Annotated in this window: 55 protein-coding genes and 2 tRNA genes (2 of these 57 running past the window's edge); 34 read left to right on the top strand and 23 right to left on the bottom strand. The window is 67.0% G+C overall.

Annotation, left to right across the window (positions count from 1 at the left end):
• A protein-coding gene (locus OXG79_05560) for a ferritin (GenBank protein MCY3783235.1) crosses the window boundary here: on the bottom strand, positions 1–497 show its 5' portion. 40 nt of this gene lie to the left of the window's left edge; only the first 497 of its 537 coding nucleotides appear in the window; its start codon is at positions 495–497; the stop codon falls past the left edge of the window.
• A gap of 233 nt (positions 498–730) precedes the next feature.
• Here OXG79_05560 and OXG79_05555 point away from each other — a divergent pair, with 233 nt between their 5' ends.
• From OXG79_05555 to OXG79_05535, 5 genes are all read left to right on the top strand, one after another.
• Positions 731–1,546 carry an ABC-2 family transporter protein gene (locus OXG79_05555; protein ID MCY3783234.1) on the top strand — a complete coding sequence of 272 codons (816 nt, stop codon included), beginning with the start codon at positions 731–733 and terminating at the stop codon, positions 1,544–1,546.
• A gap of 2 nt (positions 1,547–1,548) precedes the next feature.
• The gene (locus OXG79_05550) at positions 1,549–2,352 is read left to right on the top strand and encodes an ABC-2 family transporter protein (protein MCY3783233.1); all 804 of its coding nucleotides are present in this window, start codon (positions 1,549–1,551) and stop codon (positions 2,350–2,352) included.
• A gap of 320 nt (positions 2,353–2,672) precedes the next feature.
• A complete protein-coding gene (locus OXG79_05545) occupies positions 2,673–3,548 on the top strand; it encodes an ATP-binding cassette domain-containing protein (GenBank protein MCY3783232.1) in 876 nt (291 codons plus the stop codon).
• Positions 3,549–3,557: 9 nt separating this feature from the next.
• Positions 3,558–4,373 (top strand): ABC-2 family transporter protein, encoded by an 816-nt coding sequence (locus OXG79_05540; protein ID MCY3783231.1) that lies wholly within the window; start codon positions 3,558–3,560, stop codon positions 4,371–4,373.
• 2 nt (positions 4,374–4,375) lie between these two features.
• A complete protein-coding gene (locus OXG79_05535) occupies positions 4,376–5,179 on the top strand; it encodes an ABC-2 family transporter protein (GenBank protein MCY3783230.1) in 804 nt (267 codons plus the stop codon).
• A 7-nt stretch (positions 5,180–5,186) separates the two neighbouring features.
• Here the strand turns inward: OXG79_05535 and OXG79_05530 are convergent, their stop codons facing one another.
• The 3 genes from OXG79_05530 to OXG79_05520 form a co-directional block, all read right to left on the bottom strand.
• A complete protein-coding gene (locus tag OXG79_05530) occupies positions 5,187–6,206 on the bottom strand; it encodes a M14 family metallopeptidase (GenBank protein ID MCY3783229.1) in 1,020 nt (339 codons plus the stop codon).
• Positions 6,207–6,380: 174 nt separating this feature from the next.
• Positions 6,381–6,457: transfer RNA gene (locus OXG79_05525), tRNA-Pro, on the bottom strand.
• Between the two features lie 212 nt (positions 6,458–6,669).
• Positions 6,670–8,568 carry a VanW family protein gene (locus OXG79_05520; GenBank protein MCY3783228.1) on the bottom strand — a complete coding sequence of 633 codons (1,899 nt, stop codon included), beginning with the start codon at positions 8,566–8,568 and terminating at the stop codon, positions 6,670–6,672.
• Between the two features lie 191 nt (positions 8,569–8,759).
• On the opposite strand from OXG79_05520, the gene nth reads away from it, so the two are divergent.
• From nth to OXG79_05495, 5 genes are all read left to right on the top strand, one after another.
• Positions 8,760–9,476 carry an endonuclease III gene (gene nth, locus OXG79_05515; protein MCY3783227.1) on the top strand — a complete coding sequence of 239 codons (717 nt, stop codon included), beginning with the start codon at positions 8,760–8,762 and terminating at the stop codon, positions 9,474–9,476.
• 38 nt (positions 9,477–9,514) lie between these two features.
• Complete coding sequence (locus OXG79_05510) at positions 9,515–9,934, top strand: VOC family protein (GenBank protein ID MCY3783226.1); 420 nt, start codon at positions 9,515–9,517, stop codon at positions 9,932–9,934.
• On the top strand, positions 9,927–10,703 hold the full coding sequence (locus OXG79_05505; protein ID MCY3783225.1) for a hypothetical protein: 777 nt from the start codon (positions 9,927–9,929) through the stop codon (positions 10,701–10,703). The genes OXG79_05510 and OXG79_05505 overlap by 8 nt, the downstream gene beginning before the upstream one ends.
• A gap of 10 nt (positions 10,704–10,713) precedes the next feature.
• Positions 10,714–11,127, top strand: coding sequence for a cupin domain-containing protein (locus OXG79_05500; protein ID MCY3783224.1), 414 nt, complete (start codon positions 10,714–10,716; stop codon positions 11,125–11,127).
• A gap of 438 nt (positions 11,128–11,565) precedes the next feature.
• Positions 11,566–11,931, top strand: coding sequence for a DUF192 domain-containing protein (locus OXG79_05495; protein MCY3783223.1), 366 nt, complete (start codon positions 11,566–11,568; stop codon positions 11,929–11,931).
• A 71-nt stretch (positions 11,932–12,002) separates the two neighbouring features.
• Here OXG79_05495 and OXG79_05490 read toward each other — a convergent pair whose 3' ends face one another.
• Positions 12,003–13,001, bottom strand: a complete 999-nt coding sequence (locus OXG79_05490) for a Gfo/Idh/MocA family oxidoreductase (protein MCY3783222.1) — start codon at positions 12,999–13,001, stop codon at positions 12,003–12,005.
• A gap of 114 nt (positions 13,002–13,115) precedes the next feature.
• Between OXG79_05490 and dprA the strand changes: the two genes are divergently transcribed.
• On the top strand, positions 13,116–14,300 hold the full coding sequence (gene dprA / locus OXG79_05485) for a DNA-processing protein DprA (protein MCY3783221.1): 1,185 nt from the start codon (positions 13,116–13,118) through the stop codon (positions 14,298–14,300).
• Between the two features lie 34 nt (positions 14,301–14,334).
• Here dprA and OXG79_05480 read toward each other — a convergent pair whose 3' ends face one another.
• Positions 14,335–14,910 carry a histidine phosphatase family protein gene (locus OXG79_05480; protein MCY3783220.1) on the bottom strand — a complete coding sequence of 192 codons (576 nt, stop codon included), beginning with the start codon at positions 14,908–14,910 and terminating at the stop codon, positions 14,335–14,337.
• A 241-nt stretch (positions 14,911–15,151) separates the two neighbouring features.
• Here OXG79_05480 and OXG79_05475 point away from each other — a divergent pair, with 241 nt between their 5' ends.
• The 4 genes from OXG79_05475 to secF are packed head-to-tail and all read left to right on the top strand — an operon-like array spanning position 15,152 to position 18,629.
• Positions 15,152–15,814 (top strand): class I SAM-dependent methyltransferase, encoded by a 663-nt coding sequence (locus OXG79_05475; protein MCY3783219.1) that lies wholly within the window; start codon positions 15,152–15,154, stop codon positions 15,812–15,814.
• The gene (locus OXG79_05470) at positions 15,811–16,281 is read left to right on the top strand and encodes a VOC family protein (GenBank protein MCY3783218.1); all 471 of its coding nucleotides are present in this window, start codon (positions 15,811–15,813) and stop codon (positions 16,279–16,281) included. Before OXG79_05475 ends, OXG79_05470 begins: the two co-directional genes overlap by 4 nt.
• A 51-nt stretch (positions 16,282–16,332) precedes the next feature.
• Positions 16,333–17,688, top strand: coding sequence for a protein translocase subunit SecD (gene secD / locus OXG79_05465; protein ID MCY3783217.1), 1,356 nt, complete (start codon positions 16,333–16,335; stop codon positions 17,686–17,688).
• Positions 17,688–18,629 (top strand): protein translocase subunit SecF, encoded by a 942-nt coding sequence (gene secF / locus OXG79_05460; GenBank protein ID MCY3783216.1) that lies wholly within the window; start codon positions 17,688–17,690, stop codon positions 18,627–18,629. Before secD ends, secF begins: the two co-directional genes overlap by 1 nt.
• Here the strand turns inward: secF and OXG79_05455 are convergent.
• From OXG79_05455 to OXG79_05445, 3 genes are all read right to left on the bottom strand, one after another.
• Positions 18,626–19,510, bottom strand: coding sequence for a DUF72 domain-containing protein (locus OXG79_05455; protein MCY3783215.1), 885 nt, complete (start codon positions 19,508–19,510; stop codon positions 18,626–18,628). The two genes, secF and OXG79_05455, sit on opposite strands and share 4 nt — an antisense overlap.
• Positions 19,507–19,812 carry a 2TM domain-containing protein gene (locus tag OXG79_05450; protein MCY3783214.1) on the bottom strand — a complete coding sequence of 102 codons (306 nt, stop codon included), beginning with the start codon at positions 19,810–19,812 and terminating at the stop codon, positions 19,507–19,509. The genes OXG79_05455 and OXG79_05450 overlap by 4 nt, the downstream gene beginning before the upstream one ends.
• 130 nt (positions 19,813–19,942) lie before the next feature.
• Positions 19,943–20,851, bottom strand: coding sequence for a UbiA prenyltransferase family protein (locus tag OXG79_05445; GenBank protein MCY3783213.1), 909 nt, complete (start codon positions 20,849–20,851; stop codon positions 19,943–19,945).
• Between the two features lie 113 nt (positions 20,852–20,964).
• Here OXG79_05445 and OXG79_05440 point away from each other — a divergent pair, with 113 nt between their 5' ends.
• A complete protein-coding gene (locus tag OXG79_05440) occupies positions 20,965–23,256 on the top strand; it encodes an aconitate hydratase (protein MCY3783212.1) in 2,292 nt (763 codons plus the stop codon).
• 24 nt (positions 23,257–23,280) lie between these two features.
• On the opposite strand, the gene OXG79_05435 is transcribed toward OXG79_05440, so the two are convergent.
• On the bottom strand, positions 23,281–23,805 hold the full coding sequence (locus tag OXG79_05435; GenBank protein ID MCY3783211.1) for an HNH endonuclease: 525 nt from the start codon (positions 23,803–23,805) through the stop codon (positions 23,281–23,283).
• An 86-nt stretch (positions 23,806–23,891) separates the two neighbouring features.
• Here OXG79_05435 and OXG79_05430 point away from each other — a divergent pair, with 86 nt between their 5' ends.
• The 4 genes from OXG79_05430 to OXG79_05415 are packed head-to-tail and all read left to right on the top strand — an operon-like array spanning position 23,892 to position 26,492.
• The gene (locus OXG79_05430; GenBank protein MCY3783210.1) at positions 23,892–24,533 is read left to right on the top strand and encodes a TIGR03936 family radical SAM-associated protein; all 642 of its coding nucleotides are present in this window, start codon (positions 23,892–23,894) and stop codon (positions 24,531–24,533) included.
• Positions 24,530–25,435 carry a phosphotransferase gene (locus OXG79_05425; GenBank protein MCY3783209.1) on the top strand — a complete coding sequence of 302 codons (906 nt, stop codon included), beginning with the start codon at positions 24,530–24,532 and terminating at the stop codon, positions 25,433–25,435. The genes OXG79_05430 and OXG79_05425 overlap by 4 nt, the downstream gene beginning before the upstream one ends.
• A 30-nt stretch (positions 25,436–25,465) precedes the next feature.
• Positions 25,466–25,720, top strand: a complete 255-nt coding sequence (locus OXG79_05420) for a DUF5069 domain-containing protein (protein MCY3783208.1) — start codon at positions 25,466–25,468, stop codon at positions 25,718–25,720.
• 7 nt (positions 25,721–25,727) lie between these two features.
• The gene (locus OXG79_05415) at positions 25,728–26,492 is read left to right on the top strand and encodes a Nif3-like dinuclear metal center hexameric protein (GenBank protein ID MCY3783207.1); all 765 of its coding nucleotides are present in this window, start codon (positions 25,728–25,730) and stop codon (positions 26,490–26,492) included.
• Positions 26,493–26,533: 41 nt separating this feature from the next.
• On the opposite strand, the gene OXG79_05410 is transcribed toward OXG79_05415, so the two are convergent.
• On the bottom strand, positions 26,534–27,166 hold the full coding sequence (locus tag OXG79_05410) for a hypothetical protein (protein MCY3783206.1): 633 nt from the start codon (positions 27,164–27,166) through the stop codon (positions 26,534–26,536).
• Positions 27,167–27,175: 9 nt separating this feature from the next.
• The gene (locus OXG79_05405) at positions 27,176–27,793 is read right to left on the bottom strand and encodes a hypothetical protein (protein ID MCY3783205.1); all 618 of its coding nucleotides are present in this window, start codon (positions 27,791–27,793) and stop codon (positions 27,176–27,178) included.
• A 78-nt stretch (positions 27,794–27,871) separates the two neighbouring features.
• Here OXG79_05405 and OXG79_05400 point away from each other — a divergent pair.
• Positions 27,872–27,947, top strand: a tRNA-Lys gene (locus OXG79_05400).
• Between the two features lie 710 nt (positions 27,948–28,657).
• Complete coding sequence (locus tag OXG79_05395; protein MCY3783204.1) at positions 28,658–30,898, top strand: hypothetical protein; 2,241 nt, start codon at positions 28,658–28,660, stop codon at positions 30,896–30,898.
• Positions 30,899–31,193: 295 nt separating this feature from the next.
• Here the strand turns inward: OXG79_05395 and OXG79_05390 are convergent, their stop codons facing one another.
• Complete coding sequence (locus OXG79_05390; GenBank protein ID MCY3783203.1) at positions 31,194–33,587, bottom strand: ATP-binding protein; 2,394 nt, start codon at positions 33,585–33,587, stop codon at positions 31,194–31,196.
• Between the two features lie 668 nt (positions 33,588–34,255).
• On the opposite strand from OXG79_05390, the gene OXG79_05385 reads away from it, so the two are divergent.
• The 7 genes from OXG79_05385 (at position 34,256) to OXG79_05355 (ending at position 40,444) form a co-directional block, all read left to right on the top strand.
• On the top strand, positions 34,256–35,038 hold the full coding sequence (locus OXG79_05385) for an NmrA family NAD(P)-binding protein (protein ID MCY3783202.1): 783 nt from the start codon (positions 34,256–34,258) through the stop codon (positions 35,036–35,038).
• Positions 35,039–35,475: 437 nt separating this feature from the next.
• Positions 35,476–36,399, top strand: coding sequence for a phytanoyl-CoA dioxygenase family protein (locus tag OXG79_05380; GenBank protein ID MCY3783201.1), 924 nt, complete (start codon positions 35,476–35,478; stop codon positions 36,397–36,399).
• Between the two features lie 140 nt (positions 36,400–36,539).
• Entirely contained in the window at positions 36,540–36,788 is a 249-nt protein-coding gene (locus tag OXG79_05375) for an AbrB/MazE/SpoVT family DNA-binding domain-containing protein (protein ID MCY3783200.1), read from the top strand.
• The gene (locus OXG79_05370) at positions 36,785–37,180 is read left to right on the top strand and encodes a type II toxin-antitoxin system VapC family toxin (GenBank protein MCY3783199.1); all 396 of its coding nucleotides are present in this window, start codon (positions 36,785–36,787) and stop codon (positions 37,178–37,180) included. Before OXG79_05375 ends, OXG79_05370 begins: the two co-directional genes overlap by 4 nt.
• Before the next feature lie 166 nt (positions 37,181–37,346).
• Positions 37,347–38,261: an ATP-binding cassette domain-containing protein gene (locus OXG79_05365; protein ID MCY3783198.1), complete on the top strand. Its 915-nt coding sequence runs from the start codon at positions 37,347–37,349 to the stop codon at positions 38,259–38,261.
• Positions 38,258–39,298 (top strand): ABC transporter permease subunit, encoded by a 1,041-nt coding sequence (locus OXG79_05360; GenBank protein MCY3783197.1) that lies wholly within the window; start codon positions 38,258–38,260, stop codon positions 39,296–39,298. Before OXG79_05365 ends, OXG79_05360 begins: the two co-directional genes overlap by 4 nt.
• A 105-nt stretch (positions 39,299–39,403) precedes the next feature.
• Complete coding sequence (locus tag OXG79_05355) at positions 39,404–40,444, top strand: ABC transporter permease subunit (GenBank protein MCY3783196.1); 1,041 nt, start codon at positions 39,404–39,406, stop codon at positions 40,442–40,444.
• A gap of 283 nt (positions 40,445–40,727) precedes the next feature.
• Here OXG79_05355 and OXG79_05350 read toward each other — a convergent pair whose 3' ends face one another.
• From OXG79_05350 to OXG79_05335, 4 genes are read right to left on the bottom strand one after another with little or no spacing between them, the layout of a single operon-like run.
• Positions 40,728–41,606, bottom strand: coding sequence for an SMP-30/gluconolactonase/LRE family protein (locus tag OXG79_05350; GenBank protein MCY3783195.1), 879 nt, complete (start codon positions 41,604–41,606; stop codon positions 40,728–40,730).
• Positions 41,607–41,648: 42 nt separating this feature from the next.
• Positions 41,649–42,383, bottom strand: coding sequence for a hypothetical protein (locus OXG79_05345; GenBank protein MCY3783194.1), 735 nt, complete (start codon positions 42,381–42,383; stop codon positions 41,649–41,651).
• A gap of 38 nt (positions 42,384–42,421) precedes the next feature.
• A complete protein-coding gene (locus tag OXG79_05340) occupies positions 42,422–43,558 on the bottom strand; it encodes a Xaa-Pro peptidase family protein (GenBank protein MCY3783193.1) in 1,137 nt (378 codons plus the stop codon).
• Between the two features lie 42 nt (positions 43,559–43,600).
• Positions 43,601–44,620, bottom strand: coding sequence for a membrane dipeptidase (locus tag OXG79_05335; protein MCY3783192.1), 1,020 nt, complete (start codon positions 44,618–44,620; stop codon positions 43,601–43,603).
• Positions 44,621–44,706: 86 nt separating this feature from the next.
• Between OXG79_05335 and OXG79_05330 the strand changes: the two genes are divergently transcribed.
• The gene (locus OXG79_05330) at positions 44,707–45,459 is read left to right on the top strand and encodes a class I SAM-dependent methyltransferase (GenBank protein ID MCY3783191.1); all 753 of its coding nucleotides are present in this window, start codon (positions 44,707–44,709) and stop codon (positions 45,457–45,459) included.
• 24 nt (positions 45,460–45,483) lie between these two features.
• Here the strand turns inward: OXG79_05330 and OXG79_05325 are convergent, their stop codons facing one another.
• Positions 45,484–46,635, bottom strand: coding sequence for a Gfo/Idh/MocA family oxidoreductase (locus OXG79_05325; GenBank protein MCY3783190.1), 1,152 nt, complete (start codon positions 46,633–46,635; stop codon positions 45,484–45,486).
• A gap of 176 nt (positions 46,636–46,811) precedes the next feature.
• Here OXG79_05325 and OXG79_05320 point away from each other — a divergent pair, with 176 nt between their 5' ends.
• The 3 genes from OXG79_05320 to OXG79_05310 all read left to right on the top strand — a co-directional run bounded on the left by OXG79_05320 (position 46,812) and on the right by OXG79_05310 (position 50,194).
• On the top strand, positions 46,812–47,714 hold the full coding sequence (locus tag OXG79_05320; GenBank protein ID MCY3783189.1) for a carbohydrate ABC transporter permease: 903 nt from the start codon (positions 46,812–46,814) through the stop codon (positions 47,712–47,714).
• Positions 47,715–47,865: 151 nt separating this feature from the next.
• Positions 47,866–49,140, top strand: coding sequence for an extracellular solute-binding protein (locus OXG79_05315; GenBank protein MCY3783188.1), 1,275 nt, complete (start codon positions 47,866–47,868; stop codon positions 49,138–49,140).
• 106 nt (positions 49,141–49,246) lie between these two features.
• On the top strand, positions 49,247–50,194 hold the full coding sequence (locus OXG79_05310) for a sugar ABC transporter permease (GenBank protein MCY3783187.1): 948 nt from the start codon (positions 49,247–49,249) through the stop codon (positions 50,192–50,194).
• Positions 50,195–50,330: 136 nt separating this feature from the next.
• Here OXG79_05310 and OXG79_05305 read toward each other — a convergent pair whose 3' ends face one another.
• Positions 50,331–51,005, bottom strand: coding sequence for an RraA family protein (locus tag OXG79_05305; protein ID MCY3783186.1), 675 nt, complete (start codon positions 51,003–51,005; stop codon positions 50,331–50,333).
• Positions 51,006–51,147: 142 nt separating this feature from the next.
• On the opposite strand from OXG79_05305, the gene OXG79_05300 reads away from it, so the two are divergent.
• Complete coding sequence (locus tag OXG79_05300) at positions 51,148–51,828, top strand: creatininase family protein (GenBank protein ID MCY3783185.1); 681 nt, start codon at positions 51,148–51,150, stop codon at positions 51,826–51,828.
• 43 nt (positions 51,829–51,871) lie between these two features.
• Here the strand turns inward: OXG79_05300 and OXG79_05295 are convergent, their stop codons facing one another.
• The 4 genes from OXG79_05295 to OXG79_05280 form a co-directional block, all read right to left on the bottom strand.
• Complete coding sequence (locus OXG79_05295) at positions 51,872–53,314, bottom strand: hypothetical protein (protein MCY3783184.1); 1,443 nt, start codon at positions 53,312–53,314, stop codon at positions 51,872–51,874.
• Between the two features lie 111 nt (positions 53,315–53,425).
• Positions 53,426–55,222, bottom strand: a complete 1,797-nt coding sequence (locus OXG79_05290) for an ABC transporter ATP-binding protein (GenBank protein ID MCY3783183.1) — start codon at positions 55,220–55,222, stop codon at positions 53,426–53,428.
• Positions 55,219–56,976: an ABC transporter ATP-binding protein gene (locus OXG79_05285; protein MCY3783182.1), complete on the bottom strand. Its 1,758-nt coding sequence runs from the start codon at positions 56,974–56,976 to the stop codon at positions 55,219–55,221. The genes OXG79_05290 and OXG79_05285 overlap by 4 nt, the downstream gene beginning before the upstream one ends.
• 113 nt (positions 56,977–57,089) lie before the next feature.
• Positions 57,090–57,323, bottom strand: partial view of an ABC transporter ATP-binding protein gene (locus tag OXG79_05280; GenBank protein ID MCY3783181.1) — the final stretch only. 1,557 nt of this gene lie beyond the right edge of the window; only the last 234 of its 1,791 coding nucleotides appear in the window; the start codon falls outside the window, past its right edge; its stop codon occupies positions 57,090–57,092.

Genomic DNA, 57,323 nt, shown 5'->3' with positions numbered 1-57,323 from the left:
GACGCCCCTTGCCGCGCGCCGAGCTCACGATCGAGGATCAGCAGGCCCGCGCCGTCCCCACCCGCGATCTTGAGCTGGCTCAGGAGGGTGCGCAGGGTGTCCTCTTCCTCGATTTGCTCGTTGACGAACCAGTCCATCAGCGACTTGGCCTGGTAGTCGCCGCACTCGACCGACCTGGCATAGAGCGCGTTGACGGCGCGGGTGTTGCCCTGCTCGTATGCCAGCGCAGCCGCTACGGCGGCCGGCGGCCCGTCGTAGCCCGTCTTGGGCTTCAGCAGCGCCGCCAGCGTGATCGGGACGTCGCGAGCGGCCAGGTGGTTGAAGATGCGCATGCCGTGGTCCCATTCCTCCGCGCTCTGCGCTCGCATCCAGCCGGCGAAGCCGTCGAGGTCCAGGGACTCGAAGTAGGCCGCCATCCCCAGGTAGATGTAGGAGGCGTTGAATTCGTGGGTGATCTGCGCGTTGAGCGCATCGGCCAAGTCGTCGTTCATGGGCATTCGGGTGGGGCTCCTGAGAATCCGATCGGTATTACTCGATTCTATGCAACGGAGGCCGCCGAGCCGCGAAAGCCCGGGCATCGTGCGGCGCGGCGGGAAGTAGGCTGGAGGTCCGGCGAGCCATTGGCGGCTGTCAGGCAGTCGCGCACCACGCGTACACGGGAGGTCTCCATCGCTCCAGTCGAGGACGTGATCCTCAGCGCCTTTCGGCACGGCGTGGAATAGCCCGGCCGATGCACGCCGTGACTCTGCCCATCGCCGTCGGATGGTCCTACGTCAAGGTCAGCCTGGCGCGTCGCATCGGGTTCTTCATGAGTCTGGCGATCACCCTGCTCACCACCTGGATTCTCGTGGGGCTATGGGCCGCGATCCGCCAGAATTCAGTCGAGGCGCAAGCCGAATTCACCGCCGTCGAGCTGGCGACCTACATCGTGGTTGCGCAGGTCGTGAGCCTGGCGCGGATGAGCCACGCCAATCGGCAGTTCTTCTACCAGGCCCTGCGCCACGTCCATACGGGCGAGATCGCCATGGACCTGGTGCGTCCCATCGACAACCAGGTCTTGCGCTACTCGCAATGGCTGGGCGTATTCGCGGTGGATGCGCTGATGGTGGCCGTCCCGACCTGGCTGATCTTCCGTCTCACCGGCATCGTCGGCGATCCGCATTCCGGCGTGCAGGCGGGGCTGTTTGCCGTGAGCGTGGCGCTGGGCTGGCTGGTGGCGGCGGGCTTCCACTATTTGCTAGCCGCCCTGACACTGGTGATTACCCAGACGCCAGGCGTCAACCTGCTGCGCGTGGCGCTGCAGGAGGTGCTGGGAGGCGGCTTCATCCCGCTGGCGCTGATGCCGGGCTGGCTGGCAACGGCGGCGGTGATCTTTCCGTTTCACGCGATGGTGTCCTCGCCGACGCTGATCTACATCGGTCATCTGCAAGGCCTTGACGCGCTGGCGGCCCTGGGCATTCAGGCGGCCTGGGGCCTTGGCCTGATCGTGAGCGGTCGCTTGCTCTGGACGCAGCTCGTACGGCGCGTGCTGGTCCAGGGAGGCTGACGATGCGCTGGGCCTGGATCTATGTCGAGGGTCTGCGGCTGACGCTCAAGCGGCTGGCGCAATACCGCGTGGACGCGCTCTCGATGATTCTGGGCGATCTGGGATACCGGGTCATACGGCTGCTGGTGGTCGGTTTGCTATTCGCGGTCACGCCGCAATTGGGGCAGTGGGGGCCGTGGGAGATCACCCTCATGTGGGCCACGGCCATGCTGGCCGAGAGCGTCGGGAACCTGCTCTTCGTCTTTCCGACGGTGATTGACCGCTATTTCCACGAAGGAGATCTCGACTACGTCCGAGTCCGACCGGCCCCGATCGTGCTGTGGGCCAATACGGTGGCGACCCAGCCGCGCTATGTCAGCTTGGTCGTTGTGATGCTCAGCGTGGCGATCGTGTCGGCGGCGAACACAGGAATTCTGGGAAGCGCCGGGCAGATGGGGCTGCTGGCAATCGCCCTTTTGAGCACCGGATTGGTGTTCATCGGCATGCGGCTGATGCTCTTCTGCCTGGCGGCCTGGTTCACGCGGTCGCGCGTGCTATCGCACGGGATTGCCGCCTTCACCGATCACTCGCGCTACCCCATCGACGTCATGGACCAACCACTCCGAGGCGTGTTGACGGCCATTCCGCTGGCGTTCACGGTGTTCTATCCCGCCGCGTTCGCCCTGCGGCCGGACGAGTACTTGATGCCGGGCATCCTGGGGCTGCCCGTGGCGGCAATCATGATGGCCGGGGGTCTGGTGATGCTCCGATTCGCCTTCCGCAAATATCAGTCGGTCGGCACCCCGGAGATGTGGGGAGCTTCCTAGAAGGTCCGCGGCGGCAGCGGATGTCGCTAGTCGCAGGAGGACAGCCGGGGCGCCAGGATTCCAGCGTTCGCGGTTGAGTTCCCAGCTTCAGGGGAGCCCCTGACGCTCATCGCGGTGGGGAGTAGGCTGAATATTGGGGCGCCGCGTCAGCGGCAGCCAGGAATCCAACCACCGCAAGCGGAAGCGAGGTTCCCATCGCGGCAATCGAGGCCAATGGCCTGACCAAGACCTATCGCGTCGAACGGCGGCGTCCCGGACGCCTCGGGTGGCTGCGGTCGTTCGTCGCGCCGCAGTACCGCGAGATTCGCGGCGTCGACGACGTGTCGTTCGACGTGGCCGAGGGCGAGATCGTCGGCTTGCTGGGACCAAATGGCGCCGGCAAATCGACGACGGTCAAGATCCTGGCGGGCGTGCTCTACCCCACATCCGGCGACGCCCGGATCCTGGGACTCGACCCCTTCAAGCAACGCATCGACAACGCGCGCAACATCGGCGTGCTGTTCGGCCAACGGTCGCACCTGCTGTGGGACCTGCCGCCCATCGACGCCTATGCGCTGCTGCGGAAGGTCTACGGCTTGAGCCAGGCGGACTACGAGGCGCGGCTGCGGGAGCTGTCCGAGCTGCTGGGGCTCGATGAGCTGATGCGCCAGTCAGTGCGAACGCTGAGCCTCGGCCAGCGCATGCGCTGCGAGTTGGCGGCGGCGTTCCTGCACCGTCCACAGGTGGTCTATCTGGACGAGCCGACGATTGGCCTTGACATCGAGGGCAAGCACGCGATCCGCGAGTTCATCCGCTCCATCAGCCAGGAGCACCAAACCGCGATCATCCTCACCACCCACGACCTCACCGACATCCAGGAGCTGTGCGAGCGCGTGCTGGTGCTCAACGAGGGCGCGCTCATCTATGACGGATCGCTGGAGCACCTGCTGAACCGCCACGCCTCGACGCGTTCGATCCAGGCCGAGTTGGCCGATGGATCGGCGCATGCCACGCGCGCCAGGCTGGCCGAGCGCTGGCCGGGAGCCGCCATCGTGGTCGACGGCACGCGCCTGCGGGTGTCGGGCATTGGCGCCGCCGAAGACATCGTGAGCGCCGTGAGCCTCATCATGGAGACTTCTCGGCTGCGGAGCATCACGGTGCTCGATCCGCCGATCGAGGACGTGATCCTCAGCGTCTATCAGCACGGCGTGGACTAGCCCGGCCTCGTGCGGGAACTCGTCAAGCTCACCGCCGTCGCCTGGTCGTACGTGAAGGTCAGCCTGGCGCTTCGGTTCGGGTTCTTCATGAGTCTGGGCATCACCCTGCTCAATACGTGGATTCTGGTGAATCTCTGGGACGCGATCCGGCAGAACTCGCCCGAGGCCCAAGCGGAGTTCACCGCGGCGGAGCTGGCCACCTACATCGCCGTCGCGCAGGTCGTGAGCCTGGCCCGCATGAGCCATGCCAACCGGCAGCTCTTCTACAAGGCCATGGGCAGCGTGGATTCCGGCGAGATTGCGATGGACCTCGTCCGGCCCATCGACAACCAGGTCTTGCGCTACTCCCAGTGGCTGGGCGTGTTTGCCGTCGACACGCTGATGGTGGCACTGCCGACGTGGCTCGTCTTCCGTCTCACCGGCGTCATCGGCGACCCGGACTCAGGGGTGCAGGCGGTGCTGTTTGCCCTGAGCGTGGCGCTGGGGTGGCTGGTGGCCGCCGGCTTTCACTACCTGATGGCCGCGTTGACGATCGTCGTCACCCGGTCACCTGGTATCCACATGTTTCGGGTGGCCGTGCAGGAGCTGCTGAGCGGCGGGCTTGTTCCCCTTTCGTTGCTCCCGGCATGGCTGGGCACCCTCGCGCTAGTGTTTCCATTCCACGCGATGGTGTCCTCGCCAACCTTGATCTACCTCGGACGGCTGGAGGGCCTCGATGCGCTTGCGGCCCTCGGTGTTCAAGCAGCCTGGGGCGTTGGAATGATCGTGGCGGGGCGATTCCTTTGGATGCGGCTGGTGCGTCGCGTGCTGGTCCAGGGCGGCTGACCGTGCGCTGGGCCTGGATCTACGTTGAAGGCTTTCGGCTCATGCCCAAGGTGCTCGCACAGTACCGCGCGGACACCATCGCCACCGTCATCGGCGACCTGTTGTATCGAGCCGTTCGACTGGCGTTCATCGGCGTGATCTTTGCCGTGACTCCCCAGCTTGGCCAATGGACGGCGTGGGAAGTCATGCTGATGTGGAGCATGGCGATGCTGGCCGACGCAATCGGGAACTTCCTCTTCGCGTTCCCGAACAAGGTGGACTCCTACTTCTACTCAGGCCAGTTCGACTATGCCCGGGTGCGCCCCGTGCCGATCGTGCTTTGGGCAAACCTCGATGCCTCGCACCCGCGCTACTCGATGGTCGTCATCACCTTCGTCGCCACCACGGCCGTGTCGGCCGTGAACAGCGGAGTCTTCGAAAGTCTGGGGCAGACTGGCCTGTTGCTGCTGGCACTGCTGTGCACCGTATTCGTGCTGACCGGCATGCGGCTCATCATGTTCCTGTCGTGCGCGTGGTTCACGCGCTCGCGACAGTTCTTTCACGGCATCGCGTCGTTCATGGACCACTCGCGGTACCCCATCGACATCATGGGTCAGCCGCTGCGGGGCGTCCTGACGGCCATTCCGATCGCGTTCACCGTGTTCTATCCGGTGGCGTTTGCGTTGCGGCCGGACGAGTACCTGATGCCCGGCGTGTTGGGTCTCCCGGTGGGATTGGCCATGATGGCCGGCGGGCTGGTGACCCTTCGCTTCGCCCTGCGCAAATACCAGTCGGTTGGCACGCCGGAAGTCTGGGGAGCCTCCTAGGACTTCGTCACCACAGGCACAGCGCGGGCGCGAATCCCGGACAGTCAACGCCCAGCTTGCACCCACAGCGAGTGGATATCTGCTCCGGGATGTTGCGCTCGGCGTGCGGGGGAACGTCGAGCGTCCGTGCCCACGCCAGGGCCGCGGTGAGCCCCCGTAGATTTTGTGCAAAGTCCGGGTCGGTGTAGTTGGTCAGCTCCACGTCCACGGCGTGAATGCCCTGATTCGCGAGGTAGTCGGTGGCTTGGCCGCTGAGGGGATAGACCGTCCACTCCGTGAGATAGAGGTACTGCGCAGCTAAGGCAATCACGCGCGCAAGCTCAGCCGAGCCGCCGTCGTCGCCATGGCCGGCCACGACCAGGGCGCCAAGACTGTGATAGAAGATCGCCGCCACGAACGGCCGGTCAACCAGGTAGCGCGCGAGGGCGCGGGTCTCCGGCTCCGAGAATGGGCGCGCGCCGCCCCCTCCGACAACCAGCCCGGAGGGGCCGTAGCTGTCGGGCTGCCAGTTGGAGTCCCAGTTGCGATTGAGGTCGACGCCGTTCGCGTTTTCGCGCGTGCCCGCCACGGCGCCGTCGGGGTTGAGATCGGGAATCAGCGCCAGGCCAACGCCATCGGGAATCAGGTCGAGATTGGCCCGGAAGTGGTCGAGCAGCAGCTCGACGAGGTCGGTGGTGTTCGCCTCGTTGCCCTGGTGGATGCCGCCAATGACGGCGACCCAGCGCGGTCCGCCGCCGAGTTCCACGACTTGGATCGCGCGCCCTTCCACCGACCGGGTCAGATCCAGGGACTTGCCCACCGATTCGTGCGCCTCGTCGGTCGAGGTCGGCGGAGCGGTTGGCTCCGGCGGCGGCTCCTTGACTGGCGGCGGCGTGGCGTTCGCCGCCGCGGCGAGCCCGGGTGGCGCGGGAGGCTCGCCCGGCGCGGCCAGGATCACCGGGACGCCGCTGATCGCCAGCAGGCCGGCCGTGAGCAGGATCGCGACTCCAGCCCGGAGGACGCGCCACCCCGGCCGCCTGGCGCCCATCAGGTCGGGAGTCCGAACGCCGTCACCACAGGACGCCGATGGATGGCAGTCCCAAGAACCTCGGTTGTCGTTCTCATCGTCACGTCAACGCTCCAGCGCTGGAGGCGGCCCACAGTGGCGACGACCGCGCACCAACTCCGTCTACCCCCGGCCGCCGGCGTCAGCAATGCTCGGTGGTCGGGGCGGCGAGATTCGAACTCGCGACCTCATCGTCCCAAACGATGCGCGCTGCCAGGCTGCGCCACGCCCCGCATAGTCGTCCGTCCATCCTAGAAGGGCGCGCGGCCGCTTGGCTAGCGTTCGACGGCGGGGGAGTGCGCTGATTCGGCATCTGGACCCGACATCGTGTGACGTCGCAATGGGGCATGATGCCGGCCTGTCCGGTTCGCCCGGCGAAGGCCGAAGGGTGGATTCCCGCCTCCGCGGGAATGACGGACTCTCAGCGACCGACCGCAGACGGCGGCTAGCCGGCCGGCGCGTCCGGATCCTCGGGCGGGTCGGGCGCCCGCGTCACGCCCCAGCGCGCGGCATCTTCCGGGTTCTCGTCGAACCACTCGTTGTACTGCGTCGGAAACCTGGCCTTGGCGACGTCGATACCGACGACGTAACGGTTGGGCCACGGCACGAAACTCGACCGGAAGGTCGATCGGGTTTCGCTGCCGTCGGGCCAGGTGATCACGCGCGAGAACGCCGCCAGCACGCCGCGCTTGGACCATTCCACTTGCTCCTCGAACTCCGGCTCTTCGGTCGGATCCAAGATGCCCTCGTCCGGCGGGGGGTCTTCCCAATCTTTCAATTCGTGGTCCACGATTTCGACCCGTCGACCGTCGTTGACGCCCCACACTTCGAACGTCAGGGCGCCGAGCTGTTCGTCGGCGAAGGCGCGCAGCATGATTGGATGCTCGGTGTCGTTGCGGAACTTGAAGTCGAGGCCGGGGCTGAAGATCGTGGCGTCGATCCCGATCGGCGCCGGGCCCATCTCGTAGTAGCGCACGCGATACAGGTGCGGCCATCGCTCCTCGATTCGAAGTCCGGCGTTGAGGACGGCGCGAAAGAGTGTCGTGGACACCTGGCAGATGCCGCCCCCGATGCCCTGCTCGGTCTTGTCGGCGAGGATCACGCTACCTTCAACCCAGCCATTCCGAAGCTCGAATGGCCCAATGCTCTCGAGGAACGAGAACGTCTCACCCGCCGGGACGACCAGACCGTCGAGCTTTCGGGCGCCAACGGAGATGTTGTGCAGGCGGTAGTCGGGCGACCCCTTATAGATCGAATCGCCGATGGCCAGCAGGTCCCGAATGCCCAATGGATTCTCGGCGAAGTCGGCGCCCGTGTTGAGCAGCGTCAGCGGGATTTCGATCACGCGCTCGTCGGGCGAGGCCACCGCCCGCGCCATCGCCTCCTCGAGCGCGGCGCGATCCACGATCTGCCCCGGATTGCCCACTTGGAAGGCCAGCACGCGATTGCGGGCCTCGTCGTACTCGAACACCGTGGGGTGCGGCTCGGCGGCGAGGGTGTCGTCGATGAGCGTGAAGAGGTCATTAAAGCGCGTGAAGTCCAGGGTTGGTGTCAAGGTGCTGCCGTTCGCCTGGACGTCGATGGCGGCCCGCAGCTCCTGGGGAGTGATGGTCCACCCGCGCCCCTTGTGCATCAGCCACAGCGGGGCGCTGGTCATGCGCGTGATCGCGTCGAGCGCCGCGCGCGCGTGGTCCGTGGTATAGGCCGGGACATCCTCTCGAAAGGCCAGCGCGATCACGCGGCCCGGCGGCGTCGGTTGGGTGAGATCGCCAACGGCCCGCACCGCCGCCTCGATGTCGACCACGCGGCCGGTCTGGCCGGGCCGCACGGCAGCCACGTCGGCTCCCGCCAGGTTCACGCTGGCGTCCACGGCCGGCTGATCGAAGCCCTGGGCAATGCCGGACACGTAAGCACGCAGCGCATCCGAATCGAATGTTGCGGCGACCAGGTCGCGACTGACGGACACCGGCGGCTCGGAGATCCGACGCGTGATGCCGCCTCCGCCCTGCGCGGCCAGCACGCCGCGCAGCGCGCCCCGGTAGTCCACCGTGAGGCCGACGTCGGCGGCGGATGGACGCCACGTCCGGCCGCCGAGCTCGAAGCTCACGGGGTTCGCCAGATAAGAGGCCCAGTAGGCCTCCAGCCGCGCCACGGCTTCCTCGGGGGAAAGCCCGCCCACGTCAACGCCATCAATGTGGGTGCCGGCCGGCAACAGCCCGTCGTCGCCGCGCAAGAGGGCCGCGACCAGAGCGACCGGAGCGGCTGCCGCGAATCCGACGACTCCCAGACCAGCCAGGAGCAGCGCGCGCCGCGACGGCGATTGGTCGGAAGCGTCGGCCGTCATGGTCTTCCGCCTCGGAACGACGCGCGTCTGTTGGTTGCAGCCATACCGAGAATCAAGATTGCCCGATCATATCAGCGGCCTTCAGTGAGGGAACCGACATGCGCCGGGCCGTGGCCGCGCCGTACGCGCGATATGCTCCGCGAATGGCAGCGCGTCGCGGCAGGGTTTCCAGGCGGCGGTCGGGCCCGCCGGTGCGCAGCTGGCGCGAGTCAAAGGCCGCGCGGCGTGCCCGCACCGCGGAGATCATCCGCCGCCTCCGCGATCTCTACCCGGAGGCCGCAGCCGAGCTGACCTACACCGACCCCTTCCAGCTGCTGATCGCCGTGATCCTCTCGGCGCAGACCACCGACGTGGCGGTGAACAAGGTGACGCCCACGCTGTTTGCCCGCTACCCGACGGCGGAGGCGCTGGCGTCGGCGCCGCAGGCAGACGTGGAAGACATCGTGCACCCCACCGGGTTCTACCGGCAGAAGGCGAGGTCTATCCGGGCCACCGCCGCCCATCTGGTCGAGGAGTTCGACGGCCAGGTGCCCACGAGCATGGACTCGCTCCTCAAGCTGCGGGGCGTGGCCCGCAAGACCGCCAACGTGGTGCTGGGCGAGGCGTTCGGCATCCCGAGCGGGGTGGTGGTGGACACCCACGTGGCCCGGCTGTCGCAGCGGCTGGGGTTCACGAAGCACGACGACCCGGTGCGAATCGAACGCGACCTGATGGACCTCATCGAGCGCGACGACTGGATCTTCGCGGGGATCGGGGTGATCTTTCACGGGCGCCGCGTGTGCGAGGCGCGGCAGCCGCAGTGCGAGGCGTGCACGCTCAACGACATCTGCCCCAGCGCCACCACGCCGAACCGGCCGTCGCGGTCGCCCTACGGAGGCACGGCAGCCAGGGACCGCCGCGCCACGTAAACTCAGGGCCATAGCCGTACAGCACGGAAAGACTTGGCATGTTTGACGCGATTCATCATGTGGCCTACGTCGTCCCGGACCTCGACCGGGCGCTCGAGCTTTTCCGCGACACGCTGGGCATGGAACCCGAGCAAATCTGGGCATCCGAGGAGGAAGGCAACCGATACGCCGCGCTGCGAGTCGGCGACTCGGGCGCGTTCCTGGAGTTGATCTGCCCCACCGATCCGGCGCGCAGCAAGTTCGCCGCCCACCTCGACGAGCACGGCGCCAGCGTGCACCACGTGGCCTTCCGCGACGACGCCATGGACGCCACGCTCGCGACCCTCGAGGCCGCTTTTGGCATCGGCGGCACGGCGCCGATCGTCAGCTCGTCGGGCTGGCGGATCAGTTTCCTCGACACCCACGCCACACAAGACATGGGATTGCAGCTTGTCGACGGGAGGCACGACGGTGAGTAACGCAAACGCACACGCCAACGGCGCGCCGGCGGCGGGGCCGGTGCCGGCCGCGCGCCAGCGGGGGAGCGGACCCGCAATCTGGCTGGCGGGCGATCCGGAGGACCTGAAGGTCTGGCTGCCCCGCGGCGGCTACGGCATCGTGACCAACACGGTGGTACTCAACGAAATGGTCCAGAAGTACGGACCGCTTACTGAGCTGGTGAAGCGCTACCTCGACGTCACCGACAAGCAGGTGGTGGTGGAGGTAGACGGGCACACCACCCAGGAGCTGCTCGACGTGTCGCACGTGTTCACGCGCATGTCCGACCGCATCGTCATCAAGATTCCCTGCGCCGTGCACGGACTCGAGGCGTTCAGCGTGCTCAAGGCCGAGGGCGTGGAGACCTTCTGCACCACGTGCTTCTCCTTGGGCCAGGCGGCAGCGGTCGCCCAGGCCGGCGCGACGCACATCCTGCCGTTCTGCGAGCCAGTGAAGCAGGTTGGCGGCGACCCGACCAAGCTGGTGCGCGAGTGCGTGGCGATGTTTAGCGGCTGGGAGCAACGGCCGTACATCACGGCGGCGCTGGTGCGCTCGGTCGACACCGCCTACGCCGCGCTGCGCGACGGGGCCGACGGCATCATCATCTTCTGGAACGTCTTCGCCGAGCTGATGGAGCATCCGCTCACCGACCAATGGAACGACATGTTCATGGACGAGTGGGTGCAGATGCACGAGGCGGGGTACCTGGAGGGTGTGCCAGTCTCGCTCGGCGAGGGCGCGCACGCCTAGGCCGCTTTCGGTGGGCAATGCGACGCTGCGGGTGCGGCGCGCCGGCCCGCGCGTCGTGGCGCCGGACGACGTGCCCGTGTGGCCGTTCGATCTGGCGCCCGCGCGCCATTTGACGGTTGCGGACGGTCTGCTGGAACCCGGAGCGTCCTACCGGCCGCACGCGCACCGCACCATCGAGCAGCTCACCTACGTGCTGGCCGGGCGAGTGCGGATCACGTCGTTCGACGAGGACGTGGGCCAGGCGCAAAGCGTCGAGTTGGAGGCCGGGGAGTGCGTCGCTTCCCTGCCGCAGGAGACCATCGAGTTCGCCTGCGTGGGCGAGTCCCCGGCACGGGTGCTGTTTGTGACGTCGCCTCCGTATCCCGCCGACCATTCGGACACGATCGTGCTGCGGGAGCACCAGTCGCTTGCGGACGAAGGCTGAGGGCGCGACACGCGCACGGTCGGAGACGGCGGTCGGCGCATGAGGGCCGCCGCCATTGTCGCCGCGGCGGTGCTCGTGGCGGGCTGCGGCGCAGCGCCAGCCGAGACGGCGCCGCCAACGCCTCCGGTTGCCGCGGCAGCCACCGCCGCTGCCGCACCATCGCCAACACCGATCATGCGGGTCGCTGCGGTACCCACCGCCGCTGCCTCACCATCGCCGACCGTCCCCTCAACGCTGCCACCGACTCTCGCGCCCACCGCGACCGCGACTCCTAGCCCGTCGCCAACCACCCCCGAGCCCATCGCAACAGCCACCCCGACTCCCGAGCCGACACCGGCAGCCACGCCAACCGCAACACCCTTGCCCACCACCACGCCCTCGCAGACGCCTACCGCAACGCAATCGCCGGCGCCCGCCCTCGGACCCGAAATCCAGGCGGTGGCATCCATCGGCGCCTGCGAGATCTACCTGGAAGTGGCGGATGATCCGGAGGAGCGCGCCGTGGGCCTCATGGGGCGTGAGTCCCTGGGGCGCGACCGCGCCATGCTGTTCACCTATGCGAATGAGCAGATCCTCAGCTTCTGGATGAAGGGCACGCTCATCCCGCTCGACATCATCTTTATCAACGACGGTTCGGTCGTCGTCGACGTGCAGACCATGCGTCCGGAGCGCGAGACCGCGCCAAACCTGCCGATCACGCGGTCGGCGGCGCCGGCCCGCTACGCCATCGAGGTCAACGCAGGCGTCGCCGCGGAGTGCGGCATCGAGCCGGGAGTATTCGCCGAGATTCGCAGCCCTGCCTAGGGCCTCGCGTCCTGGGCCCAAGGGCAGCCACCAGGGCTGCCCCTACACGGACTAGATTCGTGGCGGGGCGGCTAAATCACTCCACAGATGCGCAGCAGCGTCTCGTGCACGGCCAGGTCATGCACCGCGGTGTATGCCGGCGCACGGTCGCCCCGAATCCATGCGGCCAGGTCCTCGATATCGCCGTCGTACCTTGGGCGCATGGGGATTGCCGGCTCACTCCAGCCCGCCGGAAAGTCTTCGTGAGCTTCGCTCAGGAACAGGCGTACGCCCGGCGGCTCGATCGGCTCGATCAGCACCGAGCCGCGCTCGCCGATCACCTGGAAGCGCCGGTGGTGCATGGGCTCGTTGCCGGTGACCCACGTCTGCAGCAGCGCCATCGCGCCAGGATATTCCAGCACCGCCGTGCAGTTGTCCTCGAACGGCTCGCCCTGGCCGCGCGCGTCGCGCCGGTGGCTGGCCCAGACGCCGGCGGGCTTGCCCAGGAACAGCATGGCCGCATCGAGCACGTGGCATCCCAGCAGGTAGAACAGCGCGCCGGCATGCGCGCCGTCCTTGGACCGGATGTCGGCGTAGCTGGCGATGTTGGTCGGGATGTCGACGTTGATGCGGGTGACGTTGCCCAGCCAGCCCTCGTGCATGGCGCGCAGGGCCAACTCGATCGCGGGGTTGTAGCGGAACTGATAGCCCATTTGGACGTGCAGGTTGCGCCCGGCCGCGAAGTCGAGCACCGCCCGCAGGTCGGCCAGCGACGGTGACGGCGCCTTGTCGATGTGGATGTGCTTGCCATGCTCCAGCGCCCGCCGCGCCCAGCGCAGGTTATGGCGTGGGAGGGTCTCGATGAACACGACCCGAATGGACTCGTCGTGCAGCACGTCGACCTCTGATAGCGCCGTCACGTCCCCGAAGCGGTCCACGGCCTGCTGCCGTCCCCACTCCGAGGCATCCGGCTCGAATGCGCCGACGAGCTCCATGTCATTGGAGCGGCGGATGGCCTGCACCTTGCCCCACGCATGGTCGTGTCCGATGCCAATCAGTGCCGCCCGCAGTTTGCCGCTCTGGTCCGCCATTCCGCCGCGCTCCTTCATCGACCCTGCCCGACGCCGTTCGCCGTCATCATGGCAGCCCGAGGGCTCAGCCGGCCGGATTTCGCGCGCGTTGGATGCCGTGGCTACGCTAGATCCGTGAGTGACAAACGGCCCGCGGTCGAGTTGGCGGGCGATCAGGAATTCCCGGCGCCCACCGGCCGCACGCCGGACGATCTGGCCTATTGGGTGGCGCTCAACGCCGTGCGCGGCATCAGCTCGGGCGCCGTCTGGGCCCTGCGGCGGGCGTTCGACAGCATGGAGCGCGCCTGGGGCGCATCCGCCGGCGACCTGCGACGCGCCGGGCTGGAGGCCAAAGTCGTCGAGCAGCTGCTCGACGCGCGGCGCGACATCGAGCCCGAGGCCGCGTTGGCGGCCCTGGAGGAAGCGGACGGGCGCGCCATCGCCTGGGACGACCCGGCGTATCCCGCCAGGCTGCGGGAGATTGCCGATCCTCCGGCGCTGCTGCACGTCCGCGGGGACATTGATGTCCTGTCACAGGACCGGGCGGTTGCCATCGTTGGCACGCGGCGCATGAGCACCTATGCCCGGCTGGTCACCGAGCGGCTCGCCGGCGACCTTGCCGGCAGCGGGATCACCATCGTGAGCGGCATGGCCTCGGGCGTGGACAGCGTGGCGCACCGCGCGGCGCTCGAAGCCGGCGGGCCGACCGTCGCCGTCTGGGGCACGGGGCTCGGCACCGTGTACCCGGTCGCCAACCGATCACTGGCGCGGAAGATTGCGGACCAGGGCGCCATCGTCACCGAGTATCCGGTGTGGATGCGCGGCTCGGCGGAGAACTTCCCCCAGCGCAACCGCATCATCAGCGGGCTCGTGCTGGGGACCATCGTGGTCGAGGCGCCGCTGCCGAGCGGGGCGTTGATCACCGCGCGCTACGCCATCGAGCACAACCGCGAGATCATGGCGGTGCCCGGCGACATCTTCCGGAGCGGCAGCCAGGGCACAAACGCGCTGATCTTTCGCGGCGAGGCGCGCGCCGTGACCTCAGCCGCCGACGTGCTGGACACGCTGGGCATCAGCGTCGATCCGGTCCAGCTTGCGCTGCATCCCGTCGTGGAGCCGGACGCCGACGAGCGGCCCATCGCCGATCAGCTCAACGCCTCACCCAAGCACATCGACACCCTGGCGCAATCCGCCGGACTCCCCGCGCACCGAGTCTCGGCCATCCTCACCATGCTGGAGCTCAAGGGCCTGGCCCGGCACGTGGGCGGGGGCCGCTACGTCCATCCGCGACCCGAGCCGGCGGGTGGGCAGAGCGGCTAGCCGCACGAACCGCTGGTGCACGGATGCTGCAGATTCACAGCTCCGGCTCGCCGGGAACCACGATCGGTCCAACGCACATGCTGGGAAGCTCAACCTCCACCAGGCACGGCGTCCGCAGCTCGCGCCAGAAGTCCATGGGCGGGATGTCGGCCACCTGCGCCAGATAGAGCGTCATCATCGTGCCGTGGGTGACCACGATGGCATCCGCGGAATCCGCTTCAAGGACGGCGTCAATCGCGGCGCTGAATCGGTCGCATGCCTGGCTCGCGGTCTCGGAGCCCAGGACAAGCCGGGTCGGCTGGGAGAAGAACGCTTCAATCGCTTGCTCGAACTCCTGGGTGGTGGGAAAGAACGGCACGTTGTGTCTGTGGTGCTCTTCGAGCCCATCCTTGACGCGTATCGGGATGTCGAGCGCGCTCCCGACGATCTCGGCAGTCTCGACGGCCTTGGGCTCGCGGCTACACCAGATCCGATTCGCGCCGTAGTCGCGAAGAAGGGCGGCCATCGCTTTGGCCCGGCGCCGCCCGCGCTCGCTGAGTCTCCATTCGGCCGCCGGAACGTTGCGCCCAATCCGAGGCTGCGAGTGCCGCACCAGCACCAGCTTTCGCACGTTGCGCTCCTGCGAACGATGGTCTATCGCTGGAGCTTACGACCGACGAGTTCCGGCGGCGCTTCGGGCTCGTGAGATATTCGACCGCATCGTAGGGGCGAACACGCAGCGCTGGCGCATGAGCGAACGCGGGTACACATTTGGCGATACTGACGTCGCCGCCACGCGCCTACGGCTCGCTGCCAAAGTGTTCCAGCCGGAGATGGTGAGCTTCCTGGCGCAAGCGCATGCCGGGCCGGAGTTGGCCTACGACCTGGGCTGCGGGCCGGGCTTTACGACACGCATCGTGGCCGGCATGGCCAAGTCCGGGCGCACCGTCGGACTCGACACCTCCAGCCGCTTCATCGCAACGGCGCGGGCTCAGCCAACGGCGGGCGTCGAGTATTTCGAGCATGACGTCACGCGCACGCCATTTCCCTTCGGGCCGGGCGATCTTCTCTTCTCGCACTTTCTTCTGCCGCATTTGTCGGACCCGCCATCGGCACTCGCCGCCTGGGCCACGCAACTTCGGCCAGCAGGTCTGCTGCTGTTGGACGAGGTCTCGGACATTTGGACGACACATCCGGTGTTTCAGCGCTACCTCGAAATGGTCGAGCAGGTTGTCGCTGCCGGTGGCGGCCAGCTCTATGCAGGCAAGGCGATGGAGCAGCTGATTCCCGGCGACGAACTGGCCGTTGTTTCCAGTCGCCTTGTCGAGCATCCCGTGCGCACGGCACAGGCGGCAGCAATGTTTCGGCTGAACATCGCCAACTGGGGCGCATCGCCCGCAGCGAGGGCAGTATTCTCTGCGCCGGTCATCGCCGAGGTCGCGGCTGAGCTCGATGGACTCGCTGCATCGCCGTCAAGACGCGAGATTGTCTGGGGTATGCGCCAGGTGATTTGCCGGGCCGCTATCACTGCATGACGCGCGAGCTGAGCCGGCGCGGGTCGGATTGGTCGACCTCACCCGACAACGCTTGCATGATGGTGGCCCGACGAGTAGGCAGGTGGCAGCGAGAGAGGCTGGGATTGCAGATCAAGGGCGTCGACTTCGTCTGGATCGTCGCCGCCGACGTCGATCGCACCGCGCAGTTCTACCGTGACGTGCTGGGGCTTCCAGAGACGGGAATTCAGGATGACGACTGGCGTGAGTTCCAGGCGGGGTCCGTGACGCTGGCCGTCACGCCGGCGCACGTGGGCCTTGAGCCTCCCAGAGTGCTCGTGGCGTTCGCAGTTGAAGACGTCGACGCCGCCTTGGCGGAGGCCCGTGACCGTGGCGTCGAAGTCCTCCACGAGACACGCGATACCCCGGCCTGCCTCAACGCCATGGTCGCCGACCCCGAAGGCAATCCGATCTGGTTGCACCAGCGACACGACGGAACGTTCGGCTAGCGCCGCGTATCATCAACGCCATGCCCCGAACCTACGCCCCGAGCCGCTGACGTGCGTCGCCGGCACCTTGGGATTGTGGCGTTCATCGCGGTCATCTTCGCGCTGGCGCTGTACATCGTGGTCCCGAACTCACCCGGCTTCCCGGTGCAGGTCGGCACGCGTGACTTCTCCGACCTGGAGTTTCGGCAGGGATTGGATCTCCAGGGCGGGTTGCACGTGCGCTTCGAGGCTGACCCCGCGCCCGGCCAGGAGGTTGACCCGGATGCGATGGAGGCCGTGCGGCAAATCATCGAGAACCGCGTCAACGCGTTGGGCGTCGCCGAGCCCGTCATCCAAATCGAGGGCGACACCCGGCTGATCGTTGAGCTTCCCGGTCTGGGCGGTCCGGACCCAAATTGTGACCCCGCGACCGAGGAGTGCGCGGACCCGCTCGACGACGCGATCGACCTCTTCCGCGAAACCGGACAGCTGCTGATCGTCGATACCGGTTCGCGTCCCTACCCGGACGACGAGGTCTTCGTGGCCGATCCGGAAGACGTTGTGCTGCGCGGGGCGGACCTCCAGTCGGCGCGCGTCGAGTTCGATCAGCTCGGGGCGTCCATGATCGCCTTCGAGCTCAAGCCGTCGTCGGGCGAGCACTTCGAGCGACACACCAGCACGCACCTGGGTCAGTGGCTCACCATCACCGTCGACGACATCGTGATCAATTCGGCGGTGATCGAGGCGCCGATTCGCGACGAGGGCGTGATCCGCGGCACGTTTACCCCGGATGAGGCGCGCCGGGTGGCCATCCAGTTGCAATACGGCGCCCTGCCGGTGCCGCTCAAGGTGGTACAGAACCTGACCGTGCGACCGACGCTTGGCGAAGAGTCGCTGGCGCTGTCGGTGCGGGCGGGCATCGTGGGCGCGGTGCTGGTGCTGGCGTTCATGGTGGCCTACTACCGCGCCGCCGGCGTCGTAGCGGCGCTGGCGCTGGTGGCCTACGTGATGCTCGTCTTCGCCATCTTCAAGCTCGTGCCGGTCACCCTCACCCTGGCCGGCGTGGCCGGCGTGATCCTGTCGCTCGGCGTGGCCGTTGACGCCAACATCCTGATCTTCGAGCGCACCCGCGAAGAAGTGCGCCGTGGTCGCGCGGTGCGCCGGGCCATCGAGGCCGGATTCAACCGCGCCTGGCCCTCGATCCGGGACTCGAACGTCTCCACGCTGCTCATCTGCGCCGTGCTCTTCGGCTTCGGCAGCGGCGGCGTGCGGGGATTCGCGCTCACGCTGGCGATCGGGGTGGCGGTGAGCATGTTTTCGGCCATCACCATCAGCCGCACGCTGCTGCGGCTGGCGGTGCTCGTGCCGGGCGTTGACCGGCCGCGCTGGTTCGGCGCGCGGTCCGCGCCCGAGGAAGGCGCGGCCTGATGTTTGACATCGTGGGCCGCCGCGGCTGGTGGTACCTGGTGTCCACCGTGCTGCTCGCGCCGGGCATCGCGGCGCTCTTGACCGGCGGGCTGAAGCCCGGCATTGACTTCACCGGCGGGACGCTGCTGCAAGTGCGCGTCGCGGCGGAAACCACGCAAGAGGACGTCACGTCGGCCGCGCAAGGCGCCGGATTTCCTGAAGTCGTGGTGCAGATGGCGGGCGAGAGCGACGCGCTGCTCCGAGTCCGCGCCATCGACGTTGACGAAAAGGACGATCTGCTCACCGGCCTCAGCGACGCCACCGGTCCGGTCGAGGAGCTTGGCTTCTCGGCCATCGGGCCGGTCGTCGGCGAAGAACTCACCCGCGCCGCCATCATCGCGGTGGCCGTGGCCTCGGGGCTGATTCTGCTTTACGTCACGTGGGCCTTCCGTGGCATGCAGCATTCATTCCGCTACGGCGTGGCGGCCATCGTGGCGCTGCTGCACGACGCGCTGTTCGTCCTTGGCGTGTTCGCGATCCTGGGGCACGTGCTCAATGTGCAGATCGACGCGCTGTTCGTGACTGCCCTGCTCACGGTGATCGGGTTCTCGGTCAATGACTCCATCGTCGTCTTCGACCGCATTCGGGAAACCAACCGTGACTACGTGCATCTGGACGACCACGAGCGTCCCGCCATCGCCAGCATCATCAACCACAGCGCCAACCAGAGCCTGACGCGGTCGCTCAACACCTCGTTCACCGCGTTGCTGGTGCTGCTCGCCCTGCTGCTCCTGGGCGGGCCGACGATTCGGGACTTTGTGTTGGCGCTTTCCCTCGGCTTCGCCATCGGGACGTACTCGTCGATCTTCAACGCGGCCTGCCTGGTCGCTTCATGGGAGCAGCGCGACATCCCGCGCATCTGGCGCCGGGTGTTCCCCTGGCGCCGCGCCTCGACGACCTAGGGGACGTAGCCCCAGCGCGCCTCGGCCTCTTCGGCCTCGGCGATGGCCGTCTTGAGGCGGTCGGCAGCGTCCAGGGCCTCGGCGTACGGCGTCGTGCCCACGAGCACGTGCACCTCGGCCGCCTCTTCGGAAAGCTCACGCACCCGCGCCACCCAGGGCGACAGCTCCGCGTCGGAGTAGGTATGGGCCATTGACTCGACGGGATTGGCCTCGGTGCGCGGCCAGGCGTCGGCGTCGCGGCCATGGAGCCGCACGACGCTGAGGCGGTCTGTGGTGACGGCGACGGTGGGCGGTCCGGCCTCTGGTCGATCGGGCGGGAAGTCGGCCACCACCAGGGCCATTTCCAGGTCGATCAGACACTCCAAGGTCGCGTCCTGCTGGCTGGGCACGTCCCAGCTCGGATGCCGAAACTCGGCGGCCAGGGGTAATTCGGGGAGAAGTCCGCTGACGTGCCCCAGGTATTCGCGAGCCTCGTCCCCGGCCCCGAACCACGACGGAAACTGCAGCACCACGCAGCCGAGCTTGCCGGCCTCCGCCAGCGGCGCGAGCGCCTGGGCAAAGTCGTCGAACAGCACGTCGGGCGGCACCACCGAGACCTCTTGCCACGACCGCCGTCCGATTGGGCCCGAGTCGCCCGGGCGCCGCTGATGCAGCGTGAGGCCGCCGAACGCGATGACGTCGATGCGAAAGTCGTCCGGCGCCTGGTCCGCCCACTCGGCCAGCCGCTCCGGCTTCGGAATGCCGTTGAAGGTGTTGGGCGTTTCAACCACGTCTGCCGCTTCCGCGTAGTGGCCCAGCATCTCCGCCGGCTTGACGCGCGGCGGGTAAAAGTCTTCGAGCCGTTGCCAGCCGCGAATCCCGAACCTTCGCGTGGCGCTCACTCGTCGCCCTGGCGCTGCATGCGGTCGAACTCCCGCGCGGCTTCGCGCTGCCGCCAGCGCTCGATCATGGGCAGGCCGGGACCAAATACCGCCCAGCCGTGCAGCGCCAGTGCGATCAGCCAGAACACCACCGGCCAGAAGAACCAGATGAAGTTCGGGGTGGCGATGATGTTGACGATCAGCAGCAGGATGGCAACGGCCGCCCATACCGCCGCGTGACCCGCGAAGCCCAATCGCGCCCGCACGCGCTCGGTCGCGCGGCGGTAGGCCTCGGCGCGGTCGCTTGGTGACGGGTCAGGCATCTACAAGGAGCCGGTAGCGGGCGGCATTCTACCCGCGCACTCGTGGAATCCACGCCGGCGGTAGATCGGCGTGACCGGAGATACGACGCACCGCCTCTGCTTCATTGGCGTAGGGGCAAACGCCCGCCGTTTACGAAACCAGATCACTGAGCCATGGACCGGCCCAGTAGATGATGATCACCGCCGCGGCGAGCCAGCCGACGACGGCAGCCTGGATCCCGCGGTCGCGCAGCAGCACGGTCGTGGGGTCCCACACGCCCTCGCCACTGAACGCGCGCAGCATGAACCGCGCGATGCCATACAGCACGAACGGCACGGTAAAGACGAGTCCCCTTCCGCCAAACTGCTCCGCCGTCTCCGGCGCGAGGCTGTAAATCGAGTAGCAGACGACCACCGTCGCGCCCACCAGGACGATCACGGCGTCGACGACTTCCGGCGGCACGTCGTTCCAGGTTCGCCGGAGGCCCCTAGCCTGCGCGTCCGCCTGCGTCAATTCGGCACGCCGCTTGCCGAGCGAGATAAGCAGGGTCAAGAGAAACGTGCAGAGGATGAGCCAGCCGGAAAACGGAACCGATATGACGACCGCTCCGGCGATGGCGCGGAGGACGAACCCCGCGGCTACCGCCATGCCGTCCAGGAACGCCACCCGCGAGAGCCACAGGCTGTAGACCACGTTGAGCGCGAAATAGCTGCCGAGGACGACCACGACACCGGTGCCGAGCAGCGCGGACAACCCCACGGCCAGCGCCCCCAACACGACACCGGTTGCGACGGCAGTGGCACGGCGCAGCCGTCCCGCGGCCACCGGCCGGCGCGCTTTGTGGGGGTTTCGACGGTCGCGTTCGGCATCAACCGCGTCGTTGATGAAATACACGCCGGACGACAGCGCGCAGAAGATGGCGAACATGGCCACGGCGCGCAGCACGTCGCCGCCGTCCGTGAGCCGTTGCGCAAAGACCAGTGGCGCCAGCACCACGACGTTCTTGAGCCATTGGGCCGGCCGGGCGGTCGTCGACAGCGCGGCCAGTAGCTGGGTCATGGAGCCGTTAGGGCCTAATTCCCGCGATCGCGACCAAATGCGCGATAGTTGGGTAAGCATAGGGCCTGGGCATCCGCCCATTTCGGCCGGGTAAGCCCTGAGAGGAGAGCCTTGTGACGGTGATCGAGTCGACCCCCGCGCTGGTCGCAGATTCCTACGCGCGTGCGCGCGCACGCCTGGCCACGGTCCGTGAACGACTCGACCGCCCGCTCACGCTGGCTGAAAAGCTGCTTTTCGGCCATCTCGACGACCCGTCCACCCAGGACCTGACGCCGCTGGAAAGCTATTTGCAGATTCGTCCCGACCGCGTGGCGATGCAGGACGCGACCGCGCAGATGGCCCTGCTGCAATTCATGCTCGCGGGTCGCGACACGGTGGCGGTTCCCTCGACCGTGCATTGCGATCACCTGATCCGGGCGCACGTGGGCGCCGACGCTGACCTTCAAACGGCGTTGCTCGAGAACAACGAGGTATATGCCTTCCTCAAGTCGGTCAGTGCACGATACGGCATCGGCTTCTGGGCGCCGGGCTCGGGAATCATTCACCAGGTCATCCTGGAAAACTACGCGTTTCCGGGCGGACTCATCATTGGCACCGATTCGCACACGCCCAACGCCGGCGGCCTGGGAATGCTGGCAATCGGCGTGGGCGGCGCGGACGCGGTGGATGTGATGGTCGATCTTCCCTGGGAGACGTTGCAACCCCACGTCATCGGCGTCCGGCTCACGGGCGAGCTCAACGGCTGGACCGCGCCGAAGGACGTGATTCTGAAGCTCGCGGGCATCCTCACCACGAGCGGCGGCACGAACCGGATCATCGAATACTTTGGACCAGGCACGCGCGCGCTGGCGTGCACCGGCAAGTCCACCATCACCAACATGGGTGCCGAGCTGGGCGCGACGACATCCGTGTTCGCCTACGACGAGCGCATGGCCACCTATCTGCGCGCGACCGAGCGCGCCGAGCTGGCCGATCTGGCCGACGCGAACCAGGATTTGCTGCGCGCCGACGCCGAGGTCGAGCGCGATCCCGCATCGTTCTATGAGCAGGTGGTCGAGATCGACCTCTCAGAGCTCGAGCCGCACGTCGTGGGGCCGCACCGGCCCGACCGGGCTCGGCCAGTCTCGGCACTGGAAGCCGAAGTTGAGGCCGAAGGCTTCGCCGAGCAGATCTCGGCCGCCCTGCTCGGCAGCTGCACCAACTCCTCCTATGAAGACATCACACGCGCCGCCGACGTGGCCCGGCAGGCGTCCGCCGCCGGTCTGCGCGCATCCGTGCCGTTTCTGGTCACGCCGGGATCCGAAATGGTGCGGGCGACGATCGAGCGTGACGGCCAGCTGGCCGACCTGGAAGCCATTGGCGGCAGCGTGCTCGCCAACGCCTGCGGCCCCTGCATTGGCCAATGGCGCCGCGAAGATATCGAGCCGGATGCCGCGGGCGGCAAGGCCCTGGCCACCAACTCCATCGTCACGTCCTTCAATCGCAACTTTCCCCGGCGCAACGACGGCAGCCCCAACACCCAGGCGTTCATCACCAGTCCCGAGCTCACGGTGGCGTTCGCGCTCAGCGGTCGTCTGTCATTCAATCCGCTCACCGACTCGCTCGCTGGCAACGGGCTGCGCCTCGACCCGCCCGAACCGGCTCCCGACGTGCCGGCGGACGGCTTCACCGGCCGGCGCCATGGCTATGTGCCGCCGCCGGCGGACGCCGCTGGGGTCGAGGTGTCGATCGCCGCGGACAGCGAACGGCTGGAACGGCTGACGCCGTTCGGAGCGCGATCGGCGGAGCAGTTTTGGTCCATGCCGGTATTGCTGCGAGCCGTGGGACAGTGCACCACGGATGCCATCTCCCCGGCGGGCCCCTGGCTGCGCTACCGCGGGCATCTCACGCGCATCAGCGACAACATGTTTACCGGCGCCAACAATGCCTTCGCGGACGCACCGGGCGCCGGCCGCAACGTGCTCACCGGCGCCGTCGAGGAGCCGCTGGCGCAAGTCGCCAAGGCCTACGCCGCGGCCGGTCTCGCCTGGGTGGCCGTGGGCGACTCGAACTACGGCGAGGGCAGCAGCCGCGAGCACGCAGCCATGTCGCCCCGCCTATTCGGCGCAGGCGCCGTGGTGGTGCGCAGCTTCGCGCGGATCCACGAGACGAACCTCAAGAAGCAAGGCATCTTGCCGCTGACCTTCGTGGATCCCGCCGACTACGACCGTATCCAGGCCGACGACCGGGTGAGTCTCTTGGACATCGATCGGCTGGCGCCTGGGCGTCCCCTGGCGGCACGCATCGAACACGCGGACGGCTCACAGGAGCAGATCCAGCTCGATCACACTCTGACCGACGACCAGATCGAATGGTTCTGGGCCGGGTCGGCCCTCAACCTGCTGCGCGAGCACGCCGGCGACTAAGCCCGCTTGTCCCCAATCTGAGGGTTAGCCGGCGGCCAACTCCAGCTGGGGCAAATAGGGCTGCCAGGTTGGGTCGACGCTGCCTCCGGCGACGTGCCAGACCAGGTGGGCAATCGCCGATTTCGGGCGGCGTGGCTGGCGCAGGAGGCGCATGCCCGCCTCGCGCGGGGTGCGTCCGGCCTTGCGCAGATTGCAGCGGCGGCACGCGGTCACCAGGTTCTCCCAGCGTCGTCGACCGCCAAGCCGCCGCGGCACGACATGGTCCACGGTCGGCTCGATGATCGTCTCGGCGCAGTATTGACAGCGATAGCGATCCCGCACAAAGACCTCACGCCGGCTAAGCCGCACCGTCGGACGCGGGCGGCGGACGTGGTAAAGCATGCGAATGACCGAGGGCCGCGGGTAGAGCTGGCGCACGCTGTAAATCGGCGCCCGACCGTTCTCCAGCAGCTCGGCCTTGCCCTTGCTGAGCAACACGATGGCGCGACGCGTGCGGCAGACGTTGAGCGGCTCGTAGTTTTGATTGAGAAGCAGAACCGGTTCGTTCACTGGTCCGCGCGCTCGGCGTCACTCGGCGCGCCTATGCTACAAGGCACGGCACGCGCAGGCGGCCGACCGCGACCCGACTTCGCCGCATGGACCAAGAACCACCCGCCGAGCACCACTACCTCCTCCGCTACGCCAAGACGGGCGACGCCCGGTATCTGTCGCTGCACGACGTGCGCCGGGCGTGGGAGCGCGCCACGCGCCGCGCCGGTCTGCCATTGGCCTATAGCCGCGGATTTCGCCCCAAGCCCCGGCTGACCTTCGGCCCGCCGCTCGCGGTAGGGTCCGAGGGCCTGCGCGAGGTCGTGGTGCTGTCGCTGCGGGAGGACGTGCCGCCGGAGTCGGTTCGCGAGCGGCTGGCCTGCGCAACCGCCGACGGCTTGGCCGTCGGCGATGTCCAACGGGTCGCGCGACGCAAGTTCAAGACGGCCTGGGCGACCTATGAACTCCAGCCTGAGAATCCGCCCGACGACCTGGCAACACAGGTGGAGCAGCTGCTCGCGTCGCCCGCCGTCGTGATTCAGCGCGACGCCCGTGGCGGCCGACCCTCCCGGCCGCGGGACATTCGACCCGGGCTGATCGAACTCGCGGTTGGACCGGACGACGGTCTGCATGCCCGCCTGAGCCTCCGGGACGGCTCCATCGTCACGCCACGCGATCTCGCGTCGGCGCTGGGCGTCGAATTCGGCGGCGTCGTCAGGACCGAGATCGAGACCGAGCTGCCCGAGTGAATGCCGCGCGCATCCGCGCCGCCCTGCATGCAGTCGGCGCCTCTCCCGTGGACTCATCGAGGATCGAACACATCGCGCGGGGGACATACCGGGTGCGCGACGGTTCCCGAATTCTCGCCTGCAAGCTCTTCGACGGACGGCAGGCCGGCGAGCGAGCGCGCACGGAGGGCGGCGCTTATGCCGCCCTTGCCGCGCGCGGCGCGCCCGTTCCCCGGCTTCTCGCATTGGACGAAGCGAATGCGGCAATTGTCCGCGAATGGGTTGCGGGCCCCACCCTGGCACAGGCGTTGCGTGGCGAGGCGGCCCGGCCCGCGTGGGAGCAAGTATCGGGCGCCTGGGACGCATTGCTGGCGGCGCTCGACGCGTGGACCGACGCGATGGATCCCGCGCGCGTCAGGCGGGCGCACAGCCTCCGCCGCTCGGAGGTTTCAGAAGTCGCGGAGGCGCTCATCGGCTCGGGCCTCCTGCAGCAGGAGGACCCGGCGTGGAAAGCAGCCGCAGAGGAGATTCGCCAGCTTGCCGACATCATCGGTTCGGCCGCCGTCCGGACGGTGCCGCTCGATCTGAATCCGGGCAACGTCATCCTTGGCCCAAGCGGAATCACTTTCGTTGACCTGGAAGCCTTTGGACTTGATTCTGCCGAGTGGTCGTTATGTAAAGCCACAATGCTGCCGCACGATTCAACATCCGGTCGCGCCGGGCAGGCCCTCTTAGCCGGTCAAGGGGACGCTCCGCTTCCAAATACCGACTCGCAGTTTCTGGCCGGTGCCCTACTGCTCGCCCTCGCCGACGCCGCCGGCCTCTGGCGCCCCGAGCCAGCCCACCCCGTGGGTTTGACGCTCGTGCGGCGGCTCTGCGCGCGCACAACAATCGTTCCGCACCTTGCCGCCGCGCTGGTCTAGACTCTGGTACACGACACAGGGGATCGACCCATGAGCGAAGGCTTCCAGCCGCGGTCGCGCGACCTGGTGATCGGCGGCATTCCCTGGATTGCCCGCATGTCGGACAAGGCTCGCGCCAAGGCCGACGGGACCATCGACGACTACATCTACCCGTGCCCCATTGACAAGCGCGTGCTGGGCGAGCTGGGGATTTCGGCGGATGAGTTCATGCGCATCGCCACCGCCAGCGACACGGACGCAGAGCTGGTCGACGGGGTGCGCGAGGCAAGCAAGGCCGTCAGCTAGCCGCCGGGTGTCGGAGCGCCGCGACGACCTGATCGCGTTTCTGGACGCCACGCTGGACGTGGCCGCGTTTCCAGACTATGGGCCCATGGGCCTGCAGGTGGTCGGCAGCGAGCGCGTCGAGCGGGTCGTCACCGCCGTCAGCTCCAGCCTGGCGCTGTTCGGGCAGGCCGCGCGAGTCGGGGCGCAACTAGTCGTGGTGCACCACGGGCTCTTCTGGGACCGTGACAGCCGGGTGGTCACTCGGGTCATGCGCGATCGGCTGCGCGCGCTGTTCGACGCCGACATCAGCCTGGCCGCCTACCACCTGGCGCTGGACGCGCACGACAGCCTGGGCAACAACGCGCAGATCGTGCGGGCCCTCGGCCTCGAGCCTGAGCCCACGCCGTTCGCGATGAGCGGTGGTCAGGCCATCGGCAAGATCGGCCGTGCGCCTCAACCGCTGACGCCCGCGGTGCTGGTGGAGCGCGTCGAAGCCGCCATTGGCCGACCGCACGCCACCTGCATGCACGGACCGGCCTCGATTCGGCGCGTCGCGGTGTGCAGCGGCGGCGGCGCGTCGTTTATTCAGGAGGCGCAGGGCCTCGGCGCCGACGCCCTGCTCACGGGCGACATGGCCGAGCCGGCGGAGATGCTCGCGCGCGAGCTTGGCATCCATTTCATCGCCGCCGGGCACTATGCCACCGAGGTCTTCGGGGTTCGCGCCCTGGCCGGCCGCATCGCCGAGCAGCGCGACTGCGAGGCGATGTTCCTCGACCTGCCGACGATCGCTTAGCCCCGCCGGCAGGGCCGGCTCGTGACCGGCTCGACGCAGACTCAGGCTGAAGCCGTCGCCGCCTGCTTCCGGATCCCACGAGCGGCGTAGTAGGCGACACCGCGGCCAATGATCCGGCTGGCGAACGCTGCGACAAGCACCACCATTGCCGCCACGGCCGCGAGAATGCCGATGAGCAGAACGTCCTGGTCGCCGCTGGCCGCGCGTCGCACCAGCTCTACAACCAGGCAGACCAACGCGACGACGGCCGCTAAGCAGCCCGCCCGGATGGCAATGTAGGAATAGTTGAGCCGGCCGAGCGGCCCACCGTCGATGCCCGCTTCGCGCAGCGAGCGGGCGTGGAGGGCCGCCGACACGTCGCCCCCGGCGCGCTCCACGTGTGCGTGCAACGGCCCGGGGGTCGTCTCCGCCGCCAGCAACGCGGCAAACTCGCTCACCCGACCGGGGATGCGCCAGAACGGCTCGTAGTCCAATGCCAATCCAACCATGGTTCGCGTGAAGAAGTAGCCGAGCACCACGAATGCCAGCCATTCGATGGTGAGCGAGGTGCGCCCGAGCCACGGGTCGCCCTGGATCCCGATGAACCCATCGATCACCGTGCGGCCGGCCACCAACGGCCCGACGCCGATGGCCGCGTAGAGCGGAACGTCGGCAATGTGTCGCAGCATCGCCATTCGCTGGGACTAGCTCGCGACGGCGGACCGGGACCAGGCGCGGTCGCGAAAGGCGTCGGGCACCGACATCGGACGCACCGACCGCGCCACCAGCCCGTCGGTCGTGCGCTCCGCCATGACAATCGCCCAGCCGCCGACGACTACGCCGTCGGCCTGATCGGCCCGCGGCAGGGCAATGTCAACGTCGTTGCCGAGAATGGTGAACACGCTGATCGTGCCACGCGAAACGCCGGTGACCTCGCCGATGGCTATGACCGTGCCAGCCAAAGCGCCGGCATCCTTGCGAGTCGGGAATCGTTCGCCGCGCTTGCCGCGGACATCGCGATCCCAGCTGCCCTTGCCAAATGGGCCGCGCCCAAACCTGCTCGGCGGGCGGGCGAATCCAGGCTTGTAGCCCGGTGGGGGCCCGAATCGTTCGCTCCAGCGCCCCACGTCGACGTTGCTCACATAGGCCACCGACCCGCCGTCGTCGTCCGCCAAACGGTTGGCGACGGAGAGTCCCAGAGCCGCGCCGCCGACGGCCAGCGCCACCAGCGCCAGAGCGACATTTCGAGACACCGAAGGCAGCCGCGCACGCCAGCTTTCCGGAGTCGGCTGCGAGGGCTCCTGCGGAGCTTCGCTGCTCATGCCACCGAGTTTAGGTCATGCCACCGTGGCGCCCGATCATTGAGCCGGCCGGCGCCGCGCCAGTAAACTGGGCACCCAGCCTCCGTAGCTCAATTGGCAGAGCAGCGGACTCTTAATCCGAAGGTTGTAGGTTCGATTCCTACCGGGGGTACCACCGCTGGGAGGCGGCCCGTCCTGCCTCCGAGCGACCCGCGTCGGCATTGCGGCCGGGGTTTCGGCCGGCCGCCTGGCGATTCCGACCCGTCGTCAGATCGAGAGCGCGCCCGCGCGGCCCGACAGACTCTGGCGTAGACGGCAGCCGCCCGCCAACGGTGACCTGGGTGTAGTGCCCACAGCGATGTAGGACGCGGCTGACGGGTAGAAGACCGCTCCACGAGCACGGCCATCTCCACCGGATCGGGACCGACCGGCAAGGCGCTCGTCTCGGTGCGGACCGCGTCCGGAAGGCCGGCCACTGGGCCGTGCATGTGGTCGGCCCGGCCCATGGATTTCCCCCGGACTCCATCCGACCGCAGGTGAGCTGAGGGCGGGCGGGCCGGTGGGCGGCCTGGCTGAATGATAAGTCCTACAGAATCATTCATATTTTTATATAGCTAACGACCAGTTTGTTATCTATCTCATAGTGATAGGCGCCTAGAATCCCGTCATGACCACTGGTGTGATATCCGGCACGTGCGGTTCCGGCGTCCGTGGCGGCCCGGACCGTGCGGCGCGTGCGCGCGCCGCCGTCGGGGCCAAGGCGCCCGTGGTGGACCGACTGGACGAGGTCCGCGCGCACGAGCGCAGAGCGGTCATGAACGACGACTCCAGCCAGGGGAGACGCCGCCGTGGGGCGGGTGGCGATGTCCGAAAGACACCACCGCCGTGCCCCCGGCGCTAAAGCTCACGGGCGCCGCGGTCGCGTGGCGATGGGCGGTCGCGGCGGTCTTGCTGCTTGGGCTGGCCCTGGTGGCCGCAGGCCGGGCCAACGCGAGCAGCCACTGCAGCTCGCAGGCCAGCGCCGCCCTGATCCGGGACTGCCGCACCCTGATCGACCTGAAGAGCGAGCTCGACCCCAACGGCACGCTGAACTGGGCGGAGGGCACGCCGCTCGCGTCGTGGCAGAAGATTTCGAGCAACGCGACGGCGGGCGTTAGGTGGATCGACTTCAGAACCAGGACCGACCCCAGGCTGGCGGGGACCGTCCCGGCCGGGCTGGGCAGCCTCCCGAACCTGGAGCGCCTGTGGTTGCCCAACAACGACTTGACCGGCTCGATTCCTGCAGAGTTGGGCAACCTCTCGAACCTGATCACCTTGCACGTGGGCGGCAACAAGCTGACCGGCTCGATCCCCGCGGAGTTGGGCAACCTGGCGAACCTGACGCATCTGCTGCTGGAGCACAACCAACTGGACGGCTCGATCCCTGCCGAGCTTGCCAACTTGAGCAGCCTGCAGAGTTTGAATCTGGGCAGGAACGAGCTAAGCGGTTCGATCCCGCCCGAGCTGGGCAGTATCGCCAGCCTGACGGATTTGGCCCTGCGGGAGAATCAGCTGACGGGGTCGATCCCGCCCGAGCTCGGCAACCTGAGCAACCTGACGAAGCTCTACCTGCAAGACAACCAGCTGACCGGCTCGATCCCCACCGAGCTGACCAATCTCTCAAATCTGGCGGACATTCTGCTGAGCGAAAACCAGCTCACCGGCTCGATCCCGCCTGGCTTCGGCAGCCTGAGCAAGCTGTTTCAGCTGTCCCTCTGGGACAACCAGCTGACCGGGTCGATCCCGCCCGAGCTGGGCACCATGAGCAACATGCAGTATCTGTTCCTGGATACGAACCAGTTGACCGGGTCGATCCCGCCCGAACTCGGCAGCCTGAGCAAGCTGGTGTGGTTTCAAGCGAACGCCAACCAGTTGGACGGCTCAATCCCCGTCGAGCTCGGCAACCTGAGCAAGCTGAAGTACCTCTACCTGGACCAGAATCAGCTGACCGGAGGCATTCCTACCGAGTTGGGCGACCTTACGAGGCTGGTGCAGCTGTCGCTGCACCGGAACCCGGATTTGGGCGGGTCGATTCCCACCTGGCTGGGCAGCCTGACGAACTTAACGACACTGTTGCTGGACAAGACCGGGTTGACCGGTGAGGTCCCGGCCGAACTCGGGCAGCTCTCGAAGGTCCGGGTGCTAGGGCTGTCGTGCAACGACCTCAGCGGCAGCCTGCCCGACGCACTGGGCAGCGCCGGCAGCGGGGTGACGGGCAACGACAGGCAAGGCAACCCCTTGAAGACGGTGCTGCACCTGCAGGGCAATCGCCGGTTGCAGTTGGCGACCTCCCAGCTTCCGGCCAGCCTGGCCACACCGCGCACCAGCCCCGAGCTGGAAGTGGTGCGCAGCGGGCCGTGCCGGGGCGACACGGAGCTCGACCGGGACTTTTTCCCCGTGCGCGAGGAAGAGTCCGAGCCCGAGCCCAAGCGGGAGTCCAAGCCCAAATCCAAGCCGAAGCCCAAACCCCCGCCGCCTCCGCAGCCCAAGGTCATCGGCGCCACCGCCGCCGCCCAGGCCATCCTGCCGCCGGACGATGGAGCGCCTTTGCGGCTAGAGCGCCGCGACCTGCCGGGCACGGTCCTAGAGTTGGACATCGGCAGCGTCTCCGCCGACCGGCAGGACGTCGTCCTTGGCGGCATCATTCGGGACGAGACCAACGGTCAGACCTATATCATCGTGCGGCGCGAGCCCCTCGACTCGGACGGCGGGGTGGTGCGGCGCTGGGTGCCGCCCGACAGTCCGCTGGTCAGTCAGATCCCCTGGCCCGACGTGCTCGAGCGGTACACCGTGCCCACAGCCGTGCTCGCCGCGATCCCGCTGGACGGGCTGCCCACGGTGCCGCGGCAGGCGATACGCTTCGTCGGCAATGACGACGACCGCGTCTTCCGCTGGGACTCCGAGACGCACCAATGGCGGCACGTGCCGAACCCCGCGACGTTCCAGGCGCTGGGGCTCTATTGGTGCGACGTGGTCGTGGCCGACCCGGACTTCCTCGAGCGCCTGCCCGACGCGCTGATCGGCCCGCCGTATCCCGCGAGTTCAACCCCCGCCCGCGACGACTACCCCAACTGCCGCCCGGCCTGACCCGACGCACCGCCGGCAGTTGAAGCTCGCCAGGGCGCGGTGCGGGCCGCCCGTCGCCTCCCGGCCGGCCGCCGCTGATGGCTGCTGAGCCATCCGGTTCCTGACCGATGATCTCGGCGTCGTGGACCTGCGGAACGCCGCCCAGGGGCGTTCACCATATCTCCGAACGCCTGTTTACCCTCAATCAGATCTGGACAGCGGCGGGGGCTCGGGCGAAGGCGATGCGAGGCCCAGGCGTGCGAAGTTGACCATTGATGCAACGGTCTCCGATGAATGGTGAGGTAAGACTCCGACCTCACCTGTCCTCCGTCTGCGACATCTCCTCGACGGCCATCCGGTAGCCGACGCGGGGTTCGGTGAAGATGAACTTCGGGTTGTCCGCGTCGTCGCCCAGCTTGCGGCGGAGCCTCTTCACCACGTCCCGAACCAGCCAGGGATCACCAACCCGTTCCGGACCCCAGACCCGCTGCAGCAGCACGCTGTGGGTCAGCACCCGGCGAGCATGGACCGCCAGCTCGTAGAGCACCGCGTATTCGGTGGCCGTCAGTTCCACCGGTTCGCCGTCCACCGTCACCCGCCGTTCGGCGTAGTCGATGCTCAGCCCAGCGGCGGCATAGGGTCCCGACGGCTCGTCCTGGAAGGGCTCCAGCCGCTTCCGCAGGGCCGACCTCATCCTCGCCGCCAGCTCCGTCGGCGAGAAGGGCTTGACCACGTAGTCGGTCGCCCCCATGTCGAAGGCCCGGGCGACGGTCTCATCCTGGCCGTACACCGAAAGGAAGATGACCGGCACGTCCGCCGTCTTCAGGATGTCGGTCATCAGCTCGATGCCGTCACTCCCCGGAAGCATCAAGTCCAGCAGGACCAGGTGGGGACTCTCCTGCTCCATGAGGCGGGGAACGTCGGCCGGATCGCCGGTGACGATGGGCGCGTAGCCCGCCCTGGTGAGGACGTCTCGGACGTACCTGAGCGCCTGAGGATCGTCGTCCACGGCCAGGACGCGGACCCGGTTCCCGGCTGCCTGCCGCGAGGCGGGCAGGGACGGGGCGGGCGCGGCGGTTGCGGCCTCTGCCACCGTGGGAAGGGTGAAGGTGACCCGCGAGCCCAAGCCGGGTCCCTCGCTCTCGGCCCAGATGCGGCCGCCGTGGGCCTCCACGATGCCCTTGCAAATGGCAAGCCCCAGCCCCGACCCGTCGACGCCGCCCCCGGCGGCGCCGTACTGCCGCGAGAACTTGCGGAACATGTGGGGAAGGCGATCCGCCGGTATGCCTCGTCCCTCGTCCGCCACCGACACCGCCAGGTCAACTCCCTCTCGCGCCACCGTCAGCAGAATGGGCGACCCGTCGGGCGAGTACCCGGCAGCGTTGGACAGCAGGTTGCTCAGCACCTGGACGATGCGCCGGCGGTCGGCCAGCACCAGGGGCAAGTCCGGCGCCAGCTCCACGTGGAGGGCGTTCCTCGCGCCTCCGGTCTGGAACATGCTCTTGGCGTCAGCCACCAGCAGGTGCATGTCCGCGGGCTCCGGGTCCACGGAGAGCGAGCCCGTCTCGATGCGGGCCACGTCCAGCAGGTCGCCGATGAGGTGGCGCATCTGGTCCGCCTGCTCGCGGATGATGTGGAAGAACTGCGTCATCTCGGCGGGATCCAGCTCGTTGGCGGTCTCCAGCAACGTGGTGATCGAGCCCTTGACGGCCGCCAGGGGCGTTCTGAGCTCGTGGCTCACCATGCCCAGGAACTCGGCCCGCAGCCGCTCCTGTTCCTCCAGCGGCGTCAGGTCCTGGAGGGTGACGACGAAGGAGACCAGCCGGCCGTCCTCCGCATGGATGGGGGTGGCGTTGAGCAGGGCGCTGACGCTCCGCCCGTCGGGCACCTGCAGCATGATCTCCTCGGCCCGGATCGTCTCCCCCGAACTGAGCACCTCGGCTAGGGGAAACTCCCGCAGGGAAACCTCCCGGCCGTCGGCGCGCATGCAGGTCACCACCTCCAGCAGGTCCTGCGCCGGCCGGTCTCCGTCCCGAAGACTGTCCACGATGCGCGTTACCTCCCGGTTGGACGACACCGGCGCACCGGTCTGAGCGTCGAAGACCACAACACCCACCGGCGAGGTGTTCACCAGCGTTTCCAGGTCCGTCCTGGCCCGCCGCTCCTCCCGGTGCCTGCGGGCATTGGCGATGACCAGCGCCGCCTGGGAGGCGAACATCACCAGAATTTCCTCGTCGGCCTGGCTGAACTCCGCTCCAGCGTCGTCGCCGCCCACGAATACGTGGCCCACTCGCACGCCCCGGTGGAACATGGGCGCCGCCAGGAAGGAGAAGACGCGCACCGGCAGAGGGATGCTGTAGTCAGTGAATCCCAGGGCACGGAGGTATTCCGCCACGTCGGGGACCCGCATAGGCTCCGAGATGCCGGTGAGGGACTCGAAGACTCGCAGCCCGTCCGGCATGAGCCACAACTGCTCGGCCTGCTCCGCCGTCAATCCCGACGACAAGAAGTCCTGCACCTGTCCCTCGTCATCGAAGACCGTCATCACCCCGTATCGGGCAGCTGTCAGAGAGCGAGCAGAGTCGAGCACCCCCTGCAGCACCGCGTCGAATTCCAGGCTCTCATTGATGCGATGGCTGGCCGCGCTCAGCCGCGACAGGCGTTGCCGCAGCGCCGCGATCTCCCGGTCACGGTGGTCTGGCTGGACCAAGGCATACCTCCCCGCTTGGGCGCGTCCGTGCATTCGCGGGCCCAAGTAGATCGCGAATCATGCAAGCCTATACATATATTCACACAAAAATACGCTGGGCAATACGCGTATCATAGGGTTCGTCGGGGAAGTTTTGATGGCCGTGGGTGTCTCCGGTCCGAAGGGGGCTCACGTTGCCGTCGAAACCCGGGCGGAACGCCTAGGAGGAACCACTTCACTGTCAAGGCCAGGAGCACCCGATGTACGCCACGCGGCAGATTCCCTGCGCCGGTGCTTTGGCGCAGCCGGTGAAGATCTACCTGCTGGGGCATGACCTGCGTGACTGGCGCTACCCCGCGTATTGGGCGTTTGTGGCGTTCAGCCCATTCGGGCCGCCAGGATTCTCGAACGGGCGCTCCTGCGTCGAGCCGTCGGCTCTGCTGACGGTTCGGGACCGATGCAGGTGTCGATCCCGGGTGATTGCAGGGAACGCCATCGCCCGTAGCCCTCGTCGTCTGACGGATACTTGGCGAGGAGATCAAACCCTATGCCGCACCCCGAGTTAGCCGTCGTCACCGGAGCCTTCGGCTACACCGGTAGGCACGTCGCCAAGCGCCTGCTCGACTTGGGCGTCGCGGACGATCACCCGGCGCCAAGACGGAGCGATCTCGCTCGGCGGCCGAGTAGAGGTGGCCCCGGCGAACTTCTCCAACCCGGACGGGCTGCGCCGCTCGCTCGAAGGAGCCGACGTCCTCTACAACACCTACTGGGTGCGGTTCGCGCGGGGCCAGACCACCTTCGATCGCGCCGTCGCCAACTCCGAGGCGCTGTTCACGGCGGCTGCGCAGGCGGGCGTCGGCAAGATCGTGCACTTCTCCGTCACCAATGCCGCGTCGGACTCCCGGCTGCCCTACTTCAAGGGCAAGGGACAGGTGGAAGAAGCACTGCGGCGCGTCGGCGTCCCCCACGCCATCCTCCGGCCGACCCTGGTCTTTGGGGAAGGCGACATCCTGGTCAACAACATCGCCTGGGCGCTGCGCCGCTTTCCGGTCTTCCCGGTCTACGGCGGCGGTGACTTTCCCGTGCAACCTGTGTACGTCGGAGACCTCGCGGAGCAGGCCGTGGCGGCCGGATCCCAAAGCGGCAGCTCTGTGGCCGACGCCGCCGGGCCGGACACGATGTCCTTCGAGGCACTGCTGCGCCTGCTGATTGCCGCCTTGGGCGTACGCAGGCGGTTGCTTCACACGCCCCCGACGGTCGGGCTCGCGCTGACCGCGCTGGTCGGTCTGCTGATGCGGGACGTGGTCCTCACCCGCGACGAGATTTCCGGACTCATGGCCGGTCTGCTGACATCGGATGCCCCACCAACCGGCACGACCAATCTGAGCAGCTGGCTCGACCGGAATGCGGACGGCCTCGGTCGGCGGTATGTATCCGAACTCGGGCGCAACTGGCGGCCCTTCGGCCGGTAGCGGCGGCTGGCGGCGACCGATGGGTGTGGCTTACGGAGTTCACGGCTAGCGAGCGCGTCAGATCGCAAACGATCGCCCGAATCCCCCACTCTTCCGAATCTCATAGCCAGCGGGCCGCCAGCGTCCGGCGAACATTCGGGCGTGACCGCCGTCGTGCGCGTGGCCCTTGGGATGCATGTTGCACAGCGGATTGCAGGAGTGGCGGGGGGTTGGCAGCCGCTGAGGAAAGTTGGGATACCCCGAGTATCTGGACTCTTGACCCGACGGTTGGTGGTTCGATTCCTACCGAGGGCACCAAGTCTTGGCGACGGCTTCCTTTGGCACCGGACACGGGGACATCAGGGCGCTTTCTCTCTGATCCGTTGACGCCACGGAGTCCCTTCACCGGCCAAGCCGCATAGAATAGGCAGCCTCGGCAATCTCGGATACCGCCGCCCATGCCATCCAACGTCGAGTACGACAGCGAAGCCCGCACCTTCGACTGCGCGCCCACCCTCACCGACAGCCAGGTGCTCGAGTTCTGCCGCGACGGGCACCTGCTCCTCGAAGGCGTCGTGCCGGACGAGATCAACCAGAAATGCTGCGATTACTTGGACGGCAAGATTCCACTGAACCCGTTCATGATGCCGCCGGGGATGACGCTGGACGAGCTGGAGCGCATCCGCGACTCGCACGAACCCAGCTCGATCCTGCTCGAGGACTGGTTCATCGAGCACGTGCTGCTGAATCCGCAGCTCGCGGGCGCGCTGCGGTCGCTGCTGGGCGCCGGCGTCGGCCTGCCGGTGATCACCAGCCACCACAAAGTGGAGTGCCCCATGCCGGCGCAGGGTTGGCATCAGGACGCGGATCACATCTTCGGTCCCGAGCTCAACTTCCTGGAGGTCTTCTACTTTCCGCAGGACACGCCGGCCGGGATGGGTCCCACGGAGGTTTTCCCCGGCACTCACATCGGACCCAACAAGCGCGACTTCGAGGAGCAGGGCATCCTGCTCGAAGGTCCCGCCGGCACCATCGGCATCCACCACCAGAGCATCCTGCACCGCCGCGGCGTCTCCACTTCGACCGGCCGACGGCGGATGCTGAAGTACAACTATTGGCGCTCGGCCGAGCCGCAGCGGGATTGGATCGTGGAGGACGACTTTGACTTCCACACCGCCTACTACGGCGGCCACCGCACCGCCATATTCGTGGCGCACATGTTCTATTGGCTCTGCGGCCGGGACGACGACTACCGCGTCATCGGCGGGCAGGCATGGCCCTGGCGCACGCCGCAACAGGTATTCCCGTCCATGGGATACAACGCCAAAGAGGGCTACCGCCCCGACTGGCGCCGCACCGGCCCGGACACCTTCGCCCTGTAGCCGCCGGCGGCGGAGCCCAGTTCGCTAAGGCGGCCCGGTGGCCCAGACTGCACGGTGGCCCGGGCTGCGTGCAGCCTGGGTGAGCGCGAACCTTGAACGTTGGCGTATCCTTACTGTCGACGATAAGTAAGGATCATCCCATGGATGTCGCAGCTCGTGTCAGCTCGAAGGGCCAGATCACGATTCCCCAAGCCGTGCGTGAGGCGCTCACCATCCACGAGGGCGACCAGGTCATCCTCAGGGTGGAGGGACAGCGGGCGATCCTGGCGCGCAGCCCCGACCTGATCCAGCTGGCCGGCTCGGTGAGCGTGCCCGCGGCGAAGCGCGGTACGCCGTGGGATGACGTGGTGCGCGAAACCCGGAGGGCCAGGGCCGCCGCCCGGCGATGACGGCCTTTCTCGACACGAACATACTCGTCCGGCATTTCACCGGCGATCCTCCGGAACAGGCGAAAAGGGCAACTCGATACCTCGATCAGGCGGACAACCTGCTGCTGCCGGACCTGATCCTCGCCGAGGTCGCGTGTGTATTGGAGTCGTGCTACGAGGCGCCTCGGACTCAGGTTGCTGAGGCGCTCCGGTCCATCCTCGCCTTCCGCGCGATTCGTGTGGTTGACGGCCCGCTGCTCCTGCGCGCGGTGGAGCTCTACGAGGTGCACGGGCTCGACTACGCCGACGCTTATCTGGTAGCCAGCGCGGAGCGGACGGGCGTCGGGGTGGTGGCCTCGTTCGACTGTGCGATCGACCGCATAGGAACAGTCCGACGCGGGGAGCCCTCGTAGGGCGCTCGGCGGAAGGATGGACCCCTATCGCCGTCCAAATCGATCACCAAGGCGCCTGCCACTTGGGCACGATCTCCGCCATGTGCATTCCTTCACATGGATTCGCCGCAATCCCGTATGATGTGCCGTCCTTCCGCGGAACCACGTTGAACCGAACAGGACTGTCTTGAACGACCTCGTCATCCAGACCGATGCCTTGACGAAGCGTTACGGTCACATCCTGGCGGTGGACCAGCTTTCGCTGGAAGTGCCTCGCGGGCGCATCTTCGGTCTCCTCGGGCCGAATGGATCGGGAAAGACCACCACCATTGGCATGCTGCTGGGCCTGGTGCGTCCGACCTCGGGCAGCTTCAGCCTGCTGGGCTCAGGGACGAGCCATGCCGAGGCCCTGCATCGCGTGGGCGCCATCGTCGAGCAGCCGTACTTCTATCCCTATCTCTCCGGACGCCGCAACCTGGCCTATTTCCAGGGCATCTCCGGACGCGGCTCGCCCAAGGAGCTGGACGATCTGCTCGAGCAAGTCGGACTGGCGGATCGCGCGGGCGACCGGTTCCAGACCTACTCGCTGGGCATGAAGCAGCGCCTGGGCCTGGCCTACACCCTGCTCGGCAACCCCGAGCTGTTGATCCTGGACGAGCCGACCAACGGCATGGATCCGGCGGGCATGGCCGAAGTGCGTGAGCTGATTCGCAGCCTGGGGAGCGCCGACCGCACGGTGCTGCTCTCCAGCCACCTGCTCAACGAGGTGGAGCAGATCTGCGACAGCGTGGCCATCTTGTCCAAGGGCAAGGTGATCACCCAGGGCGCGGTCGGCGACCTGCTGCACCCGCAGGAGCAAGTCCGCCTGCGGACCTCCGACGACGCGAAGGCGGTCGAGGTTCTCGCGGCGCTGGATTGGGTGGAGGACGTGCGGATCGAGGGCGAGGCGCTGATCGTGACGGCGCCACACGACCGCACGTCGGAGTTGAGCGAGACGCTGGGCCGGGCGGGGGTCTATATCTCCGAGATCACGCCGCTGCAAATGTCGCTGGAGCAGTATTTCCTCGAAGTCACCGGCGATGTCGCGGGTGAGATCCAATGATCGGGCACGTCCTCAGGCTCACGCGCTGGGAGTGGTTCAAGCTGCACCGCCGCCGGATGCCGTGGATTCTGCTGATCATCGGCGTGGCCATTTCGCAGCTCATCTTCTGGAGCACCTACGCCTTCGCGCAGAGCGGAGGACCCGCCAGCCAATCGAGCGTTTCGTTCGACGCCACCGATACGGCTGGGGAAACCGTCGAGATTGAGTTCACCTGCGCTGATATCGACGACATGCGCGATGGCGAACTCCCGCTGGACATCGAGCGATTCTCTCAGGAGGAACAGCAGAACATCGCGAGGACCCTGCAGCAATTCGCCGAGAGCTGTGAGTCCGTCAACGAGGACTCCAACGACATCCGGCAAGCCCTGTTTCTTCCGAACAGCCTCACGTTTGCCTTGGGCAGCTCGCTGGCCTTCTTCGGCGTCATCCTCATGATGATTCTGGCGGCGTCGACAACAGGGACCGAATACGGCTGGGGGACCCTGCGCGCCGTCCTGGTGAAGGGGGTCGGAAGGTGGCAGCTGCTTGCAGCCAAGACACTGGTGATCATGCTCGCGAGCGCCGGCCTGAGTGCCGCCGTTCTGGCAACCGTCGGCGTTGCCAGCGTGGTCGCGACCCTCACGCTGGAAGGCGGCGAGCTGGCTGGGGCCGGGGAATGGTCCGACTTTGCCATCGCGTTCGGCAAGCTCATCTATACCTATTTGCCGTATGTGGCGTTGGCCGTGCTGATGTCGGTGTTGACTTCATCGTCGGGAATGGGCATTGCGATCGGCGTCGGCTACTACGTCATTGAGTCAATCGTCGTCGGCATCCTGGTCAACTTCGATTGGTTCGAGGGAATCTCCAACTTCGTCCTCGGGCGCGTGACCAGCGGTTGGTTGGAACTCGGCGACTTCTCGTTTGGCGCGGGAGGCGTTGGCGAAATGCCCGATCCTCTGCCCGCCGCGATGGTGATGCTGGGATATATCGTCATCCTCGGCGGCCTCGCCTTCATACTGTTCCAGCGCAAGGACGTCGCCGGCGCCAAGGGCGGGTAGCGGCCCCGCGGCAATCCGGGCGCACCTCGCGGAAATCGCGCCCCTTCAGATGTCCCTGGAGTAGTATTTCCTCGAAGTCGCCGGCGATGACGAGGGCGAGGCCGAATGATCGGACACGTCCTCACCCTCACCCGGTGGGAGTGGTTCAAGCTGCACCGCCGGCGCATGCCGTGGATTCTGCTGCTCATCGCCATCGCCATCGCGCAATTGGTCTTTTGGAGCACCTATGCGTTCGTCCAAAGCGGAGGGCCTGCCAATCAAACTAGCCGGGTGTTTGCGCCAACGGATACCGCAGGGAAAAGCGTCACGTTTGATCTCACGTGCGGAGAAATCGGAGACATGCGAGAGGGCGATCTCCCCGTAGATCTGGAGCGTTTTTCGCCGGAGGAACGCGAGAGAATCGCCAGGGACTTGCTGGATTTCGCCGAGGATTGTGAATCGGTCGTCGGCCAATCCGATTCGATCCGGCAATCAATGTTCCCGCCCCACAGCCTCAGGGTGTCGTTGCACAGCACGCTCGCGTTCTTCGGGGTCATCCTCATGATGATCCTGGCGGCGTCGATTCCGGGGACCGAATATGGCTGGGGGACCTTGCGCACCGTCTTGGTGCGGGGCGTCGGCCGCTGGCAGCTACTGGCGTCAAAGACGCTCGTGATTGGGCTCGTGAGCGTCGGTCTGAGCGCCTTCGTTTTGTCCGTCGTCGGCGTTGGCAGCGTGATTGCGTCACTCACGCTCGAGGGCGGCGAGCTTGTCGGTTACGGGGAGTGGTCGGACCTTGCCGCCTCGTTTGGCAAGCTCACCTATGTCTACATGCCGTATGTGGCCTTGGCTGTGCTGATGTCGGTGTTGACGGCATCATCGGGAATGGGCATCGCGATCAGCGTGGGCTACTACGTCATTGAGCAGATCGTCGTTGGGATCCTTGCGAGTTTCGACTGGTTCGAGCCCATCTCCACCTTTGTGCTAGGCCGCGCGGCCAGCGGATGGATGGATGTCGACGAGTTTTCATTTGGACCGGGCGGAATTGGCGCGTTGCCCGACGATTTGCCCGCCGCGATGGTGATGCTGGCATACACCGTCATCTTCGGCGGGCTCGCCTTCTGGCTGTTCCAGCGCAAGGACGTCGCCGGCGCCAAGGGCGGGTAGCAGAACCCGGGCCGACTCGCAGCCAGGCCGCTCTAGAGTGTTCCCTGTCCTGTCATTCCGAACGCAGTGAGGAATCTAAGGACACTGCGCCTTCTCCCTTGCCCCTTAGATTTCTCGCTCCGCTCGAAGTGACACCGGTGGCCCAGGTGGAGTCTCCACACGCAGTGAGGAATCCAACGACGCCGCGCCCGTTTAGGGCCCTCTAGATTTCTCGCTTCGCTCGAAATGACATGAATTGGGCTCGCAATGACACCTGGGTGGCCTGAAGGCGGCCGCGGCGCGATTACCCAGCGAACTCGAACGCCGGGCGTCCCTGCACGCCGGGCCGTGCGCGGAACAGGCCGCCCGCTTGCGGCTCGCGCTCGAGCGCCTCGGCGTCGAGCCCCCGCGCTCCGCTGGTGATGTAGAGATCGCGCAGATCGGGTCCACCGAAGGCGCAGCTGGTGACCTGCGTGACGGGCAGCGCGATCTCCCGGTCCAACCGTCCCTCCGGGTCGAATCGCCGCACACGGCTGCTGCCCCAGAACGCCACCCAGAGATAGCCCTCGGCGTCCAGCGTCATGCCGTCCGGGGTGCCCCAGGACTCCGGCACGTCGATGAGCGGGCGGCGATTGGCGATATCGCCGGTGGCGGCGTCGTAGTCGAAGACATCCACGCTCCCCGCGAACGAGTCGATGAAGTACATGCGCCGCTCGTCGTCGGTCCAGTCCAGCCCGTTGGACACCCAGAGCTCACCGACCATGGGATGGAGCGACAGGTCGGTGTCCAGCCGGTGAAGCACGCCGATCGGGGCGTCGTGGGTCATGCGCGTCGTGCCGGCCCAGAACCGGCCCTGCGGGTCGCACTTGCCGTCGTTCATGCGGTTTTCGGGCAGGTCCGCCTCGACCGGCACCACCAACTCGAACCCGCCGTCACGATCGACGGAGGCGAAACCGTTGGTCACCGCGGCCATGTAGCCACCGGACGCGCGGCGCACCACGGCGCCGGGATACTGCGGGACCTCGATTTCCCGATTGACGCCGGTTGCAGGATCGAACTCGTAAATGCGCTTGCCCTCGATGTCGACCCAGACCAGGAGGCCCGTGGAGGCGTCCCACACCGGCCCCTCGCCGACGATGGCGTGCGCGTCGGCCACCAGCTCGACCGAAGTCGATTCACTCATCGCTCACCTCCTGTGGCTGCGGGCCGCTCCTGCGACCCTGCCTCACCCATCGTCGCGTCGCGAATCGTCGGGCTCGGACTCCGTCGTTTCGCCCAATGGCCCGCCAAACCGATCCTGCGCCATTCGATGTCCGACCAAGGCCAGGGTAACCGGCGCCAAGACCATCAGCGGGAGCACAAAGGCCAGGCTCACGCCGATAGCCGCGGCGGCGACCAGCACGAACGCGGCGGAGGACGCGACGCGACCCAGGGCCATCGCAAACGCACCCAGAAACGCCTGTGGCGGCGATACGTCGGCGCGAATGAGCAGGGGAAAGAGATAGGCCTGCGCGCCGACCCAGACGAGCGTCAGGTACAGCGCCACGAATGCCAGCGCCTGCAGGGCGAGTTGCCCCGAGTTCAAGTAGAAGTAGAAGCCGAAAACCAGGGCATAGAGCGGCACGAGGTCGGCGAACAGCACCAGCCACCCGCGCGGCCAATGGCGCCGCAGGGCGTGCCAGAAGTCGACGAAGCCAATCTCGTCGCCCTGCACGAAGCGCGCCGCTGACTGGACCAGTGCCAGTGTCGCGGGCCCCGCCGACAGGCACGCCGCGCCCGTGGCGCCAAGCAGCGCGAGGGCCAGGATCAGCGGTGCTTGCGGGGAGTCAAATCCGCTCGCGGCCTGCTGGACGGCAAGCGCAACTGGAATGCCAACGGCCGGAAGCAACGGCAGCGCGGCGAGAAACCACAGGATATTCAGACGCAACCCGAGCGTGCCGAAGTTCCGGACCACCTGCATGACCGCCCACCCCGCGTACCCGAAGACCCGGCCCACCGTCAGGCCGCCGCCAGACCCAGCTCTCGGGACAGGTGTGTCCATCGCTCGTGGCCGTCGGCCGTGATCAGATAGGTGTCCTCGACCGCAAACGCCCCGTGCTCGGCGTCGTGGTAGAGCGTCTCGAGGTTTATGACCATGTTCGGTTCCAGCGCCTGGGTGTTGCCGTGGATCAGCGCCGGGCTTTCGTGGTGCTCCACGCCGATGCCGTGCCCCACGTGCTCCAACCGCGCGTGGGGCAGCGACTGTTGCAGGCCGTCCACGGTGGCCGCGTAGATCTCTCCCGCGCTCACGCCCGGCCGCAAGAGCGCCTCGCCTTGGGTCTGGCCGTGCATCACGGCCGCGTAGAGCCGCTCTTGCACGGCGCTCGGCGTGCCCCACACATGGGACCGCGCGTTGTCGGCGTGGTAGCCGTGCACGAGCGCGCCCAGGTCGAAGCGGATCAGGTCGCCCTCGGCGAGCCGGCGGCTTCCGGGAACCTTATGCGTGATGACGGTTTCCGGGCCGAACCCAAGCACGAAGTTCTTGATGCCCTCCGCGCCCTGCCGCCCAACGCTGGCTCGAAACGTAGCCGCCAACTCGGCCTCACTGACCCCGGTGTGGGCAGCCGCCAGCATGTCGGCGGAGGCGGTATCCAAGACTCCTGCCGCCGCGCGCAGGTGGCCAAGCTCGTCGGCGGTCTTGATGGCGCGAATGCGCCGGATCAGCTCGCCGCAGTCGCGCACCGTGCAGTCGGCGCAGGCCGCCGCCACCTCGTCCATGATCCACTTGGGGATCACCTTCTCTTCCACGCCCACCGTTCGCGCGTCGGTGCGATCGGCGAGCGCCGTGCGAAGCGCCCGCCGCCAGCCGCCGGCCTCGGCGCGGCTGCCCGGGACGGCGTGCTCCGCGTAAACCACGACGTCTTCGATCCAACTCGTCCTGACGAACGCCTGGTAGTTCCAGCGCGGAATGATGGCGACCGGATCGATCGCGGCATCGGCAAAGAACAGGCAGATGGCGGGGCGGTCGATGAACGAAAACGAGTTGACCTGCGTGAAGTCCGAGAAGTAGAGGAAGTTGTTGGGCTGCGTCAGGACCAAGATGTCGACGCCCTCCCGACCCATCAACTCCAGGGCACGAGCGTGGTTCAGCAGCACGGGATCGTCCCTCGCGCCTACGGTTCGTTTTCCGTCGGGGGACTAGCCCCAGATCTGTTCGAAAACACGGGCGGCGTTACCTCCGAGGATGCCCCGAATCTCGTCCTCCGCATAGCCAAGCTTCCGCAGACCCTCGGGAATTGCCGGAAACTCCGCGTGCGTGTGAAGCCCTTCCACGTACTCCGTCTCCAGCACGTAGCGCCCGACCATGTCGGGGTACATGCGCTTGGTGGCGTTTTCCCACTTCACCTTCGATTGCGGCGTGATGTCCGAGCCGATGGCCGCGTGCTCCGGGCCGACCAGCTCACAGACGTAGTCGATGTGGCGGAAGAAGTCTTCCAGGTCCAGGCTGTCCTTTTTTTCCTGGTGGCAGAACGGGGCATACGACGCCAGGCCGACGACGCCGCCCGTGGCGGCCGTGGCGCGAATCTGGTCGTCGGTCAGGTTGCGCGGGTTGGGAGTGACGGCGTGGGCGTTGGAGTGCGTGAACATCACGGGACCGTCGTAGCGTTCGATGGCGTCGAGCGACGTTCGGACGCCCGCGTGGGACAGATCGAGCACGATCCCCGCGCGCCGCAGCTCGCGAACCATGCGGATGCCCAGCAGCGTCAGGCCGTCGTCGCGCGGCTCGAGGCAGCCGGCGCCCAGCTGGTTGACTTCGTTGTAGGTGAGGGCGGCGACGCGCAGGCCCAGTCGATGGAAGATTGGGACGAACTGGGTGTTGTGACGGAAGACGTCCAGCCCCTGGAAGCCAAGGATCAGCCCCAGCTTTCCGGAAGCGTGCGCCTCGCCGATGTCCGCCGTCCGCTCGATGAGCATGAGCTTGTGGCCCATCTGATCGCAGAGATTGAAGGCGTCGAAGAAGTCGTCGAGCAGGTGCTCAATGTCCCGCGCGTAGAGCGCCAACGTGACGTGAATGACGTTCACGCCGCCGTGCCTGACGTGGTCGCCGTAGGCCGCGGGCGTCTTGCTCGGAGGGATGACCGAGCCGAGGTTGCCGCCGAGCAGGTCGATCACCGGAGCGTCGCTCAGCACAGGCGGCAGGGGCGTGTCAGGGGACATGGCAGTGCTCCTCGCTTCGCTCCGCCAAGCATGGCAGACGCGGGCAACTGGCGTGGGCGCCATGCGCACGTGCCGCATAATCGCCCATGGCAACAACCGACGGACCTATCGACCCGGCGACCTATGGCGAGCGGTGGGCCGAGATCTACGACGACATCCACAGGGACGCCAATCCGTCCGAAATTGCGTTTCTGGCGGACCTCGCGTGTGGAGGCCGTGCGCTCGAGTTGGGCATCGGGACCGGTCGCTTCGCGCTGCCGCTGGCGGCCGAGGGCGTGGCCGTCGAGGGCATCGACCTGTCGGAGTCCATGGTGGCGAAGCTTCGTGCCAAGCCAGGCGGCGCGGACATTCCTGTGACGATGGGCGACTTCGCCGACGTCGGTCGCCCGGGTCCGTTCGACCTCATCTTCGTAGTCTTCAACACGTTCTACGTGTTGCTGGAGCAGGCGGACCAGGTGCGCTGCTTCGGCAACGTGGCAAAACGCCTCAAACCGGATGGTGCGCTCGTGATCGAGGCCTTCGTGCCGAACCTGGCGCGGTTTCAACGCAACCGATCGCTCAGCGTCGGAGAGGTCGGCCTCGATCAGGTCCGTCTGGATGCCGCCAGCCACGACCCAGTGGCCCAGCGCGTCACTAGCCAAATGATCTTCTTGTCGGACGGATCAATCGACATGCGACCCACTCAGATCCGGTACGCCTGGCCGTCGGAGCTCGACCTAATGGCGCAACTCGCCGGGCTGCGCTTGCACGCGCGCTGGGCGAACTGGAGCCGGTCGCCGTTCGACGCCTCCAGCACCAACCACGTCTCGGTCTACGTCCACGACGACTCGCGCGCGTAGCGCCAAGCCGTCCGGCCCGACAGCCTAGACCGGAAGCGCCCCCGGCAACTCAAACGTCGTGGTCGTCGGCAGGAACTGGGCGCCGGCGCTCGATTGGTGCACCAGGTCGATCACCTCGAGGATGTGCAGCGCCTGGCGGGCGGAGAGTTGCACCTCGGCATCGTCCGCGATGCAGTCCACCAGGTGCGTGATCGCGCCCGCGCGGTCCACGACGTCCCAGCCGTCGTTCGGCTCGCCCACGGCCTCCCAACGGCTTTCACGGCCGCCGGTGACGGTGCGGTAGAGCTCGATGTTGTCGACGCCCGTGCCGCCGTTCACCGCGAGAACCCCGGCGTCGCCGTAGTACTCGGTGTGCGGCCCGCGGAAGTTCGCCGGCAGGTATCCCGAATAGACCGTGCCGAAGCGATCCTCGCCCCAGTCAAGCAGCATCACCACGTTGTCCGGGGCCGTGGTGGCGAACCGCTGCCCCTTGGCCGGACCGCTCCCAGAGACTCGCTCGGGCACGGCGATGCCGGCGAGCGCGCCCACGCGCTTGATCGGGCCCAAGAGCCGCGTGGGCGGAATGAGCTGATAGGGCGTCAGGTCAAAGAGCGGGCCGCCCTCGCCGGCCTGGTACATCCACGTTTGATCGGTAGGAGGAGTATCGATCCGGGCCAGGTTGGGCCCAATTCGCTGCCACTCGGTTTCCCGGTCGGCAGGATTGGCGGTCATGTGCGTCCGCACCGCGGCCACCCGGCCGATGGCGCCTCTGGCAATGAGGGCCTCGGCGCGCCGCGCCACGGGCTCGAACGCCATGGCCGGCGCCGCCGCCAGCTTGAGCCCCCGCGCTTCCGCCAGCTCCACGATCTCGGTCGCCTGCTCGAACGTCGCCGCAATGGGCTTTTCAATGCCCAGATGCCGGCCGGCTTCAAGTACCTGCTTGGCGTGCTCGTAGTGCTGGCTGTGTTTGGTCAACACCAGCACGGCCTCGACGTCCGTCGACGCGAGCATCTCACCCAAGTCGGTGAACGCGGCCCTGGCGCCCCACTTATCGGCGGCGGCCTGCGCCCGGCCCGGCACCACGTCGCAGAGCGCCGTCAGCTCGGCGCGATCACCATGCGTGACGATGGCTTCCAGGTAGAACAGCTCGGCCACCGTCCCAATGCCCACGACGCCGACGCTGACCTTGCGCGCCACGGTGCGACTCCTCGGATATGCACGCTGCACGGCGAGCCCGCATTATATGGGGCCACAGTTTCAGTCTCGGGGCAGTTCGCTCGCGGCTAGTTGGCACCCGGCGTATACTCGCGCCGTCTGCAGAGGGGCTTGATCCCGGGCTCAGCGGCGAGCTTTGGTGATCGTGGGTGTGCACCATGATCCGCAATGCAGTCGCTCGACAACCTGGCGCCGGCGCGGCACCGGCAGCCGGCCGGGGGGCGTTGCGCCGCTGGCCATCCCATCTCGAAATCATCATCCGGGGTCTAATTCTTCTCGCCCTCGCCGTCGTCGTGCTGTATCCCATTTTCTGGCTGGTCACCAACTCGATTCGGCCCAACGGGGAGATCTTCAAGCATCCGGCCGAGTGGCTGCCGCCAACGCCAACCCTCGAGGCCTACGGCAAAGTCTTCGGAAAGGGCCTTTGGCTTCGAATATTTCTGAATAGCTATTTCGTGGCCGGCGCTACCACTCTGCTCGCCATCACACTGGGAGCGCTCGCCGCCTACGGCATTTCGCGCTTTGCCTTTCGCGGCAAGCGACTGCTGGAGTTTTTCGTGGTGGGCACGCAGCAGATCCCGCCGGTGGCCATGATCATCCCGTTCTTCGCGCTGGTGCGGCAGTTCGGGCTCTACGACACCCACCTGGCGCTGATCATCACCTACGCCGCGTTTGCCCTGCCGCTGGCCATCCTCATGTTGACGACCTATTTCGCCACCATTCCGATCGAGCTGGAAGAGTCCGCATTCATCGACGGCGCTGGCCGGCTGCGCATGCTCTGGACGATCATGCGCCCCCTGGCATTGCCGGGAATCGTGGCGACCGGGGTCTTTGCCTTCATTCTCTCGTTCCAGGATCTGCTGTTTGCCGTGCAGCTGACGGTGTCCGATGACATGCGCACCATTCCACTGGGCATCGTCACGCTCATCGGACAGCAAAACGTGGACTGGCATCAGATGCTGGCGGCATCCGTGATCGCCAGCATTCCGCTGCTCGTGCTCTACGCCCTGGCGCAGCGATACCTGGTGTCGGGACTGACCCTCGGGGCTGTCAAGCAGTAGCCGTGCACATGAGGAGGTGGCGTATCGGGAAACGCTGATCGACTGCGGTGCTCGGCTCCGCGGGCCGAGCGCCCGAAACCACGTTGGACAGGAGGTGTGTATGAGTCCACGCAAATTCAGCCGGCGATCGTTGCTTGCTGCAGGCTTTGGCGTGACGGTAAGTGTCGCGGCGGCGTCGGTGCTCGCGGCCTGCGGCGAGGACGAGGCCGAGCCCGAAGCCATGGCCGAGACCGCCATGGACAGCGGCGAGCGGGAAACGGTCACGATCGAATACCTGAACTGGGCGTTCTCCGAGGTCGGAGAGGGCCCGGCCGCAGAGATCTTGGACGCCTTCCACGCGGCCATGCCCCACATCCATGTGGAGCCCCAGAACCTTGGCTTTTCACAGGCCCAGGACAAGATGATCACCCTGCACGCCGCCGGAGCCCTGCCGGACGCCATCCAAATCGGCTTCTGGCAGATCGGTGACTTCTGGGACCAGGGCATGATTCGCGAAGTCGAGAGCATGGCCAACGCGGCGAACTTCGACTGGTCGGACTACGCCGAGCCGCTCAAGAACCGGATCGGGAACGAGATCGTCGTCGTCCCGATGTCCACGATCACCGGGCTCACCCACTACAACGAGGGCACGTTCGAGGCCGCCGGCGTGGACGGGCCACCGGACAACTGGGACGAGCACATCGAGATCGGCAAGCAGATCACGAACCCGGACGCCGGCCAGTACGGCATCTCGCACGCCTGGAGCCTGGAAAATCCGCAGGTCTACAGCCACCTGTACCCGCAGATCTGGCAGGCGGGCGGAGAGGTTGAGAACGACGACGACCTCACCTTCGAGGCCAATACCTCGGAAGGCCTGGCGGCGCTGAGCTACGTGCTCGACATGGAGCTCAAGGAAGGCATGGTCGCCCCCGGAAGCCTCAATGGCACCGAGCAAACGCTGATCGAGAACTTCGGCTCAGGCTTGAGCGGCATGTTCTACGACAACTCCGCGCACTTCAACGGCTATCTGGAGCGCGAAGATCTCAGTTTCTTCGTTGGTCCGCCGCTGGAGGGTCCGGCCGAGCGGGCCGGCTTCACCTTCGGCTGGCGCAACAGCATCGCCGACCGCACGGAGCACCCGCAGGAAACCTTCGATTTCCTGGCATGGATCGCCGGCGTCGAGGGCAATTCGCTGCTCGCGGGGCTCGGCAACCAGGTTCCGGCGAACAAGAACGCGACGCCCACCTACTCGGAAGGCAAGATGAGCGGTCTTGTGAGCGAGGCGGTCAAGTGGGCCACGTTCGAGGGCGCCCGGGGCTCCGAGGGCCTGGGCGATGAGCGCCTGATCTTGGTCGGGCACATCCACGACGCCATCAACGGGACCGCCTCCTATCAGGAGGTCCTGGACCGCACCGAGACGGAATGGAACGAATCGGTAAGCGGCTAGGCCGTCCGCTCGCTGTCATAGCGAGTGTGGCTCTTGGGGGCGCGGGCTTCAGCCTGCGCCCCCCAAGAGAGCCACGCGCGAGAGCGCTTAGGACTTAGCCTTCGCAATGGCCGACTCGGTAGCCCCTCCAACGTCGCGCGCATCGAGCGGCGCGGGCTCAAAGCGTCGCGGGTCATGGCGGCGGGCGCTGCTTCCCTATGCGTTCGTCGCCCCGGCAGTGCTCGTGATGGCGGCCCTGATGGTGTTTCCCATGGGCCGCATGATTCACATGAGCTTGTTTCAAGACTTGTTTTCGCGCGTCGGGGAACGGTTCGTCGGTTTCGAGAACTACGCCGATCTGTTTCAGAAAGAGCTCTTTTGGGTCGCGCTCGCGAACTCGATCATCTTCGTAGTCGCCAGCCTGATCATTCATCAGATCGTGGGCGGCGGCCTGGCACTGCTGCTCACGTCACGCATGCGCGGGTCGCTGCGGACGTTCTTTCGGGCCATATTCATCACACCCTGGCTCATCATCCCCGCGGTCGTCGCCATCACCTGGGTGCTGCTGCTCGACCATCGCGGCGGATTCAACAGCATGCTGCGGAGCCTCGGCATCGTGGAGTGCTGCCCGCCGCCGGAGTGGTTTGGCGACTTCAAGCTGGCCATGCCGGCGCTGATCGCCACCAACGGTTGGGGCGGCTATCCGCTGACGATGATCATGTGGCTGGCCGGCTTGCAGAGCATTCCCAAGGACCACTACGAAGCGGCCTCGGTTGACGGCGCGGGGCGCTGGCGGCGCTTTCGTCACATCACGCTGCCGGCCATGGGGCCCACGATCCTCACGATCCTGCTGCTGGACACGATCTATACGTTCCGCAATTGGGACCTGCCGTTCCTGACGACCGGCGGCGGCCCCGGCGACACGACGATGGTGCTGCCGCTGCTGACCTATCGCGAGGCGTTTATCGGCTTCAACTTCGGCATCTCGGCCGCGTCGGCCGTGATGATCCTGCTGATCACCGCGTTCTTCGTCTTCTGGTTCCTGCGGATACGCGGGCGGCTGTTGGAAGGCTGACCGCCGAGCCCACCTTGCAAGAGTCTGATGAAGAACCCGGGCTAGCCCCCAATCCGTTCGCCCTGAGCTAGTCGAAGGGGCTGTCGAACGAATTGGGGTCTATGGATGCCATGGGGCCTTTCTCGTTCAGTAACCCCTAGGGCATGTTGCGCAGGTCCGCCGCCTTGAATCCGGGCGAGTTGGCCAACGCACGTCGGCGCTCCTCGATCTCGAGCACGCCGGGGCAGCGCTCCAGGATTTCGGCGCAATGTTCCGGCGGCAGCACGGCGACCCCATTCACGTCGGCATGGATGATGTCGCCGGTGCGCACGAGGGTGCCGCTGATCGTGACGTCCAGCCCCGCCTGCACGATCTCGGGCGTGCCGTGCGCGGCCACCAGGCCCGACGCGAAGTAGCGAAAGCCGAGCTCATGCACGGTTTCGAAATCGCGCACGCCGCCGTCGGTCACCAGGCCAATGGCGCCCAAAGCCAGCGAAATCGTGACCATCACGTCGCCGCAGTGGGCCGAGCGGTAGCGGTCGGGCCCCACGTCCTTGAGCACGAGCACCGCCGGCTTGGGTGACTTCTCGACCAGCTCGAACCACTGGGGGAAGCCGTCGCCTTTCTGCGGCGAGCCAGGCACGGTGCTGCGGCCCGTCGCGGTGACGGCGTAGCCCACCATGCGTCCCAGGTCCGGATACATGCAGCGAACGTCCCAGCCCATGTAGCCGTCGACCGGGTCGCGCACCTCCATCTCTTCGATCGCGTTGCAGATGGTCGGGGTGTCGTACTCCAGCAAGCCGTCGAGGATCGCCGGGTCCAGCTCGGTCATGGCTTCGCTCGAATCGTGGTGCGAGTGCGGTGAATCCCCGAACCTACGCACGGTGGCGCCGACGCGCAAGTACGGCGCTTGGCAGTTCCATGCCGTAGTTCTGATACGCTCCCGGCCCGCCGCCGGAGCTGGAGGCCGCGCCATGAAATACGAACGCCTGCGACCAGAAGAGATCGAGGCCATCCGCGCCAAGGTGCCCGTGGCGGTGCTCCCTTGGGGCGCCCTGGAATGGCACGGCTATCACGCGGCGATCGGCCTCGACGGGCTGAAGGCCGCCGCCTTCGCCGACGCCGTGGCCGACCGCATCGGCGCCATCTCGCTGCCGACGCTGTATTGCGGACACGGGACGATGAAACCTCAAGCCGGCTTCGGTCACACCATTGAGATTTCGGCCGGGACGCTCGAGTCATTGGCGCACGAGTACGTGGCGCAGCTGGCCGAGGAGGGTTTCGCGGTGGTGGTCATCATTTCCGGCCACGGCAATCCCGACCACCTGGCGGCGCTGGAGCGCGGCGCGCGACCGGCCGCGGAGGCCGCCGGAATCGCGCTCTGGATCCTGCCCGACAACGCGGCGATCGACGACGAGGAATATCCCCTCGACCACGCAGCGAAATGGGAAACCAGCGTGCTGTGGCACGTGGACCCGGACCTCGTGGACTTGACCAAGGTCCGGTCCGATCTGGAGCTGGAGGCACAGGGCATCCTCGGCTTGAATCCAGTTGGGACGGCCTCACGCGAGATGGGCGCGGCGGCGTTCGACGAGATCGTCGCCACCATCGCGGACGGCACGCTCAAGCTGCTGGGGGAACGATCAGGAGCCTAGTAGCTGTCGCGGCTCGACGACGAGTGGCTAGGTGCGGCTATTGCTAGCCGATGGTGAAGGCGTAGAGCTTGGCGTTTTGCAGGTAGAACTTGAGGCGGATGTTGCGTCCCTTCAACTCGTCCAGCGAGCGCTTGTCGTGCCAGGTCACTCGGTGGCTGATCGAGTCGCCGTCGAACAGGGCGCACTCATGGCGGGAGTATCCCCGGTGCTGGGTGCCGCTTTCGTCGAGGACCGCGACGCCGACGAGGCCGCCGCGCGCGGCGGCGTTGATCGTCAGCGGACCACCCGCGCATCGGAACGCCTTGGTGACCAGCGTGCCGGTGTCGTCGCCGGCGTCGACCGAGACGAAGCCGTCCATCCGCAGCTTGGCCAGGCAGATCGGCCCGCTGCGACCAGTGACGCCGTGCTCCGTCGCGCTGGGCGAGTAGTAGAACCACAGCTCGTCGTCCACCGCCACGGGAGCGCGGGCCACAAAAATCTCGCCGGCGTCGATGCTTCCGGGCGGGCCGTTTGGGATGAACGGCTGCCGATCGCCGGCCCGCTCCCAGCTGACGCCGTCCCGACTCGAGGCGAGCTGGACGTCGATGGCGCCGAAATTGCGGAAATTGCGCTCGATGGGCTCTTCGGGCCGGGTGTGAAAGACGTACAGCAGGCCAAGGTAGTAGCCCGAATATCGAAACACCGGCATGCCGTAGAACTCCACCGCGGGCGGGTCATGCTCGTCCGGCGCGAGGACGTCTTCGGGGTCACTCCAGTTCACGAAGTCGTCGCTCACGCAGCGCCCGATGCGGCGGGTCATGTTGCCTTCGCGCATCGTGGGTCGGGCATACGCCACGTAGCAGCCGTGCAGGTCATCCCAGCCAAAGAGCGTGTGGCTGTCGCTGGACCTGGTGATCACGGGGTTGCCCGGGTGCTTGGTCCACCGCAGCCCGTCTGGCGAAAATGCCACGGAGACGCCCTGGTCGATGTGGAGCGAGCCCAGCGCCGCACAGTCTTGATCCTCGAAGAACAGCGACTTGTAGCGCCGGTCGGGGTCCGGGTCGCGGGTGTCCTCGATCACATTGGCGAAAGCCGCGTTCGCAATCACGACGTTGTTATCGGTGGCGCCGTCGAACTCGACCAGGCCGAGGTTGGGCCGCTCCCAGTGGATGCCGTCGTGCGAGGTGGCGTAGCAGATGCTGTATTGGAGGTTCCGCATGTCGAAGTCGAGGTCCTCCAGGTGGGTGCCCGTCAGGTCCAGGCCCATGCGGGCGACGCCCATGCCGCCCATGCCCTGGTACCACATCCGGAAACCGCCGTCCGGGTCGCGCCAGACTGTGCCAAAAAGCTCCAGCCGGCCTTCCCACGGATAGAGCGGAATCATGACGGGATTGCCGACGTATTTCTCGGGCTGATTGAGGCTCCGCGTGACGCCGACGGCCTCGTCAATGACGAGATCGTCGATGAAGAGCTGCTTCTGGCTGCCGAACTCCAACGGTTGCGTCATCGGCCCGTCCTCGTATTTAGTGCCTCGCCTCCATTCTCCCAAGTCGAGCGCCCCGCGGAATCGCGAGGTGTCGATCGCATCGGCACCGACCGGGCCAATCGATCGCTTGGCCTATTCCTGGACGGCGTCCGGCTGCAGGAACTGCAGGTCGCAGAGACGTCGGTACAGGTCGCAGCGCGCGTATAGCTCGTCATGGCGGCCGGTATCCAGCACGCGGCCCTCGTCGAGCACCACGATTGAATCCGCGCGGCGCACGGTGGCGAGCCGGTGGGCGATGACCATGGTCGTGCGGCCCGCGGCTGCGCGCTCGAGTGCCTCCTGCACCAGACGCTCGGACTCCGCATCGAGCGATGATGTGGCCTCGTCGAGGATGAGAATGCGAGGGTCATCGAGAATCGCTCGCGCAATCGCCACCCGTTGGATCTGCCCGCCGGAAAGGCGCAAGCCACGCTCGCCGATGTGCGTGTCGTAGCCATCCTCGGTGGCGGTGATGAAGTCGTGCGCGTTGGCGATTGTCGCGGCCTCGATCATTCGTTCGCCTCCGAGGTCGTCACGCCCAAGCCGGATGTTTTGCTCGATCGAACCGTCGAAGAGCACGGTGTCCTGGAACACCACGCCAAGGCGCGCCCGGACCGCGGCAGCATCGACGCCAGAAATGTCGGTTCCATCGACACGGATGCAGCCGCTAGTCGGCTCGTAGAACCGGAGTAAGAGGCTGGTGAGCGACGTCTTCCCCGCCCCGCTCGGACCGACCAGCGCAACGGTTTCTCCGGGGTTGGCGCGAAAGCTCACGTCGCGCAGTACCGGATCGCTATCCGGGTAGGCGAATGACACACGCTCGAAGCGAATCTCTCCGCGTTCACCCACAGGCTGGGTGGTCGTCGCGGGTGGCGCTGGCCCGGGACCGGAGTCGAGGAACGCGAACACGCGGCGAGCGGCGCCGGCCGCCATCTGCATGCGGGAGTAATCGGAGACGGCGTTGCCTACCGGTGCACCGAGTTGAAGCATGTACTGGCCGGCCGCCACGAGCATTCCCAGTTGCACCGCCCCATCCACCACGGCGCCGGCGAGAACGGCCCAGATGGCGATGTAGATCAGCCAGTACACGACATTTGGCGCCCATCGCAGGCTATTGAACAGCGACAGATGGACTTGTGCCCGCCAGAGCCCATCCGCCTCAGTGCCGACACGCTCGCCCGCCCAGGTTTGGCGGTTCGCAGCCTTGATGTCGCGCACACCCCCGGCCATGTCGGTGAGCACGGCCGACAGCCGCCCGACAGCATCCTGGACGCGTCCGCTGGCTGACCGCGTGGTGCCGCGAAGCTTCGTCGCCATCAGCGCATGCAGTGGCAGCGAACTGAGCGCAATCACGCCCAGGCGCCAGTCGATGGCAAAGAGGATTGCCAGATACGCCGGCAGACGGAACGCTTGGGCGAACACCAGCGAGACGAAATCCAAAAAGACACCGGCGATCACGGTGGCGTCGGAGCTCAGGTGTGCGGCGATGTCGCCAGTCCGGCGGGCGCGGACTTCGCTGAGCGGCATCCGCTGGGCGTGCCGTAGAACGTCAGAGCGAAGCCTGAGCATCGCGCCCTGGGCCGCGCGCTCGTGGAACCAGTGGCCGACCGTCGCATCGATGGCCGTCACGATGCCCACGGCGCCGATCGCGATCAGCACCGGCACCAGCAAATCACGATTCCCTTGCCCAAACACGTCGTCGATGATGAGGTGCAACAGCCATGGGCGAACGATCCAGATCACCGAGTTGCCGAGCGTCGCCCCAATGGCCACCGAGTAATCCCAGCCGCTGGGCCGCATGTAGGCCCACAAGCGTCGCACCAGTGCCCGATCCGAGAGCTCCGGCGTCGCGCGAGGTGCAACCTGGTCGGCTGGCAACGCAGTGCTCATGGCGCGGCCGCCGGCTGCACCATCTGCAGATCGCAGAGGTCGCGGTACAGCTCACACCGTCCGTAGAGCTCGTCATGTCGACCACGGTCAATGACACGACCGGCGTCGAGCACGACGATCTCGTTAGCCCGCCGGACTGTTGCCAGCCGGTGGGCAATCACGATCGTGGTGCGCCCGCCCATGCTTGCCGACATCGCGGCCATCACGTCGCGTTCAGCCTCGGCGTCGAGCGAGGAGGTTGCCTCGTCGAGCACGAGGATCTTGGGGTCGGGCGCGATGGCGCGCGCGATGGCGATCCGTTGCACCTGGCCGCCCGACAAGCCGAGCCCGCGTTCGCCAAGAGTGGTCTCGTAGCCCCCCGGCAGCTCCTCGATAAATTCCGCGGCGCGCGCGATGCGTGCCGATTCCTCGATGCGCGCCGGGTCAATGTCATCGCGACCGAAGCTGATGTTTTCACCGATCGATCCGGTAAACAGCGCCGGGTCCTGGAACACGACGCCGACGTGGCGCCGCACCTGCGTTGGACCGGTTTCCGAGATGTCGCGACCGTCAATGGCGATGGAGCCTTCGTGGGGACGGACGAAGCCAAGCAGGGCGTTGACGGCCGTCGACTTGCCGGCGCCCGTGGGGCCAACGAGGGCAGTCAGCTTCCCGGCAGGCACCGTGAAGGACACGCCCTGAAGCACGTTTGGGCCGGACGCGAAGGCCACGCTGACGTTACGAAACTCAATCTCGCCGCGCGGCACGGACAGCTCTGATGAGGCTTGGTCCGCGGCCGGCTCACCCGATGTATCGATGAAGCCAAACAGCCGCCCGGCTGCGCCAACGGCGTTCTGAAGTTCTACATACGCGATGGTGAGTGGGAACACCGAAAAGTCCAGCCAGGCAAAGTAGCCAACCATGGCAAGGGCGAAGCCGATGGTGACCGTGCCCTGAAAAATGCCGTCGGCCAGCACGGCGAAGATTCCCGCGTGAATCAACCAAAACACGGCATTGAGGGCGTAGGACCAGCCGCGGACGGTCCCCTGATAGACGCCCGCCCGCAACATCGCACGTAGGCCCAGACGTAAGCGCTGGAGGGACCAGGCCTCCGCATTGAATGCCCGGAGATCCCGTGTGCCGGCGACGAGTTCCGTGGCGAGGCCGCCGAGGTGGCCGGTTGCGTCCTGCATGCGGCGGCTTGCCCGGGCTTGGTGCCGCCGGTTCAGCCAGGGCACGAGCATGTAGACGGGAACGATCGCCGCCGCCGCGACCCCAAATCGCCAGTCGAAGACGGCAATTACCGCGACTACGATGACGAGCTGTATTGCCGACGCGATTCCTTGACCGTATGACTCTTGGTATGCGGTCAGGACGGCCTCGGCGTCCGACGTGAAATGCGTAACGACCTCGCCCCGACGGTGCCGCCGGAAATACGTCAGCGGCAGGCGAAACAAGTGCCGCATCAGGTGCGCCCGCAGCACATTGACGGCGCGCGCGCCCGCGCGCGTGAACAGATAGCGGCTGAGAACGGATAGAGCCGCCGTCAACACCGCCAGAATCCCCAGGGCCGCCAGCACCGGCGGCAGCAACTCCAGCTTGCCGGCAATCGCCACGTCGTCGACGAGCGCCTTGGTGAGCAACGGGACCGGAACCTCGGCGCTCACCGCGAGCAAGGAGGCGACGATGGCGCCGACCTGTGCCCGCCAGTGCGGCCGCAGATAGGCGGCCAGGCGGCGGACGGTCGTGGCGGTACTGGGGAGTGGGGCTTCCATGTGAGTCGCTCAGGCCGCCAGGGCGGTCAAGCAAGACCGCACCAAAAGTCTGCGTCGGCCGTTTTCGCGGCGTGCCCGACACGGCGGAGCGAGAGATTAGCAGATGACGCGGGCTATGCCGTGCCTGTGTCCGGCTCTAGGAACTGCAAATCGCAGAGACGCCGGTAGAGATCGCAGCGGTCATAGAGCTCCTCGTGCCGGCCGGTATCGAGCACCTGGCCCTCGTCGAGCACCACGATCGAATCCGCGCGGCGCACCGTGGCGAGCCGGTGGGCGATGACGATGGTCGTTCGCCCATGCGAGGCGCGGTCCAGCGCTTCCTGCGCCAGGCGTTCGGACTCGGCGTC

This window comes from Chloroflexota bacterium (genome assembly GCA_026706485.1).
Classification (GTDB): domain Bacteria; phylum Chloroflexota; class UBA11872; order UBA11872; family UBA11872; genus JAJECS01.
This window is presented reverse-complemented; position numbering and strand designations above follow the sequence as displayed.

Excerpts from the sequence above, each read along its gene's own strand:
- OXG79_05555 (MCY3783234.1), top strand. The coding sequence starts at position 731 with ATGCACGCCGTGACTCTGCCCATCGCCGTCGGATGGTCCTACGTCAAG.
- OXG79_05550 (MCY3783233.1), top strand. The coding sequence starts at position 1,549 with ATGCGCTGGGCCTGGATCTATGTCGAGGGTCTGCGGCTGACGCTCAAG.
- OXG79_05530 (MCY3783229.1), bottom strand. The coding sequence starts at position 6,206 with ATGGGCGCCAGGCGGCCGGGGTGGCGCGTCCTCCGGGCTGGAGTCGCG.
- OXG79_05520 (MCY3783228.1), bottom strand. The coding sequence starts at position 8,568 with ATGACGGCCGACGCTTCCGACCAATCGCCGTCGCGGCGCGCGCTGCTC.
- OXG79_05510 (MCY3783226.1), top strand. The coding sequence starts at position 9,515 with ATGTTTGACGCGATTCATCATGTGGCCTACGTCGTCCCGGACCTCGAC.
- OXG79_05490 (MCY3783222.1), bottom strand. The coding sequence starts at position 13,001 with ATGGCGGACCAGAGCGGCAAACTGCGGGCGGCACTGATTGGCATCGGA.
- OXG79_05470 (MCY3783218.1), top strand. The coding sequence starts at position 15,811 with ATGACGCGCGAGCTGAGCCGGCGCGGGTCGGATTGGTCGACCTCACCC.
- secF (MCY3783216.1), top strand. The coding sequence starts at position 17,688 with ATGTTTGACATCGTGGGCCGCCGCGGCTGGTGGTACCTGGTGTCCACC.
- OXG79_05450 (MCY3783214.1), bottom strand. The coding sequence starts at position 19,812 with ATGCCTGACCCGTCACCAAGCGACCGCGCCGAGGCCTACCGCCGCGCG.
- OXG79_05445 (MCY3783213.1), bottom strand. The coding sequence starts at position 20,851 with ATGACCCAGCTACTGGCCGCGCTGTCGACGACCGCCCGGCCGGCCCAA.
- OXG79_05430 (MCY3783210.1), top strand. The coding sequence starts at position 23,892 with ATGGACCAAGAACCACCCGCCGAGCACCACTACCTCCTCCGCTACGCC.
- OXG79_05420 (MCY3783208.1), top strand. The coding sequence starts at position 25,466 with ATGAGCGAAGGCTTCCAGCCGCGGTCGCGCGACCTGGTGATCGGCGGC.
- OXG79_05410 (MCY3783206.1), bottom strand. The coding sequence starts at position 27,166 with ATGGCGATGCTGCGACACATTGCCGACGTTCCGCTCTACGCGGCCATC.
- OXG79_05405 (MCY3783205.1), bottom strand. The coding sequence starts at position 27,793 with ATGAGCAGCGAAGCTCCGCAGGAGCCCTCGCAGCCGACTCCGGAAAGC.
- OXG79_05380 (MCY3783201.1), top strand. The coding sequence starts at position 35,476 with ATGCCATCCAACGTCGAGTACGACAGCGAAGCCCGCACCTTCGACTGC.
- OXG79_05375 (MCY3783200.1), top strand. The coding sequence starts at position 36,540 with ATGGATGTCGCAGCTCGTGTCAGCTCGAAGGGCCAGATCACGATTCCC.
- OXG79_05370 (MCY3783199.1), top strand. The coding sequence starts at position 36,785 with ATGACGGCCTTTCTCGACACGAACATACTCGTCCGGCATTTCACCGGC.
- OXG79_05360 (MCY3783197.1), top strand. The coding sequence starts at position 38,258 with ATGATCGGGCACGTCCTCAGGCTCACGCGCTGGGAGTGGTTCAAGCTG.
- OXG79_05355 (MCY3783196.1), top strand. The coding sequence starts at position 39,404 with ATGATCGGACACGTCCTCACCCTCACCCGGTGGGAGTGGTTCAAGCTG.
- OXG79_05350 (MCY3783195.1), bottom strand. The coding sequence starts at position 41,606 with ATGAGTGAATCGACTTCGGTCGAGCTGGTGGCCGACGCGCACGCCATC.
- OXG79_05345 (MCY3783194.1), bottom strand. The coding sequence starts at position 42,383 with ATGCAGGTGGTCCGGAACTTCGGCACGCTCGGGTTGCGTCTGAATATC.
- OXG79_05335 (MCY3783192.1), bottom strand. The coding sequence starts at position 44,620 with ATGTCCCCTGACACGCCCCTGCCGCCTGTGCTGAGCGACGCTCCGGTG.
- OXG79_05330 (MCY3783191.1), top strand. The coding sequence starts at position 44,707 with ATGGCAACAACCGACGGACCTATCGACCCGGCGACCTATGGCGAGCGG.
- OXG79_05320 (MCY3783189.1), top strand. The coding sequence starts at position 46,812 with ATGATCCGCAATGCAGTCGCTCGACAACCTGGCGCCGGCGCGGCACCG.
- OXG79_05310 (MCY3783187.1), top strand. The coding sequence starts at position 49,247 with ATGGCCGACTCGGTAGCCCCTCCAACGTCGCGCGCATCGAGCGGCGCG.
- OXG79_05305 (MCY3783186.1), bottom strand. The coding sequence starts at position 51,005 with ATGACCGAGCTGGACCCGGCGATCCTCGACGGCTTGCTGGAGTACGAC.
- OXG79_05300 (MCY3783185.1), top strand. The coding sequence starts at position 51,148 with ATGAAATACGAACGCCTGCGACCAGAAGAGATCGAGGCCATCCGCGCC.
- OXG79_05295 (MCY3783184.1), bottom strand. The coding sequence starts at position 53,314 with ATGACGCAACCGTTGGAGTTCGGCAGCCAGAAGCAGCTCTTCATCGAC.
- OXG79_05290 (MCY3783183.1), bottom strand. The coding sequence starts at position 55,222 with ATGAGCACTGCGTTGCCAGCCGACCAGGTTGCACCTCGCGCGACGCCG.
- OXG79_05285 (MCY3783182.1), bottom strand. The coding sequence starts at position 56,976 with ATGGAAGCCCCACTCCCCAGTACCGCCACGACCGTCCGCCGCCTGGCC.